Genomic DNA, 57,671 nt, shown 5'->3' with positions numbered 1-57,671 from the left:
ATCCTAACGGGAAAATAGGTAAATTTGAACTTGCAAATAAAGGAACTATATTTTTAGATGAAATAGGAGATATGCCTCTATTTCTTCAAGTAAAAATACTTAGGATCTTACAAGAGAGAACTCTTGTAAGAATAGGATCTAATCATCTTATAGAGTTGGATATTAGAGTAATAGCTGCTACTAATAAAGATTTAAAAAAGTTAATAGAAGAAAAAAGTTTTAGAGAAGACTTATATTATAGATTAAATATAATACCGTTAGAAATTCCTTCTCTTAGAGAACGAGATGATGATATTGAAATTATTATGATGAATATTATAAATAAGTTCAATAAACTATTTTCAAAACAGGTTGAGAGTGTAGACTATAAGACTAAAAAACTTTTAAAAAATTACAGCTGGCCTGGCAATGTAAGGGAACTTGAAAATGTAGTTGAATTTATGATGAATATGGCAGATGAAAATAAAATTATAATGCCACACATGCTACCTAAATATATAAAAGAACCTCAAGAAAAAATTATCATGAGCGAAATATCAAATGAAAAAATACTTCCTTTAAAGGAAATTGAGAAAAAATATATACTTAAAGCTTTAGAAGAATATGGAGATGATACTAGGGGAAAAACATTAGTTGCAAAGAAGCTTGGGATAGGCATGACTACGTTATATAGAAAGTTAAAGGAAGAATAAATAGAAATTTTCAAAATGAAAATTAAAAAATATACATAAAATAGTTGAAAAATAGTCGAAAATGTAGAAAAACAATCTTAAATAGATGGAAATTTTCAAAATGAAAATTATTTTTTCCAAAATGAAAAGAATGAAAACTTATTTTGTTAAAAAAATACTTACAAAAATAGGTTTTTATTCTTTTTTTTTCTTTTATATCGTTTAAAATACTGTAAATTCCAATGTTTAAGAGTTCTCAGATAAAAAAAATTATTGGAAAATGTTTTCTTGGCATGGGAGTTGCTTATATATATTGGTGTGAAAAATAAAAAATTAACATGGAGGTAAATGGTATGGATCAAAAAATAAAATATACTAAAAATGGGATGCTAGATCAAAAAAGATCTCTTGATTTTTTATGTGATGAAGAAATAAGAAAGGCTAAAAATTTTCACCAAAGTTTTCCTCAATATACAAAGACGCCTTTAGTTAAATTAGATAATTTAGCTAAAAACTTAAATGTAGGTGGAATATACATCAAGGATGAATCTTATAGATTTGGTCTTAATGCATTTAAGGTACTTGGGGGATCTTTTGCAATGGGTAAATATCTTGCTGGTAAGCTTAACAAAGATATATCAGAGCTTAGCTTTGAAAAGTTAACAGATGAAGAAACAAGAAAAGAATTAGGAGAAATAACTTATGTAACAGCTACTGATGGTAACCACGGTAGAGGAGTAGCTTGGACTGCAAATCAACTTAAGCAAAAATCAGTAGTATATATGCCAAAAGGATCTTCTTTAACTAGACTTGAAAATATAAGAAAAGAAGGTGCTGAAGCTAGTATAACTGATATGAACTATGATGATGCTGTACGTCTTGCATCTGAAAATGCTGATAAAAACGGATGGTTAGTAGTTCAAGATACAGCTTGGGAAGGATATGAAGAAATACCTACTTGGATTATGCAAGGATACGGAACAATGGCACTTGAAGCTTCAGAACAGCTTAAAGAATATGGAGTTGAAAGACCAACACATGTATTTGTTCAAGCAGGAGTTGGATCTTTAGCAGGAGCAGTTCAAGGATACTTTGCATCAGTATATAAAGAAGATTGCCCGATTACAGTTGTTGTAGAATCAGATTTAGCTGATTGCTTATACAAATCTGCTTTAGCAGGAGATGGAGAGCCAAGATTTGTGGGTGGAGATATGCAAACAATTATGGCTGGTCTTGCTTGTGGAGAGCCTAATACTATAGGATGGGAAGTTTTAAGATCTTATACTTCAATGTTCGTATCTTGTCCTGATTGGGTTGCTGCTAATGGAATGAGAGTATTAGGGAACCCACTTAGAGGGGATGAAAAGGTAGTATCTGGAGAGTCAGGTGCAGTTTCAGCAGGTTTAATACATGCAATAATGACAAGAGAAGATATGAAAGATTTAAAAGAGCAACTTAAGTTAGATGAAAACTCAAGAGTACTTTTATTCAGTACAGAAGGAGATACAGATCCTGATAAGTACAGAAGTATTGTGTGGGGTGGAGAGCATCAAAGCTTATAATATATAGAAGTTATATTGAAAGGGGATTTTAAAAATGGAAATAATGAATCAACAAAGAAAAGAAGAACTTACAAAAATTTGTCAAGATTTACTTCGTCAACAAAGTTACTCTGGAGAAGAGGGTAAAGTAGTTGAAGCTATAAAAGGTTGGTCTAAAGAATTAGGATTTGATGATTGTATAGTAGACGAGTATGGTAATATTATATGCCATATTAAAGGAAATAAACCAGGAAAGAAAATATTATTTGATGGACATATAGATACTGTTCCAGTACCAGATGATTCAAAATGGACTCAAGCGCCTTTTGGTGGAGAAATAGTAGATGGAAAAATTTATGGTCGTGGAGCTTCTGATATGAAGGGTGCTGTAAGTGCTATGTTAGCAGCTTGTTCATACTTTGCAAAGGATATGAATAAAGAGTTTGCTGGAGATCTTTATGTTGCAGGAGTAGTACATGAAGAAATATTTGAAGGTGTTTCAGCTAGAAAAATAAGTGATAATATAAAGCCTGATTATGTAGTAATAGGTGAGGCTTCAAGACTTAACCTTAAGATAGGTCAACGTGGACGTGGAGAAATAGTTATAGAAACTTTTGGAAAACCTGCTCACTCAGCTAACCCAGAAGAAGGTATAAATGCAGTTTATAAAATGTCAAAAGTTATAGATAAAGTACAAAATTTAAAACCAACAAATCATCCGGTATTAGGAGATGGAATATTAGTTTTAACTGATATTAAATCTTCTCCATATCCAGGAGCTTCAGTAGTTCCAGACTACTGTAAGGCTACTTTTGATAGAAGACTTTTAGTTGGAGAAACAAAAGAATCTGTACTTAAGCCAATCGAAGATTTATTAGAAGAAATGAGAAAAGAAGATTCAGAATTAAATGTTAAAGTTTCTTATGCTATAGGAGTAGAAAAATGTTATACAGGAGAGACAATCGAAGGAGAGAGATTCTTCCCAGGTTGGTTATATGATGAAAAAGATGAGTTTGTTCAAATCGCATACAAAGGGTTAAAAGAAGTAGGACTTGAACCTGAAGTTACTCAATACTCTTTCTGTACAAATGGTAGTCACTATGCAGGGGAAAAAGGAATAAAGACTATAGGATTTGGACCATCTCAAGAAAATCTTGCTCACACAATAGATGAATATATAGAAGAAGAACAATTATTCAATGGTGCATTAGGATACTACGGAATATTAAAATCTTTATATTTATAAGATGAACAAATCTACGAGCATTAAGAGTTTGTTTTTGAATTGATAATTCAAAATACAAGCTCTGAGCTTGTGGTAAAAATATGAATATATACGAAGGTGATTATAATGGGAATATTAATTAAGAATGGTTTAGTTGTAGATGGTACAGGAGAAAAGGGATTTAAGGCAGATATTCTTGTAGAAGGAGACAAAGTATCTAAAATATCAGAAGATATACAAGGTGATTTTGATCAGGTTTTAGATGTAGAGGGAATGGTTGTAAGTCCAGGGTTTATAGATACTCACAGTCATTCGGATCTTATAACTTTAGTAAATCCATACAATGAAATCAAAATACGTCAGGGAATCACTACTGAGGTTTTAGGTCAAGATGGAATATCTATGGCACCACTTCCTAAAGAATTTATAAGTCCTTGGAGAAAGAACATAGCTGGACTTGATGGAGACTCTGATGATATAGATTGGGAATATGAAACTACAGACAATTATCTAAAAATGATGGAAAAACAAGGAGTTGGATTAAACCAAACTTACTTAGTTCCTCATGGTAATGTCCGTATGGAAGCTATGGGACTTGAGAACAGACCTGCTACTAAAGAAGAAATTCAAAAAATGTGTGAAATAACAAGAAGAGAGATGGAAGCTGGAGCTTTAGGTCTTTCAACAGGTCTTATATACATACCGTGTGCCTATTCTTTAACAGAAGAATTAGTTGAAATGTGCAAGATTGTAGCTGAATTTGATGGAGCATTCGTAATACATCAAAGAAGTGAAGCTGATACTATTTTAGATTCTATGAAGGAAGTAATAGAAATAGGTAAAAAATCTGGAGTTAAAGTTCATTTCTCACACTTTAAAGTATGTGGCAAGAAAAACTGGAAGTACATAGATGATGTTTTAAAACTTTTAGATGAAGCTCAAGCTGAGGGTATAACAGTATCTTTTGATCAGTATCCGTATGTTGCAGGAAGTACTATGCTTGGAGTAATTCTTCCTCCTTGGGCACATGATGGAGGAACTGACAAGTTAATAGAAAGATTAGCAGATAAAGACCTTAGAGCTAAAATGGTTGAAGACATGAAAAATGGAATACCGGGATGGGATAATTTTGTAGACTTTGCTGGTATGGATAATATATTTGTAACTAGTGTTAAGACTAAAGAAAATGAAGATTTAATAGGTAAAAGCCTTACTCAAATAGGAGAAATAAGAGGAAAAGATGCATTCGAAGCTACTTTCGATCTATTATATCAAGAGGAAAATGCTGTTGGAATGGTAGACTTTTATGGTCTTGACGAACATGTAATCAAGTTCTTAACTAGACCTGAACAAAATGTTTGTACAGATGGACTTTTAACAGGTAAGCCTCACCCTAGAGCATATGGATCTTTCCCAAGAGTTTTAGGAAAGTATGTAAGAGAAGAAAAGGCTCTGTTATTAGAAGATGCTATATATAAGATGACAAACAAGCCTGCACAGGCTTTCAAAATTAAAGACAGAGGGCTTTTAAAAGAAGGAAAGTATGCAGATATAGTTATATTCAACCCTGAGACCGTTAAAGATACTGCAACGTATGTTGATCCTATTCAATATCCAGTAGGTATTGAGTATGTTTTAATAAACGGTAATGTAGTTGTGGATTCTGGAGAATATAAGAAAGTATTAGCTGGAAAAGTTATAAGAGGATAAGAGGGGGATAAGTGATGCTTTTAGTAGGTAACGGAAAAGTAATTACTCACAACAGCTCTATGCCATACATTGAAAATGGATGTGTGGCAATTGAGAAAAATATTATTGTGGATTTTGGAAATACGAGTGAATTAAAAGAAATATATAAGGATGCGGAGTTTATAGATGCAAAAGGTAAGGTGATAATGCCTGGTATGGTAAATACTCATATGCATATATATAGTTCTTTTGCAAGAGGAATGGCTCTTAAAGGAGAGCCTTCTCAAAATTTCATGGAAATACTTAACAATTTATGGTGGAAGATAGATAAAAAACTTACACTTGATGATGTAAGATACAGCGCTTTATCTACATATATAGATTGTATAAAAAATGGAACAACTACTGTATTTGATCATCACGCGAGTCAAGGAGCAGTAAGAGACAGTTTATTTACTATAGGAGAAGTGTCTAAAAAATTAGGAGTAAGAAGTTGTCTGTGTTACGAAATAACAGATAGAGATGGAATGGATGTAAGAGATGAAACTATAGAGGAAAATGTTAATTTTGTAACGCATACTAACAAAATTAACGATGATATGTTAAAGGGAATGTTTGGACTTCATGCTTCATTTACTCTTTCTGATGATACATTAAAGAAGGCTGCGGAAAAGGCTTCTAACTTAAATACAGGATTCCACGTACATACAGCTGAAGGAATAGATGATTTATATGATTCATTAAAGAAATACAATAAAAGAGTAGTTCAAAGATATATGGACTTTGGAATGCTCGGAGAAAAAACAATTGCAGTTCACTGTATTCATGTAAATAATGCAGAAATAGATATGTTAAAGGAAACAAATACAAGTGTTGTTCATAACCCAGAATCAAATATGGGAAATGCTGTTGGATGCTCACCTGTACTTGAAATTATGAAAAGGGGAGTAAGATTAGGACTTGGAACTGACGGATATACAAGTGATATGTTCGAATCTATGAAAGTTGGAAACATAATCCATAAGCACAATGTATGTAATCCAAGTGTAGCTTACGGAGAAATACCACAAATGTTATTTGACAACAATAGAGAAATATCATCAAAGTTCTTTGAAAAAAGTGTTGGAATAATAGAAAAAGGAGCATATGCAGACGTTATAGTAGTTGATTATAAAGCTCATACTCCTATGAATGAAGATAACTACAACAGCCATATATTATTTGGAATGTCAGGAAGAAGTGTTGATACTACAATAATAAATGGAAAAGTAGTTATGAAAGATAGAATCATATTAGGAATAGATGAAGATAAAATATATTCGAAATCTCAAGAACTAGCGACAAAGCTTTGGAATAAAATCTAATAAATTTTCTAGAGGGGGAAATAAAATGGATAACAAGACAAACAAAAACGTTATGCCTGTAGATGAGATACTTCCTATAGGACAGACAATAATACTTGCACTACAGCACGTACTTGCTATGTGTGCAGGTGCCATTGCAGTTCCAATTATAGTAGGAAATGCGGCAGGGTTATCTCAAGAGGAAATAATATTTCTTATAAATGCAGATTTATTTGTAGCTGGTATTGCTACTTTGATTCAATCATTAGGTGTTGGAAATTTTATAGGGGCTAAGATACCTATGGTAGAAGGAACCAGTTTTGCAACAGTGTCGGCTATGGTTGCAATTGCAGGAAATTATAATTCAGATCCACATGTTGCAATGTGTACAATATTTGGATCAGTACTTATTGCAGGTATATTTAGTTTTTCAATGGCACCATTTTTTAGTAAATTGTTAAGATTTTTCCCAAAAGTAGTTACTGGAACCGTTATAACTATAATAGGTATATCGCTTTTACCAGTAGCAGTTAGGTGGTCAGCAGGAAATAATATGTCTTCTCCTGATTTTGGAAGTCCTCAAAATGTTTTAATGGCATTTGGAGTTCTTGTTATGATTTTAATAATGAACAAATATTTAAAAGGTATATGGGGAAGTGTATCTATACTTTTAGGTATAGTATTTGGAACGATAATAGCTTCTATGATAGGAATGGCTGATTTCAGTAAAGTGGCAGCATCTAAGTTCATAAGCTTTAACACTCCTTTTTACTTTGGTATGCCAAGATTTGATATAACAGCAATAATTTCTTTATTGCTCGTAACATTAGTTATAATGACTGAGGCAACAGGAAATATAATAGCTATTCACGAGATGGTAGGAAAACCTTTGGATGACAAAAACTTAGCAAGAGGGCTTAGAACAGATGGATTTGCAACTATGATTGCATCAATGTTTAATACTTTTCCTCACACAGCATTTGCTCAAAACGTAGGACTTGTAAATTTAACAGGAATAAAGAGTAGATACGTTGTTGCAACATCTGGAGGTATATTATTTTTACTTGGTATATTCCCTAAAGTTGCTGCATTATTCGCATCAATACCGTATCCAGTTTTAGGTGGTGCAGGGTTTGCTATGTTTGGAATGGTAGCTTCAGGAGGAATAAAGAGTCTTGGTAGTGTTGAGTTTGATGGAAATAAAAATGGTATCATAGTCGCAGTAAGTATCGGTCTTGCGATGATTCCAGTTGCTGTACCAACTTTTTATCATGCATTCCCAAGCTGGGTAAATACTTTATTCCACAGTGGAATAACTACAGGAAGTTTATGTGCGATAGTCTTAAATATTTTCTTTAATGGAAGTAGTAAAGAAGAAAAAAAAGAGCAATTAGAAGTAGTATAACTTGAAATTTTTAAATAAGTGAATTAATTAAAATTTAAATAAAAAATAATTTATATAATCATATGGAGGTAATTATAATGGCTAAAATAAATATTGATCTTTGTGGAATGAAACTTGCGAATCCTATTATGCCTGCAGCAGGACCAAATGTTAAAGATGGAGAGATGTGTAAAAAATCTATAGAGGGTGGAGCAGGAGCTGTAGTTACAAAAACTATATCTTTATTACCAGCAGAGGTTCCTCGTCCTTGTATGGCAGAAATAAAAGGTGGATTCTTAAATACAGAGCTTTGGTCAGAGCTTTCAAAAGAACAATGGGTAGAAAAAGAGTATAAGATAGCTAAAGAAGCAGGAGCACCAATGATTATAAGTATGGGATATACGGAAGAGCAAATAAGAGAAGTTGCCCCGCTTGTAAAACCATTTGCAGATGCAGTTGAACTTTCAACACACTACGTTGGAACGGACGTAACACCGATAGTAAGAGCCTTAAAAGCTGCTAAAGAAGTTCTAGATGTACCTGTATTTATGAAGATGAGTCCACATACAGATATTCAAAAAATTGCAAAAGCAGTTGAAGAAGCTGGTGCAGATGGACTATTAATGATGAACTCATATGGACCTTGTATGGGAATAGATGTTAAAACAGGATATCCTATAATGGGAAGTCAAAAAGGATACGGATGGCTTTCAGGAGCGGCTATAAAACCTATAGCTGTAAGATGTATATATGATGTAGCACAAGTTGTTAATATTCCTATAATAGGAGTTGGAGGAGTAACAAATGGTCTTGATGCAGCAGAAATGATAATGGCAGGAGCATCAGCTGTTCAAGTGTGTACAGAAGCTATACTTAAAGGACCTGGAATATACGGAAAGATAGCTAAAGAGTTAAATGATTTCCTAGATGAGCACGGATATGATGATGTAGCTCAAATAAAAGGACTTACTCATAAAAAAATGGCTGATAGAAATTTCAGAACACACTCTATCCCAGCTTATGTAGACAATGACAAGTGTATATCTTGTGGGATATGTAAGAAACTATGTCCTTACGAAGCTATAACTATTGAAGATAAATTAGTAATAGATGAAGAAAAATGTTTTGGATGTGGACTTTGTGTATCTAAGTGTCCTAAGGGAGCTCTTGGAATATCATTCAAATAAAAAGGAGATTTTTTTAATGGGTGTAGTTATAAAAGGTGGAAAAATTATAACTGATACTGATTCATATTATGCCGATTTGAGAATAGAAAATGAAAAAATAGTCTCTATAGGAAGTAATCTAGAAATAGAAGGTGATGAGGTAGTTTCAGCTCAAGGCTGCTACCTTCTTCCTGGAGCAATAGACCCTCATACGCATTTTGATTTAGATGCAGGATCTACCGTTACAGCAGATGATTTTCGAAGTGGAAGTAAGGCGGCTTTAATTGGGGGAACTACAACTATAATAGACTTTGCAACTCAAAATAAAGGAGAAACGCTAAAAGAGGGTCTTAATAATTGGCATAAAAAAGCAGATCAAAAGTGTTATTGTGACTATGGATTTCATATGGCAATAACAGATTGGAATGAAAATGTATCTAGTGAAATGGAAGAAATGAAGGATTTAGGAGTTACATCTTATAAGATGTATATGGCATATAAGAATGTACTTCAAGTTAATGATTCAGAAATACTTGATGCACTAAATAAAAGTAAGGAAATAGGAGCTTTAATGAGTTTTCACTGTGAAAATGGAGATATAATAGATTTTTTAGTTAATAAAGCTAAAAATAATAATGAACTTTCTCCTAAATATCACGCTATTACAAGACCGGATGATGTAGAAGCTGAAGCAGTTTACAGGCTTATTAAATTAGCTAAAATGGCAGATGTACCTATATATATAGTTCATTTAAGCACAAAACGTGCTCTTGAGATTGTAACAACAGAAAGAAAAAATGGAGCAAAGATATATGTAGAAACATGTCCTCAATATCTTCTTTTGGATGAGAGTTGTTATGAAATGGATAAGGAAGATGATTTCAATGGAGCTAAATATGTAATGTCACCTCCTCTTAGAAAGAAAGAAGATCAAGAGTATTTGTGGAATGGTATAAAAAACAAGGATATAGATACAGTTGCAACTGATCATTGTTCTTTTAACTATAAAGGACAAAAAGATTTGGGTAGAAATGATTTTAGTAAAATACCTAATGGTTCTCCAGGAGTAGAGCATAGATTGTCACTTATGTATACTAATGGAGTATTAAAAGAAAGAATAACTTTAAACCAGATGGTAGATTTAATATCTACTAAACCTGCAAAATTATTTGGTATGTATCCCCAAAAGGGGACTATCTCAGTTGGAAGTGATGCTGATATAGTTATATTCAATCCTGATTATAAAGGTCAAATAAGTGCTAAATATCAAATTCAAAATGTGGACTACACTCCATATGAAGGTTTTGCTCAAATAGGAAGAGTGAGGGACGTATTTTTAAGAGGAAATAGAGTTGTTAAAGAATTCTTAATTTGCGATAAGTCTCTTTGTGGAAAATATATCCATAGGAAATAATGTACAAATGGGGGAGTCATAATGTATAGATTTATAGTTAACTCGAAGCAAATAGAAACCAGTGAAGATAAAAAACTTTTAGACTTTTTAAGAGACGACCTGAGACTTACATCTGTAAAAGATGGATGTTCAGAAGGAGCTTGTGGAACATGTATGGTTTTAGTAGATGGAAGAGCTATGAAGACTTGCGTTTTAAGAACTTCTAAAGCAGAAGGAAAGAACATTGTAACCGTAGAAGGACTTTCTGAAAGAGAAAGAGATGTATATGCTTGGGCATTTTCGGAAGCTGGAGCTGTTCAATGTGGATTTTGTATTCCGGGAATGGTTATAAGTGCAAAAGGGCTTTTAGATAAAAATTTAAATCCTACAAAAGAAGAAGTAAAAAAAGCACTCAATGGAAATATATGTAGATGTACAGGCTACGCTAAAATAGAAGAAGCTATATTAATGGTTGCAAAAATTCTTAGAGAAGATATAGAGGTACCTAAAGTTGAGTGTAAGGGATTAGTTGGTCAAAATATGCATAGAGTAGATGCTAAGGATAAGACTTTAGGAACTGGTGAATACGTAGGAGATTTATATATAGATGGAATGCTTTATGGATCCGCTCTTAGAACTAAATATCCTAGAGCATTAGTTAAAAGCATAGACATTTCAAAAGCTGTAAATTATCCAGGAGTTGAACGTATTGTTTTAGCAAAAGATATACCTGGAAAAAGAAACTTAGGACATATAATACAAGATTGGCCTGCGTTAATAGCTGAAGGAGAAGAAACAAGATATATAGGAGATTCTGTTGCATTGGTTGCTGCTACTTCTAAAAAAGCCTTAAAAGAAGCTCTTGAGTTAATCGAAGTTGAGTATGAAGAGTTAACTCCTATTACAAGCCCAGAGATGGCTATGAAAGAGGACGCTCCAAAAATTCATCCAAATGGAAATATATTAAAGAAAGAAGTTTTATCAAGAGGAAATGTTGATGAAATTATAGCTAATTCAAAATATATTGTAACTAAGAAGTACTCTACACCTTTTACAGAACATGCATTCTTAGAACCTGAAAGTGCTTTATCTATGCCTGATGGAGATGGAGTTATAATATATACAGGATCCCAAGGTATATATGATGAGCAACATGAAGTTTCAGATCTTTTAGGACTTGAAGCAGAAAAGGTAAGAGTTATAAGTAAATATGTTGGTGGTGGATTTGGTGGAAAAGAAGATATGAGTGTTCAACATCATGCTGCACTACTTGCATATTTAACTAAAAAACCTGTGAAAGTAACTTTAACAAGACAAGAAAGTATAAACATACACCCAAAGAGACATGCAACTGAGATGGAGTTTACTACTGCTTGTGATGAAAATGGAAAGTTAACAGCTATGAAAGCTACTATAATAGCTGATACAGGAGCTTATGCATCTTTAGGTGGACCTGTATTACAAAGACTATGTACTCATGCAGCAGGACCATATAACTACCAAAATACTCATGTAGAAGGAACTGCTGTTTATACGAATAATCCTCCAGCAGGAGCATTTAGAGGATTTGGAGTTACTCAATCTGCATTTGCGACAGAGTGTAACTTGAATTTACTTGCTGAAATGGTTGGAATATCTCCGTGGGAAATAAGATATAAAAATGCAATACTTCCAGGTCAAGTACTTGCGAATGGACAAATAGCTGATGAGACAACCGCTCTTAAGGAAACTTTAGAAGCAGTTAAAGAAGAATATGACAAGCATGAATATGTAGGAGTATCTTGTGCATTTAAAAACAGTGGTATAGGAGTTGGACTTCCTGATGTTGGAAGGTGTATACTAAGTGTAATAGATGGCAGGGTTCATATAAGAACTAGTGCTGCTTGTATAGGTCAAGGTATGGGTACTGTGACTACTCAAGTGGTATGTGAAACTACTAGTTTAACACCTGATGTAATAATAGTAGATTCTCCTGATACAGCTAAGACTCCAAATTCAGGTACAACTACAGCTTCAAGACAAACGGTATTTACTGGAGAGGCTACTAAATTAGCAGCCATCAAGCTTAAGGAAACACTAAGTAGTAAGTCTCTTGATGAACTTAATGGAGAAGATTTCTATGCTGAATATTCTGGAATAACAGATCCTATGGGATCAGATAAGCCAAATCCAAAGAGTCACATAGCTTACGGATATGCAACTCAAGTTGTTGTTTTAGATGAAAAAGGAAATGTAACTAAGGTTTTAGCAGCTCACGATGTAGGAAAGGCTATAAATCCTAAAAACGTAGAAGGACAAATAGAAGGTGGAGTAGTAATGGGACTTGGATATGCCCTTACAGAAAATTTCATACTTGAAAATGGAATTCCTAAATCTAAATTTGGGACACTTGGATTATTCAGAGCACCAAAGGTTCCTGAAATACAGCCAATAGTTATAGAAAATAGCAAGGAAAACCTTGCTTATGGAGCAAAAGGAGTAGGAGAGATAGTTGTAATACCAACAGCACCGGCTGTACAAGGGGCTTATTATAAATTAGATGGTAAGTTTAGAACTAAGTTGCCATTAGAAAACACTGCTTATAAAAAATAGGATAATATGAAGTTAATAGATTTTTTAGAAATAGAAAATTCAAAATGTAATATGATAAGCATAGTAGGTGGAGGTGGAAAAACCTCCACCTTACTTAAGCTTTCAAAAGAATTAAAAAAGTTACAAAAAAGTGTCTTGATAACTACAACTACTAAAATGTATATTCCTACTGAAGATGACTATGATGTACATATTTGTAGTGATAAATACTACGAATATATGGAAAACATAGATGAAAAAAATAGAGTGTTATTGAGCAGCTCGATTGCAAATGAAAATAAGATATTAGGTGTTTCAAAACAGACTTTAGATGATATATATATAAAACAGATATATGATTTCATAATAATTGAAGCTGATGGTGCAAAAAGAAAACCTATTAAGGCATCTAATGATACAGAACCACAAATTCCTATATATACTGACTTTGTAATTGGTGTTATAGGGATTGATTGTTTTAATAAAAAAATAACGGAAGATATTGTTCATAGAATTGATATATTCAATGAAATTACTAATACTTCAAAATATGATATTGTAGATGAAAATGTTATTGTAAAGCTTGTAAAAGATAAAAAAGGAATTTTTAAGAATTCAGAAAATGCAAAAAAAATTTTAATACTTAATAAATGTGATACGAAACAAGATTTTATAAATACTAAGAAAATAATAGATAAGATAAAAGAGAATATGGATGATATAAAGATAGTTGTTTCAAAACTAAATGAAGAAAAAGATTATATAATTGGGAGTTGGTAGCGTGATATGCGGAATAATCCTGGCCTCTGGATTTTCAAGGAGGTTTGGCAAGGATAAACTAATTCAAGAAATAGATGGAGAAAAGATCATAGAAAAGGTTTTGAAACAAGCTAAGAATTCAAACTTGAAAGAATTGATACTGGTATGTAGAAATTATTATATCAAGGATATATGTGATAAATACGAAATCAAGAGCGTGTATAATATAAATGCCCTTGATGGTCAAAGTAGTTCTATAAAAAAAGGTATATCCTCAAGTGAACAATATTGTGATGGATTTATGTTTTTAATGGGAGATCAACCGTTTTTAAAATCGGAACATATAAATAGACTGATTGATGAATTTAGAAATAATAACTCAACGAAAATAATCGTTCCAAGGTACTCGGGAGTAAAAGGAAGTCCTGTGATATTTCCGAGGTATTTGAAGGAATGTTTAGTAAATATAAATGGAGATATAGGTGGTAAAGAAGTTATAAATAAAAATCTAGAAAAAGTGTGTTTTGTGGACTTTGAAGAAGTTATAGTGGGAAAAGATATAGATACTTTAGAAGAATTAACACAAATAAAGGGTGATTATTATGAATGATATAGTTATAATAAGAAGTGGTGGGGACATAGCAAGTGGAATAGCTCATAGACTGTATAAGTGTGGATTTAAAGTTATAATACTTGAAATACAAAACCCGTTGCTTATAAGAAGGAGTATATCCTTTGCAGATAGTATAAATAAAGGTAAAAAAGAAGTCGAAGGAGTAGTAGCAAAGCACATAAAAAGATATGATGAAATAGATGGAATATGGAAAAATAGAGAGATACCGGTAATTATTGATGAAGACTGTACTATACTAAATTATATAAAACCCCTAGCGGTAGTGGATGCTATATTAGCTAAGAAAAATACGGGAACTCATATAGATATGGCACCAATAACAATAGGCGTTGGTCCTGGATTTGAAGCAGGCGTTGATGTTAACTTAGTTGTAGAAACTAATAGAGGACAGACTTTAGGTCAAGTTATACATAGTGGAAAAGCTGAAGAAAATACTGGAATACCTGGAAATATAATAGGATATACAACTGAAAGAGTTATTAAAGCTCCTTGCGATGGAGTTTTAACTATAAAAGAAGATATAGGAAGTATGGTAAATCAAGGAGATATTGTATGTTATGTAGGTAATAAACCTGTTAAAACTGTAATTTCAGGCATTGTAAGAGGAATGATAGCAGATAAGACCAATGTTTTCAAAGGTCTTAAAATAGCAGATGTTGATCCAAGAGGAAAAGTTGAGTATTGCGATATTATATCGGATAAAGCAAGAGCAGTAGGTGGAGGAGTAGTAGAAGCTATAATGCATATGAAAAATAGAGTATGGGGGGATGAATTATAATGGATGATATTATATTCGATTTTATTTCTAAGGAGATTAAAAGCAATAAAACAGTAGCAATGGCTTTAATAACAAAAGCTAGTGGATCGATACCTGCAAAAGAAGGAAGTATATTACTAGTATTTGAAGATGGAAGTATATCTGGAACAGTAGGTGGAGGAGTTTTGGAAAATGAAGTTATAAAAGAATGTAAAAAATCACTTCGAACACATGAAAATAATTTATATACATATAGCTTAGCAGCAGGTGAAGACTTAGGGGCTCAATGCGGAGGAAAAGCAGAGATATTTATAAAGATCTTTAGACCTAAGGAAAAAATTATCATAGCTGGTGGAGGCCATATAGGATTAAAGCTTTATGAAATATCAAAAACTTTAGGTTTACATACGGTTATTATAGATGATAGAGAAGAATTTGTGAGTAAGGACAGATTTCCTCAAGCACAAGAGCTAATATGTGGTAATATATATGAAGGGCTTAAAAACTATGATATAAATCAAAATACATATGTAGTTATAGTTACTAGAGGACATGAGTATGATGAAGATGCATTAAGAGCTGTTATAGATAAAAATCCAGGATATATTGGTATGATTGGAAGTAAGAAAAAGGTTAAGTATACATTTGATAATTTAAGACAAGATGGTGTGGATGAAGAATTTATTCAAAGAGTATATGCACCTATTGGTCTTGATATTAATGGTAATTCTCCAGCTGAAATAGCTCTTAATATAATGACTCAAATACAGTTGATAAAAAAAGGTGGAACTTTGAATCATAAAAAGGATGTAAAATAATAAGAAGCATAGATAAAGATATAAGCATTATTAAAAAAGGCTAAGAAGTAGAAACTATAAATTAAAGGGGATGTTAAAAAATGAATTTTAAGAAGTTTTTTTCTTTTATGTTGGTTTTGTTGCTTGGATTTTCATTAATAGGTTGCAGTCAAACTACTACCGAAAAAAAATTAGATATTATGGTCAATGCAGGACTTAAAAAACCTATGGGGGAACTTGTTGAGAAGTATCAAAATGAAAAAGGTGTTATAATAAATGTAAGTTATGGAGCATCCGGAAGTCTTTATTCTCAAATACACACAGGACAACCTTGTGACATATTCTTTTCAGCAAATTATAAATACATAGATAAGCTTGATAAAGAAGATAAAAGGTTAAAAATGGGAAAAAATATATTTAAAGAAAAATTAGTATTGGTTGTATCAAAGGATGCAAAAGATAAAATTAAGTCAATACAAGATATAACTAAGGAAGATGTTACTTTAGCTATAACAGATAAAAATGCTCCAGTTGGAGTATATTCTGAAACAGCACTTAAAAATCTTGGAATGATGGATAAATTAAATGAACAAGAAAGTATCAAAGCTAGACCGTCTAATGTTGCAAATTCAGCTATGCTTATAAAAGAAAATCAAGTAGATGCAACTCTTTTATATAAGAGTACTGCTGTTATGAATGATTTAAGTATAGTTGATGAAATTGATAATTCATATTCTGGAGATATAGTATTTGGAGTGGGACTTTTAAGTGAAGAAAATGAAGAATTATCTAAAGATTTTCTGTCGTATTTAGAAGCTAATTATGATATGTTTGAAAAATACGGATTGGAATTTATAAAGTAGATGAAAAAAGATTATATAAAAATATTTTTTATTCCATTCATGCTTTTTTTTATACTTTTCCCAATATTTATGCTAATTATTAATATAGATATGAATGGTATAAGTAAAATTTTAAAAGACCAATACTTTTTATATAGTATAACAAATACATTAATTGCTGGAATGGTAGCATCTACTATATCTATAATTTTTGCTTTGGGATTTGGATATTATCATCTGTTTTTTAAAGATACATTTTATTATAAATTAATAAATGTAATAAACGAATTACCTGTTGTATTGCCTCACACTGTAGCTGGGCTTGCTTTATTATTGGCATTTGGAAGAAATACAATGGGATTTATAAGTAATACAGGACTTGCTTTTTCGTTTGGGGCTTTAGTTATAGGTATGGTGTTCGTATCTTATCCATTTGCAGCTAGAGCATTATCTTCATCGATAGGTCTTATAGATGAAAATATTATAAATGTAGCTAGAACCTTAGGTGATTCACCTCAGGAAGTATATTTTAAGATTGTTATTCCTCATATAAAAAAATCTTTAATTTCTGCGTTTTTATTATCATTTTCAAGAACAATAAGCGAATTTGCTGTTTTGATGATATTTGCAGGAAATATACCTAGAAAAACTCAAGTTATATCTTCTTATGTTTTTACAAAAATTGAGGAAGGTGAGATTGAGTTGGCTATAACTGCTAGTGTATTTTCATTGATATTTTCTTTAATATTGATATGTTTGATGAATGTTATCGAAGGGAGAAGTAAGAAAAATGCTTGAGATAAAGAATTTAAAAAAAACATATAATAATAAAATTGTTCTAGATGATATAAGTATAAATTTAGAGAGTGGAATTAATGTTATAGTAGGGCTTAATGGAACAGGAAAATCTACTTTATTGAAGAGTATATCTGGAATAATAAAGGTTGATAGTGGAAAAATAATATTAAAAGGAAGGGATATAACCGACCTTCCTCCAGAAAAAAGAAATATAGGTTATGTTCCTCAGCAACCGTATTTATTTTCTCATATGAGTATAAGAGATAATATTATGTATGGTTTAAAGAAAAAATCTAAAATACCTAATGAGATAAAAGAAGCTATAGAATTTTTGGAAATGGAAAAGTATCTTGATTTAAAGCCTAGTGAGTTAAGTGGGGGTTATAGAAGTAGAACTTCACTTCTTAGAGCTTTAGCTATAAAGCCTGAGCTTATGATTTTAGATGAACCTACAAGTTCTTTAGATATATATTCAAAGCAGACTTTAATACCTTATTTTAAAAGTATCTTAAAGAAATTTAACATACCTGCGATATATGTAACTCATGATCCTTGGGAAGGTAAGGAAATTGGTGATAACTTCATATTCTTAAGTAAAGGAAAACTTATAAAGACTAATTCTTCGGATGAGGCTTTTTGTAGAATGAAAAAATATTTGGCATAGAAAAAAGGGCTTTTAGTAAGCCCTTTTTTAAATGAATTCAATATTACTAGAATTGTCATTTACCATATTTCTTATCCATTTGAATGATTTAAATCTTCTTCGTATAAATATAAACTTAGTTATCTCTTCAAATGCAGTAAATGCAACAACTAAATACACAGGTAGATAAAACACAAATGCTGCGATAAAAGCTAGAGGTATTCCTATAAACCAAAGAGTGATTCCTTGAAGGATAGATCCATAAGTTGTATCTCCCCCACCTCTAAGTATTCCAACTATCATAATGAAGTTATAAACTTTAATAACCATTAGTATTGAATATACATAAAGTATATAGGTTGAATATATTTTAACCTCGTTTGATACATTGAAGAAAGAAACTATAGGCTTTGCAGCTATAAAAAGAACTATACCTATAAATAAAGAAATAAGTACAGACAGCTTAGCTATTTTCTTTGATGATTCTATAGCCACATCTTCTCTATTAGCTCCTATTTCATTTCCTATTACAACAACAGTTGCATAACCAAGACCGAAACTAACTATCATGAATAAATTCATTATAGTTGAACATATTTGCATAGAAGCTGCTGCTTTTGTGCTTATTCTCGCGTATATTGCAATATATGTTACGTTACCGAGTCCCCAGCAAGCTTCGTTTAGCACTATTGGGATAGTCACAGATGATAAAACTTTTTTTAGATTATCAGATAATCCACTAAAATCTTTAAGTCCAATTTTTAAGACACTATTTTTAGAGTATAAATTGAATACAATAACTGTGCATTCACAAGTTCTTGCTATAAGTGTAGCTATTGCAGCACCTTCTGTTTTAAGTTCTGGCATTCCAAGTTTACCAAATATCAATATATAGTTTAAAACAGCATTTACTATAAGGCCTACTAAACTTGCAAACATAGGTAGTTTGGTATTGTTAACACTTCTAAGAGCAGATGCAAATGTAAAAGATATTCCTGTAAATATATAGCTTAATACTGTTATTTTAAGGTATCTACTACCTATATTTATAACTGATGCATCTTTGTTAAATATCGCCATTATATTTTGTGGAATTGCAATACCTATAATTAAAAAAGCTAGTGATATTATTACACTTACAGATAAGCATTTAGTTAATACTTTTTTTATATTATCAGTATCATTTTTTCCCCATAGCTGAGCTATTAAAACACCACAACCACCACTGATACCCAAGGCAAATAAAGAAAATAGAAAGTAGTATTGATTTGCTATACCAACAGATGCAAGCTCAACTTCTCCTATTTTACCTATCATCATAGTATCTAGCATATTAAGTGATGATGTTATTAAGTTTTGAAGTATTATCGGTATAGTTATAATGAATAAATTCTTATAAAATTGTTTATCCTTTTTTAAATCACTTAAAGTATTAAATATCATTTATAATCTCTCCTTTCAAATAAAAAAACCCCCACTTCGAGTTTTTTTGAAGTGGGGGTTTCAACACTTTTACATAGTTATATTTTACTATATTAATAATAAATACATAAATAGGTTTTGTCAATAAGAATTTTGATGAATTATTTAGAATATATTTAAGTAAAGAGGTGATTAAATGCATAATAATATGGATGGTAAGTTTATTAGAGATTGCATTCATGGAGATATATTTCTTAGTAATAAATTTTTAAAAATAATAGATACTTCTGAATTTCAAAGGCTTAGAAGGATTCGTCAACTGGCTATAGTTAATTTATTATTTCCATGTGCTGAACACACTAGATTTTCTCATTCTTTAGGTACATTTCATATTATGGGTCGGATTATAAAACATTTTGAAAAAGAATTTAAAAATATAAATATGAGTATTGATAGTAGGGACAAAGAAGTAGCATTAGCTGCGGCTTTACTTCATGATATAGGTCATGGACCATTCTCTCATACATTTGAGGAAATATGTTCAAATAAAACCATGAATCACGAGATCTGGACAATTAAAATAATAACAGATGAAAGTACAGACTTAAATAAAGTATTAGTGGAAAATTTTGATCAAGATTTTCCAAAAGATGTAGCAAGTCTTATAAATAAATCTTCGTATAAACAAAATTATTGTGATAAAGAGATAGATTTAAGCTTCATACTATCTTCTTTAGTGAGTAGTCAAATAGATGCAGATAGAATGGATTACATACTAAGAGATTCTGTTCATACTGGTGTTAGCTACGGTAATATAGATATATCTAGGATAATAAAATCTATGACTATAAAAAATATTAAAGATAAATATTTTTTATGTGTATATGAAAAATACATACCAGATATAGAGTCATATCTTTTATCAAGATATCAGATGCATAAGGGCGTATACAACCATAGTTTTAAGTGTGAAATGGAAGGGGTAATAAAAAAGATATTTTTTAGAATGAAAGAGTTGTTTAAATGTAATGATTTAAATAAATATATGATTCCAAAGGGCATAATACCTATACTTACAGATAGGGAATATACATTAGATGAATATACATCAATTGATGATTCTACTTTATTATATCTATTTAGTGAACTTAGAAACAGTAATGATTTAATACTGTCTAAATTATGCAAATGTGTTGTAGATAGAAATAAATTTGAGCAATTAAATGATATTGAAAACATGGATTTATATAAATCAAAACTAATAAGTGATTTGAAAAAAATAGGATATGAAGTTGAAGATTTGAAAAAAGAGTATTTTTGGTTAGAGGTTTCAAAAAATTACAAAGCATATGAAATTAAGAAAGACAATATATTTGTGTATGATAATAGACGGAATATAAAAGATTTGAGTGAGGCTTCTAATATAATATCTCAAAGTGTATGTGAAGAAAAAACTGATATTTTCATAAATAAAGATATATTAAATGATTTAATAGAAAGTAACGAATTGAAGTTGAAAAATGTATAAATTTTATATTTAAAGGATATAGTGTAGATATTAATATGCAAGGAGGAAATTATGGATATTGATAACTACAAATATATAGATAAAAGTATAAATTATGAAATACCTATAAATTACTTAAATAATATAGTTCAATTAGTATCAATAAATGAGCAACTTGCTTATGATTTTAATTTAAAACAAAAATTATTTATTGATAATATGTTTTATGATTTTTCTATGATATTTCAAAAGAATAAGTTTTATATAGATAATGAATATGATAAAAGTATAATAGCTAAAAATAATAAATATACTATAAAATTATTTGGAGAATCTAGAGAATATACATTAGCATTTGAAAATGATAAAAAAAATTTAAAAGAATTTATATTACATGTAAATCCAAATAAGTCTAAATTTTCAGTTTTAGGAAATGATTTCGGATGGTATATAAATTCAAATGGAAATGCATCTACCTGCAATGAAATTCAATATAATGACTGTGGATTTTTAAAAGAAGAAATAGAAAAGTTAAGATTATTAAAATATGAAAAGATAAATGCAAATAAATATATAGAAGATTTAGATTTTAATATATCCTTATTTAAAAATAAGACATTAGTTGGAGACTGTAAAAATTTAAAAGGTGTATTTGATAAAATAACTAGTGTATAGTTACATTCATTCATCACAATCTATAGTTAATATGTTAGAATATATTGAGTACATATTAGGTTTAGAAAAATGGGGTGAATAGTATGTTAAGAACTATAAGATGGTTTATTTATTTTTGGTATAGTTTAATAGCTTTAATACCAGATATGAAAAAGGTAAAGAAATTAGATGAACAAGGTGATATACCTAAAAAAGACCAAATAGTATATGCAAAGGCCAGCAATTGGGCTAAAGCTTTAGTTGAATTAAGTGGAACTAAGGTAAATGTTATAGGTGAAGATAATATACCTAATAATGAAGCTGTATTATTTGTTAGTAATCATCAAGGAAATTTTGATATTCCAATACTTTTAGGTTTTATAAAAAAACCTAAGGCATTTGTTGCAAAGGAAGAGTTAAAGAAACTACCTTTACTGAGAACTTGGATGGAATATATGAATTGTATATTCTTAAACAGATCTAATAACAGAGAGTCTGTAAAATCAATTAAACAAGGCATTAATAACTTAAAGCAAGGATATTCTATGGTAATATTTCCAGAGGGTACTAGAAGTAAGGATGGTAAATTAGGGGAATTTAAGCCTGGAGCCTTAAAACTTGCTACTAAATCAAAAGTTAGTATAGTTCCTGTTACTATAAATGGATCTAAGGATATTATGAAAAAAGGAAGCTTTATAATAAGACCAGCGGAGGTTGAGGTGATAATTTCTGAGCCGGTAGAAATTACAGAAGGCATGGACAAGGATACCAAATCTCTTACAGAAAACATAAAAAATATTATAAAAAGTAATTTAAAGTAAAAAAACATATAAGAAAAAACAGGCTTAGAATATTAATTCTTAGCCTGTTTTTTCTATTTCGCTTATACAAATTATATGGTAAAATTTTGCAAAAGGAGGTTGTGAAATTATGGATAACAGACAAGGAAGAGTACCATATGAATATATAAGGGATATATTTCAAAAAACAGATCCAAAGAAGATGGCTAGACTTACAGGGAATGAATACCATGAAGATAATAATACATTTATATTAAAGATTATAAATAAAAACTATAAAGTCAAATATCCAAGTGGTGATATATATAATGAAAATGATGAAAGAATAAATTCATACATTATAAAAATAATGATACTAAGATATCTTGTAAATGGTCAAGGAATATCTCAAACAGGAAAAGATATAACATTCAAGGATATTAATGGAGGTCATGTATACTATAAAAACTTTTATAGTAGAACAATATTAAGACTTGCTAATATATATGGGAATAACTTAAAGAAATTTGAACAGGATTTTAAAAATATAGAATGTGAAAAGACTAATAAGGGTGATTTAGCATATAAATTTGAATTCTTAAAAAATGTATTTTTTACATTTATAATATGGGAAGGTGATGAAGAATTTGATCCGTCTGCTAATGTATTGTTTGATAGTAATATAGAATATTATTTTAATGCAGAAGACTTAGCTGTAGTGGTAGATATTGCAATAACTTTTATAAAAAATAGAGGGAAATTACCTCTTGATCTAGGGATGTATAAATAAAAAAATATTTATAAAAACCTCTTTAATACAAAGTTTATTGTAAATGATATAATAGACTTGTATAAAGAGGTTTTTTAATATTAAAAAAAGGAGATATTATGGATAAAATAAATTTAAGCAAAGAGAAAAAAGCAAAAATGATTTCATCAATAAAGAAATATTTTCAAGATGAAAGAGATGAAGATTTAGGAGATTTAGCATCTTCTATGATTTTAGATTTTTTTATCAAGGATCTTGCGGCAGAGTTTTATAATCAAGGAGTATGCGACTCTTATAAATATATGAGTGATAGAGTAGAAGAGTTGTTTGAAATTCAAAAATATTAATTAAATTCTACTAATCAAAAGTATAGATTTGAACTTATAGAAGATTAGATATATTTGGGAGGAAATAATGAATAAAATTTGGGATATAAAAGGAGAAAAAATACAAGGGCTATCTGTGGTTGAAAGTATACTTCACTACAAAGGTATAACTGATAAAGAAGAAATAGAAGAATTTCTAAGTGATAAGCCGAAAAAAACATACAATCCCTTCCTTATGAAGAACATGAAGGAAGCGGTAGATAAAATAAAATATCATATACATAATGACAATAAAATAGTTATATTTGGAGATTATGATGTTGATGGGGTTACATCATCTGCATTACTGGTAGAATTTTTTTCAAATATAATTGAAAACATAGACTATTATATACCTAATAGATTCTCAGAAGGATATGGACTTAATAAAGATGCTATAAAGCATATCAAAGAGGATATGAATGCAGATTTAATTATAACTGTAGACAACGGTATTAGTTCATTTGAAGAGGTAAATTATGCTAAAGAAATAGGTCTTGATATTATAGTTACAGACCATCATAATCCGCCTGAAAAACTTCCAGAGTGTATAATAATAAATGTAAAGCAAGATGGTGATGAGTATCCATTTAAAGAACTTTGTGGATGTGGAGTAGCTTTTAAATTAGCTCAAGCTCTTCAAAGAGAATTAGATCTTCCGAGAAATACATTATCGGTTCCACTTGATCTTGTAGCACTTGGAACAATAGCAGACCTTGTTCCTTTAATAGATGAAAATAGAACCTTAGTTAAATACGGGTTAAAAAGAATAAATTCAAATAAAAGATTAGGTATATTATCTTTGCGAAAAGAAGTTGGACTTGATGAAAAAGAGATAAGTGCTGGAAGAATAGGATATGTACTAGGACCGTGCTTTAATGCTGCCGGAAGAATTGAAGATGCAAAGCTTGGAGTTAAACTTCTTTTGGAAAAAAATGAGGAAGAAGCTAAAAAAGTAGCAGCCATGCTTCACAATTTAAATAGTGAAAGACAAGCTATTCAAGAAAAAGGAGAAGAATTCGCTCGGTTATTAGTAGAGACTAACTATATGAATTATGATTTTTTAGTTATAAGAGCGGATGGAGTGTCAGAAGGAGTTATAGGAATTGTTGCAGGTAGGATAAAAGACGTATTCTATAAGCCAACTTTAGTAGTTACAAAAACTGAAGAAGGATATATTAAGGGAAGTGGAAGAAGTATAAAGGGTATTAATATATACGATGAACTTGTCAATGTATCAGACTTATTCTTGGGATTTGGAGGCCATGAAATGGCATGTGGATTCTCACTAGAAGAAGACAAGTTAGATGAGTTAAGAGAAAAGCTTGATAAAAGAGCTAAGGAGATAAAATTGTATAACCCAGAAATATTTGTTCCAAAGATTAATATAATGACAGAACTTGATGCAGATCAATTGAGTGTAAACCTTATAAATGAGATATCAAAACTTGAACCTTATGGTATGGCTAATCCAAAGCCGTTATTTATGATAAAAGATATACAAGTAAATCCTAGTTGGACTAAGGGGTGTGGAAACAATAATGTCCATCTAAAGTTTAGTGGAAAAAAGGAAAATACATTCTTAAGTGGAATAGGATTTTCACTTGCTGAAAAATACGATGGATTGAGTAATCAAAACACTGTTGATGTAGTATTTAGTCCGGAAATTAATGAATATAATGGGAAAATTACTCCTCAGATGGTTATGGAGGATATAAAGGAATCTAAATAGCTTATTTTAATTATTAAAGATAGTGGTTAAGCGAAAAATGTCATTCATTGAAATACCGCTACTTAGTCAACATTTTTATAAAACTACAGATTACGTCTTATTAAATAACCTAAAACTTCATGAACTCACTATGTTCAAACAATGAAGTTTCTTAACGGATATTTAAACGACATAATCTAAGTTTTATGGAAAAATGTTAACAAAAAAGTAGCTAACATTTAAATGAACGGCATTTTTAAGTATATCTGTACTCTAGAGAAAATTTATAAAAAAATAAGATATTAGAAAAACATGACTAAAAATCTGATGACAGGAGAGGGAAAAATGAAGAAAATAGTTTTAATAACATTCATGATAGTATGTATTTCAGTAATACAAATATGTGCATTCTCACCATATGTAAGTTATAATCAACATTTTAAAAGTGTAAATAAAACTGCCAAGATTGTACTTATAGATATGAATAATAAGACTATAAAACCTAAGGTGGCAAGAGCTCATGAAAAGATAGCTTCGGCTGATTCTTTAAAACATATGACAGATATAAAAAAGACTGCTACTAATAGAGTTATAGGTGGAATAAATGGAACATATTTTAGTGCATATGATGGATCTAATCTTCCCTATGGAACTTTTATAGAAGATGGTAAAGTGGTTCATATAGGAAATTATGGATCGGTTATGGGATTTACAGCTGATAACAAGATGATTATAGACAATCTTAATATAACTATAGATGGATATATAAATGATGATATGCAATTTTATGCATGGGGGCTTAATCATCCAAGAACTGAAAAAGATGCAATAGTTATATATACTGATAAATATAATGATCCTATTTCTTCAAAAAATGCAAAGGCGGTTATTGTTGAAGATGGAGTTGTTAAGCATATAGTTGAAAATCAAGATAATCTATGGGCATCTAAAAATGGATGTATAATAGTATTTAATCAAGAAGTGAAATACCTAGTAGAAAGATTTAAAGTTGGAGATACAATATCCTACAAATGTAATTTTGAATCTAAGAATATAAATCAAAATATAGAAGGTAATGTTAAGTGGGAAGAAGTGACCTGTGCTATAGGAGCTGGACCAAGCCTTATAATAGATGGCAAAATAACTGCAAATGGATCACAAGAGGGATTTTGGGAAAGTAAGATAAATACATCTCGTGCTCAAAGAAGTTTTATAGGGTATACTTATGAAAATAAATTGGTAATGGGAACAGTTTCAAATGCAAACTTAAAGGAACTAGCTCAAATATGTAAAGAAATGAACCTTAAGGGAGCTATGTGTATGGATGGAGGAGCATCATCTAGCCTTTATTATCAAGGTAATTATATAACTTCACCTGGAAGAAATATAAATAATGCACTTGTGTTTACTGAGGACATTGTAAATAAATAAACTAATGAAAAAGTAGCTGTCTTAGGAAATGATAATTTCTAAAGACAGCTACTTTTTTATATACATAGAATTATAATTTTCTAAAATTGTAATTAAAATAACTTCTAAAACATATAATGTAATGTCTAACTAATGCTTAAAAAATATAGTATTTATTGTACTTAGGGAGATGGAATCAGGTGTTAGTGAAGCTATAGGTATGGTATTATGCCATGATAGCACAGAGTTTATCCAAGGTAAGTTTAAAGGTGTTGCATTTAAAAAGGGACATGTTATATAAGATGAGGATGTGGATAAACTTTTAGAGATTGGGAAATAAAATATTTATGCATGGGATATTAAAGAAGGCTTTTTACATGAAATAGACAAAAAGTCTATTAGAAGATTGGGCCATAGTGTATTATGTTGTAATTATGATGCATGCCATTTTCTAAACTGTAGCTTTGGGAAATGGTAAATAAATCTATAGGGGGATACTAGTGTTAAAGAAGAAGTTAAAAATTAATGGGGTTTTAAAAACAATAATTGTAAGTCCTGATGCTACTTTAGCTGATGTACTTAGAAAGCAATTATTACTTACTGGTACAAAGGTAGGCTGTGGAAAAGGAGAATGTGGAGCTTGTAATGTTATTTTAAATGGTAAAGTTAGTAAAGCATGTATTGTTAGGATGAAAAGAGTTGAGAATGAATCTGAAATTATAACTATTGAAGGTATAGGATCATCAGATAATTTGCATCCAGTTCAGCTTGCATGGATGATACATGGAGCAGCTCAATGTGGATTTTGTACACCTGGATTTATAGTTTCGGCAAAGGCTTTATTAGATGAAAATAATAATCCTACAAGAGAAGAAGTTAGAGATTGGTTCCAAAAAACTAGAAATGTATGTAGATGTACAGGATATAAGCCATTAGTTGATGCTGTAATGACTGCTGCAAAACTTATAAGAGGTGAGATAACAAAAGAAGATATATGGTATAAGCTTCCTGAAGGAGCTAGTATTTTAGGAACAGATTATGTAAGACCTTCAGCTTGTGCAAAGGTCACTGGAACTTGGGATTTTGGAGCAGACCTTGGAGTTACGCTTCCTGATGATACTCTTCATATTAAACTTGTTCAAGCTCAAGTGTCACATGCAAATATAATTTCAATAGACACTAGTGAAGCTGAAAAAATGCCAGGGGTATACAGAGTACTTACATATAAAGATGTTAAAGGTAGCAATAGAATAAATGGATTAGCTTTTCCATCTAATCTTGGAGATGGACTTGATAGACCTATACTTTGCGATGAGAAGGTATTTCAATTCGGAGATGCTATAGCTATGGTGTTAGCAGATACTCCGACTCATGCTGAGGAGGCTTGCAAGAAAGTTAAGGTTGAGCTTGAAGAACTTCCGGCGTATATGAGTGCTCCAGAAGCTATGGCAGAGGATGCTATTGAAATTCATCCAGGAACACCTAATATATACTATACAACAAAGGTAGTAAAGGGTGAGGATACTGATAAGGTATTTGAAGAATGTGAATATGTAGTTGAAGATGATTTTTATGTAGGAAGACAACCACATCTTCCAATAGAGCCTGATGTAGGATTTGCTTTCTTTGGAGAAGATGGAAAGATAAATATACATTCGAAGAGTGTAGCCCTTCATTTTCATGCTCTTATGATAGCGGATGGGATTGGTCTTTCTCCTGATAAAATAGCTATTGTTCAAAATCCTACTGGAGGAACATTTGGATATAAATTTAGTCCAACTATTGAAGCCTTATTAGCAGTTGCAGCCATGGCAACTAATAAGCCAGTATATCTTGAATTTAACATGTATCAACAAATAACTTATACAGGAAAGAGATCTCCTTTCTTCATTAATGTTAGGATGGGTGCTGATAAGGATGGAAATATTAAAGCACTTGAGACTGACTGGAGTGTAGATCATGGACCATATTCAGAATTTGGAGACCTTCTTACTATGAGGGGATCACAGTTTATAGGAGCTGGATATAATATAGATAACATACGAGGAGAAGGAAGAACAGTTTGTACAAATCATGCATGGGGTTCAGCTTTTAGAGGATATGGATCACCACAATCATTATTCTCATCTGAGGTTTTAATAGATGAGCTTGCAGAAAAAATTGGAATGGACCCATTAGAATTTAGATACAAGAATGTATATAGAGAAGGAAGTACAACTCCATCAGGTTGTAAACCGGACATTATATGCTTCCCTGAAATGATAGAAAAAATGAGACCTATGTACAATGAAGCGAAGGAAAGAGCAAAAGAGAAAAATTTAAAATCAGAAGATAAAAAGTACGGAACAGGAGTATCTCTTCTTATTTATGGTTCTGGACTTGATGGAGCTGATAGCTCAGAAGCTTGGGCAGAGCTTACTCCTAATGGAGTTACAATCGGAAACTCATGGGAGGATCATGGTCAAGGAGCAGATATGGGAACACTTGCTATTGCACATGAATCATTAAAGCCACTAGGAATAAAGCCTGATGATATAAAGCTTGTTATGAATGATATGAACCTTACTCCTAACAGTGGGCCAGCAGGAGGAAGCCGTTCTAATGTTCTTACTGGAAATGCTACTAAGGTTGCATGTGAGAACTTATTAAAGGCAATGAAAAAGGAAGATGGAACTTATAGAACTTACTCACAAATGATTGAAGAAAATATACCTGTAAAGCATGATGGCAAATGGACTGCAGCTTGTACTGCATGTGATGTTGAGACAGGACAAGGAAATCCATTCCCATGTTATATGTATGGCCTTTTATTAGCAGAGGTTGAAGTAGATATACAAACAGGAAAAGTTAATGTTGAAAAGCTTACAATTATTTCAGATGTAGGTACTATAGTTAATAAGCTTGTCGTAGATGGACAGATTTATGGAGGTCTTGCACAAGGAATAGGTCTTGCACTTAGTGAAGACTTTGAGGATTTGAAGAAACATACAACTCTTACAAAGTGCGGAATTCCTAATATAAAAGATGTAACAGATAATATAGAGCTTATTTATATGGAAACAGAGAGACCATACGGTCCATATGGAGCATCTGGAGCAGGAGAAATGCCACTTTCAGCACCTCATGCTGCAATTATAAATGCAATATACAATGCATGTGGAGTTAGAATAACTAAGCTACCTGCACTTCCTGAGAAGATAAAGGCTGGACTAAATAAATAAAGATTTTTTAAGAACCTAAAGTAATGTTACTTTAGGTTCTTTTCAAAAATACTTAAAAGGGGATAAGCTTATGGATCTTGAAAAGCTACTTGCAACAGAGAACCTCTGTATAAACGATAATTTAGCACCATGCATAGCCTCGTGTCCTATTCATGTTGATGTAAAGGGTTTTATTGAGCAAATACAAAAAGGTAATTTCAAGAGTGCATATAAGATTCTTCAAAAAAGAATGCCTATGGCTAAAATAATAGCTAGAGTCTGTGATCATCCTTGCTATGACTCTTGTGTTAGGAGTAATAAAGGGGGATCAGTTTTAATAAATGATCTTGAAAAAGCTATTGTAGAGTATGGCGCAAATGCAAAAATAAAGAAGCTTCCAGTAAGGGATAATCATAAAAAGGTTGCAATTGTAGGAGGCGGAATTAGTGGATTAACATGTGCAATAGATCTTAGAAGCAAGGGGTATTCAGTAACCATATTTGAAAAAGATAATACATTAGGTGGGAGATTAAGAGAAAAAGATGAAGATATAATACCAAGTAATGTTATTAAAGAAGAAATTGATAATATTCAAAAATCAGGAATACAAATCAAAAAAGGAAGTACTATATCAAGCGTTGATATAGATAAATTAAAATCTGATTATGAAGCTATATACATAGGAACGGGCATTTGGAAAGAAAAACTTGATGTAGATAATATAACCTTTCAAACTCAAACTGAAGGAGTATTTTGTGGAGGGAGAATTGTAACAGGGAATGAATCTATAATTTTATCTGTTTCAACAGGAAGAAGAGCAGCTATTTCTATTGATAGATATATTAATAAAAAATCTCTTGTAGCCTTTAGAGATAAGGAAGGCTCATATAAGACAAAATTAAAGGTTGATACAAAAGATATTAATGATTATAAACAAGTAGTAATAAATACAAAGGATGATGCTATTTTAGAAGCAAAAAGATGTATATCGTGTGAGTGTCATAAATGCTACAAGGCATGTTCGCACCTTCAATATGAAAAAATAGATCCAAAGGCATATATAAGAAAGATTAATCAAAATGAAAGAGTTATACTTGGAGATCGTTACGCTAATAAGACTATAAATTCTTGTATGCTATGTGGATTATGTAAAACTGAGTGTCCAAGCAATATTGATATGAGTGAAATAATAAGAGAAACAAGAAAAAGCATGGTTCAAAAAGAAAAAATGCCATTATCAGCCCATGATTTTGCTTTAAAGGACATGGAATTTAACAATAGTGATTATTTTACTCTTTTAAAGCAGCAACCAAACATGAATGAAAGTAAGTTTTTATTTTTTCCAGGATGCCAGCTTTGTGGATCATATCCACAATATGTACAAAAATCATATGACTATTTAATACAAAATCTTGATGGTGGTGTAGGATTATACCTTGGTTGCTGTGGAGCACCTGGAGAATGGGCAGGAAGAGAAGATTTATTTGAAGAATCAATAAAAAATATTTCAAAATCATGGGAATCAACGGGTAAGCCTACAATTATAGTTGCATGTTCAACGTGTTATTACATATTTAAAAAATATCTTCCACATATAGAATTAGTTACACTATGGGAAGTTTTTAATGAAAAGGGAGTAAATGATGAGATAAAAAATCATCAAACAAAAAATCTAGTGATGCATGATTCATGTACAGCAAGAGACTATCCCAATATTCATGAAAGTGTAAGAGAAATCCTATCAAAGCTTGGACATGGAGTTATTGAGCCAAAGTATACGAAAAAAAATACACAATGCTGCGGTTATGGTGGACTTTCATATTTTGCAAATAAAGAATTTAGCAACTATGCAACAGATAAACGTATTGAGGAGAATGAAGGGGTTTATCTTGCATATTGTGCGATGTGTAGAGATCTTTTTGTATCAAGAGGAAAGAATACTCTTCATATCTTAGATCTTATATTTGGAGAAAATATAGATGAATTATCAAGTAAAAAGGGGCCAACACTTTCTCAAAGACGTGATAATAGATTGAAACTTAAAATGTCTATATTAAATATGTGGGGTGAAAAAATAGATTTACAGGAAGAGTACGGGGATATAAACCTTATAATAAATCAAAATGTTAAAGATGTTATGGAGGATAGATTAATACTAGAAGGCGATATTAAAAAAGTAATAGGTATGGCACAAGAAAATAAAAATATATTTTTAAATCCAAAAACTAACCATTATCTAGCATTTAGAAGAATTGTGAATGTAACATATTGGGTTGAGTATGAAAAAATTTGTGATGATTATAAAATCATAAAAGCATATACTCATAGAATGGACGTACAGGGGGAGTAGAGATGGATGTAAACAAAGAAAACTATGATGAAGAGTGGATTTGTCAAAAATGTAATTGTCATGTTGAGGAAGGTAGTGTTAAAGCAATTTATCTGTCTGGTAATTTTGAAGTTGAATTATCAAAATGCCCCGTCTGTAAAAATGTATTAGTTCCTGAAGATTTAGCAATTGGCAAAATGCTTGAGGTTGAAAAAGGACTAGAGGATAAATGAAAAAGAATAAGGTGTATGAAAGTGATGATATAAGATGTGTTACAGGTAATACATTAAGACCTGGAGGTTTTTTATTAACTAATAGAGCAGTATTATTGTGCGATATTTTAAAAAATCAAAAGGTATTAGATGTCGGATGCGGAATGGGAGCTACGGTAGATTTTCTTAGAAGTGAGTTTGAAATAGATGCCTTTGGAATAGACCCATCTCACAAGCTTATTAATCGTGGAAGAGAACTTAAGAATTTACCTATTATAGAGGGCGTTGGAGAGAGTATACCATATGATAATAAATACTTTGATGCTGTATTTGCTGAATGCACTCTTTCTCTTATGAAAAAATATGAAGATACATTACAAGAAATACACAGAGTTTTAAAGCCTGGCGGATTTGTAATTATTTCTGATGTATTTGCAAAAGAACCTGATTATATTGATGAATTAAAAAATAGTGATATTCAAACCTGTTTAAGAGGTCTAATAGATATTGAAAACCTTTTAATAGAAACTGAAAATAAAGGATTTGAAGTAATAATTTTAGAAGATTGGACATCACTTTTAAAGCAGCTAATGGTAGATATAATATTTAAATATGACTCTATGGATAAATTTTGGAATATTACTACATGTGAAAATTGTTCGGATTTTAAAACTAAATTATCTTTGTGTAAACCAGGATATTTTTTTATGATTGCAAAAAAGGGGGATTAAAAAATGGAAGATGCATTTGATATGTTCAGACTAGCTTCCCAAGGATTTTGCTGTAGCCAGATACTTATTATGATGGAGCTTAAAAAAAGAGGGTGTGAAAATAAGGAACTTGTAAAATCTATGACAGGACTTTGCGGTGGAATAGGTGGAAGCGGAAAAATTTGTGGAGTAATATCGGGAGGAGCTTGTATTTTTGGTTTTTATGCGGGTAAGTCAGATTCAACTGATGTAAAAGATGAAAATTTAAACAAGATGATTATTGAATATATAGAGTGGTTTGAAAATGAATATGGAAGCTGTGATTGTGAAGAAATAATACAAATGGATAATCTTGAAGAGATAACATATAACAATAAATATCCTGTAAAATGCGGGAATTTAATGACACAGTCCTATAAAAAAGTGAAGAGTATACTTAAAGAATACGGATATATAGGAGATTAAAAATGGGAGAGATTATAGGGGTTACTAAAAGTATATGTCCTATATGTTTTAAAACATTAAAGGCATATAAAATTAAGAAAAATAAAGATATATATATTGAAAAAAAATGTAGGGAACATGGAAAATTTGAAACCATCATTTGGAGAGAATCACCTACCTATAATTCTTGGAAAAGAAGTAAGACTGCTGCATATCCTGAAAGTCCTTTTACTGAAACATCTGAGGGATGCCCACATGACTGTGGGCTTTGTAGTAATCATAGACAACATACTTGTACTGCACTTATTGAGGTTACACAAAAATGTAATTTAAATTGTAAATTTTGTTTTGCTAACTCAGGAAAAAACAGTGAGCCAGATATAGAAACTATAAAATATTACTACCAAAGGGTTATGAAGGCATCGGGAAATTGTAATATACAATTATCAGGTGGAGAACCAACTTTAAGGGATGATCTTGACGAAATTATAAAGTTAGGACATGATATGGGGTTTAGCTTTATACAGCTTAATACTAATGGGTTAAAGCTTAAGGATTTAGAATATGTAAAAAAACTTAAAAAAGCAGGTTTGAATTCTGTATTCTTACAATTTGATGGTATGGACGATAATATTTATTCAACATTAAGAGGGAAAAAACTTTTAAAATATAAAATGGCTGCAGTTGAAAATCTTAAAAAGATGGATATAGGAGTTATACTCGTATGCACTGTAGTTCCAGGTGTTAACGATTACAATCTCTATGAAATTGTTAAATACGGAATAGAAAATATTCCCTATGTAAGAGGAGTTCACTTTCAGCCTGTAAGTTATTTTGGAAGAATCCCAAATACGCCAAAGGATAAAGACAGAATTACGCTACCAGAGGTTATGAACAAATTATGCAAACAAAGTGATGGATTAATAAATATTAAGGATTTCAATCCTCCGGGATGTGAAAATGCATTTTGTTCTTTTCATTCAAATTATATTGAAGTAGATAATAAATTAATACCTGTAAGTGGTAGCGGATGTGGATGTAAAGAAGAAAAGGGAGAGGAAGGCTCAAGAAAGGCTAAGGATTTTGTTAAAAGAAATTGGACCATAAATAAAACTGAATCAAACAACGATGGAAAGTATAAATCATTTGATGAACTAGCTAGAAAAGTTAGAGAAAATTTCTTTTCAATATCAGCAATGGCTTTTCAAGATGCATGGAATCTTGATATCCAAAGACTTAGAGATTGTTGTATACATGTTGTGTCAAAAGAGGGAAATCTCATACCGTTTTGTGCATACAATTTAACAAATAAAGATGGCAAGAGTCTTTATAGGGGGATTAATAAATGAAGGAATTATATAATGAGGGATATGAATTGTTGAACAAGGGGGAAAGCTTTGTACTTGCAACTCTTTATAATAGTAAAGGATCTGCTCCAAGAACTGCTGGTGCTAGAATGATAGTAAAAGATGATTTAAATTTTAATAAGGTATACAATCCAATAGGACTTGAAATAAATGCAGGAACTCCGGAAGAAATTGCTATAAGCATTGCAGCAGAGCTTATAAAAGTTAGAGGAGACTTAATTAAATGAAAAAATATGCAGCCATAATATTATCTGCGGGATATTCTTCACGTATGGGAGAATTTAAGCCTGTTATGGACTTGCATGGACAAATTGCTATAAAGAAAGTTATAAATACTTTTAAGAAATCTAATATTAACAATATATATGTTGTATCAGGTCATAACCATGATTTGATAGAAAATATTGTTGATGTTGAGGTAGTACATAATAAATATTTTGATAAGGGAATGTTAGAATCAGTAAAAACAGGGCTATCACAATTACCAGAGGATATAGATGCTTTTTTTGTACTTCCAGTAGATATTCCTTGTATAAAGGTATCTACATTAAAAACTATTATTGATGAATATGGACAAGGAAACTATACTGTGATTCATCCTGCCTTTTCTAATATAAAAGGACACCCTCCTCTTATTTCAACTTCTATTTCTAAAAAGATACTAGACTATAATGGATCAGGAGGATTAAAGCATATATTATCTTTTTATAAAGATAATAGTAAAACTGTTCAGGTTGCAGATAGAGGTATTTTGCTTGATATGGATAATAAAAAAGATTATAAAGCCATATTAGATTATATTTCATACTTTCCATATCCTGATGAGATTGAATGCAAAGAAATTATGAGAATTTGTAATGTTGATGAAAAAACTAAGCTTCATATGGAATCTGTAGCTCAACTTGCCAGAGTAATAGGGTTAAAACTTAATGAAAATGGGTGCAATATAAATATAAATCTTACATATACAGGTGCTCTATTACATGATATTAAAAAGGGTGAAAAACAACATGCTAAACAAGGCGCTATTACTATAAGTAAATTAGGCTATCCTTGTCTTTATGAAGTAATAAAATCTCATATGGATATATCTGATATAACAAAAATAGGAGAGAGAGAAATTATATATGTTTGTGATAAGTTAATAAAGGAAACTCAAGTGGTTGATATAAATGAAAGACATATATCTTTAATTAATAGATACAAAGATTGTGAAGATGCTATTGATAATATAAACAAAAGATTTGACACTGCAAAAAAAATAAAAAATATGATTGAGGAGATTATAGGATGCCAAATAGAAGATCTTCAAACCAAAGGCTAATATACCTTATAAGACATGGTCAAACAGAGCTTAGTGGAGAAAAAAGATATGTAGGTCACACTGATTGTTCTCTTTCAAATGAAGGAATTGAAACAATGAAGAGACTTAAAGACATTTTTTTAAATATTCCTATTAATCATGTGTTTTGTAGTAATTTATTAAGAGCAAAGCAGAGTGCAAACATATTGTTTGAAGATACCCAAATAGATTATATGAGAGAGCTTAGAGAAATTAATATGGGTATCTGGGATGGATTAACGTTTAAGCATGTAAAAATTACATATCCTGAAATGTTTGAAAAGAGAATAGATAATATAGCTGATTTTATTGTTCCTGATGGTGAATCTTTTAGAGAGTGTCAAACAAGAGCAGTATCAACTATAAAAGATATAATAGCTAAAACAACAGGGAATGTTGCTATACTAGGACATGCTGGATTTTTTAGAACCTTACTTACATATGTTTTAGATATAGATATAAAGCATATCTTTAATATAAAGCAGGATTATGGATGCATTAATGTATTGAGAGTTGATGAGGATTTAAAAGTTAAAGGAATAAACCTAAAGAAAATTGTGGAGCGTAGATAATGAAAAATACTGTATATGAAAAATGGATAGAAAAATGTATTTTTGGTGAAAACGTTAATAAAAATATGACATTAGAGGATTTGAAAAAATATCAGCTAGATAGGGTAAGAAGGGCCATGGATTATGCAAAGAAAAATAGCCTATTTTATAAGAGACTACTAAAGGATATAAATCCATATGAAATAAATAATTTTGAAGATTTTTCAAAAATTCCATTTACTTTACCTGAAGATCTAAGAAGTAGATCACAAGATTTTTTATGTGTACCTCAATATATGATTTCTAGAATAGTTACTTTAAAAACGTCAGGCACTACGGGTAAGCAAAAACGAGTTTTTTTTACGGAAAATGATTTAGAAAAGACTATAGATTTTTTCTATAATGGAATGAAGTATCTTGTTTCAAAAGGGGATTGTGTACTGATTTTAATGCCTGGACAAAGTTATGGTAGTATAGGTGATTTACTTAAAAAAGCACTTGAAAGATTAGGCTGTGAGGGAATAGTTTTAGGACCTGTTAATGATTCATTTAAGGTATTAGAATTAATGAAAAATAAAAAAATTGACTGTATTGTAGGAATTCCAATACAAGTTTTAAACGTTGCTAAAGTTAAGATGGATAATAAACAGTATGATAATATAAGCTTAAAAAGCATATTGCTAAGTGCAGATTATGTTCCAAATACTATTAAAGAAGTTACAAGCAAGGCTTTTAACTGTAAAGTATTTACTCATTATGGAATGACTGAGATGGGATTTGGCGGAGGTGTTGAATGTGAACACTGTTGTGGTTATCACATGAGAGAAGCTGATTTTTATTTTGAAATTATAAATCCCGTATCTGGTAAAGTTATGCCATTAGGAGAAAAGGGAGAAGTTGTATTTACAACTCTTACAAGAGAAGGTATGCCCATTATAAGGTATAGAACTGGAGATTATACAAGGTTTATAAATGAACCTTGTAAATGTAGTGATATTCTTCGAAGAATGGATTATGTAACAGGAAGAATAGAGGATAAAATAAAGATTAGGGACTTAGCTATAAGTATAGAACAACTAGATGAAGCTATGTTTAATATAGAAGATCTTATTGATTACAAAGCTTTTATAACAGAAAAGGATACATTAAAAATATATGCAAAATCATTAAATCAAAATAAGCTAGTAAATAAAAGAGATATTGAAAAAGCTTTATACTCGTCAAAGATAGGTCAGATTTTCAAAGAAGGAAAACTGTCTTTAAGATACTGTGGAGAGCTTGAAGAGGTAGAAATTAGTAGTGGGATGGTAAAGCGAAAATTGATACAAATCAAAAGGTAAACGTTATCATTGAAGAAAAATAAATAAAATAATAATTAAAATCAAAATGTATATTGACATTTTCTTTGGAAATGATATATAATTCCTCAAGAGAAAATAAATCTTTAATTCTAGTCCAGAGAGATTAGGAAGGTTTTTAATACATAGATTTTACAAATATAGTAACTATATTTGTAAGCATAACTGTGTGTATGATAATACCTTCCTATTTGGGAAGGTTTTTTTATATATAAATTTATAGATAATTGTAAGGGCCTTTACTATGGAATTATAAATTTTTAATAACAAAAACGAATTATTATGATTAAATTTCGATTTATATTTACAAACTACTGAGGAGGTTAGACATGGAGAAGTTTATAAGTTTAATAGGGATATTTGTTCTTTTAGGTATATGTTATTTAATATCTGAAAATAAGAAAAAGGTAGATTTAAAATTGGTATTTATAGGATTATTTATTCAGCTTGTATTTGCATTCATAATTTTAAAAACTAGTATAGGAAAAACTGCATTTGAATATTTATCAAACTTTGCAACAACTATTTTAGGTTTTTCTAAAGATGGAGCTGTGTTTTTATTTGGCGGATTAGTTGGAGATATAGATAATTTTGGATTTATATTTGCATTTCAAGTACTTCCAACATTAATATTTTTCTCAGCTTTAATGGCTGTATTATATCATGTAGGAGTTATGCAGTTCATAATCAAATATATAGCAGGATTTATGGCTAAGGTTTTAGGTACTTCAGGTGCAGAATCTGTATCAGCAGCTGCAAATATATTTGTAAGTCAAACAGAAGCTCCTTTAGTTATAAAGCCATATATAGAAAAAATGACAAGATCAGAGTTAAGTGCTGTAATGGTAGGTGGAATGGCTACGGTAGCTGGTAGTGTCATGGCTGGATATATAGGCATGGGAGTAGATGCTGGACACTTAATAGCAGCATCAATAATGTCAGCACCTGCTGCATTAGTAGCTTCTAAAATTATAGTTCCGGAAACTGAGGAACCGGTTACAAAGGGGAAGGTTGATGTTGAAGTAGAAAAAATAGATGCAAATATAATAGATGCAGCAGCAAGAGGAGCATCAGAAGGACTTCAATTAGCACTTAATATTGCTGGTATGCTACTTGCTTTCATCGCTTTGATTAGCATGTTAAACGCAGGTATTGAAGGAATAGGAAATTTAATAGGAATACAAGGATTAAGGCTAGAAGTTATATTAGGTTACTTATTTGCACCACTTGCATATATAATGGGAATTCCTGCTCAAGATATTGTTACTGCAGGTTCATTATTAGGACAAAAGACAGTAATAAATGAGTTTGTTGCTTATGCACAACTAGGAGAATATATAAAAAGTGGAGCACTTCAACCTAGAACTATAACTATATTAACTTATGCACTTTGTGGATTTGCTAATTTCTCATCTATAGCAGTTCTATTAGGAGGCATAGGAGGTTTAGCCCCTAAAAGAAGAGGTGAAGTTGCTCAATTAGGAATAAAAGCTTTAGTAGGTGGAACTGTAGCAGCCTTTCTAACAGCTTCTATAGCAGGTATACTAATATAATACAAAACAGGAAACTGACATTTTAGTCGGTTTCCTGTTTTTTTGTTATGATATAATAAAATATTGAATACTTATATGTATCAAAAAGTAAACTTAGAAAGTTTAATGAAATAGAGGTGAAAAATGAATAATAAAAATAAATTTAGAAATCTAAAAGAAGAATATATAACACAGGATGTATTAGATTTTTTTACTTATAAAGAGAGTTATAACAAGGTTTTACTAAATCTTGAGATAGATTATGAATTTATCCATGGAAAACATGGATTCTTAAATGATACTTATTTGAGTTTGAAAGTAGGAGATAAAAGATTATATGTGGTCAAAAATATAAAACAATTTATAGAATCTATTATAAATGAAGAAACACTGAATTTTGGTAAAAACTTTACTTTTGATCCGAATATACACTATTTTAAGGATGAAGATAAGCTTATTATAGATTTATTAAGGGAAATTTATGATACAGAAAAAGCATTAGATGAAATATCATTTTCTTTTAATAATACAAGTCTTTTTAAAGGAAAAAAAGTATATCTTCCGCAAAGTATAATTAAGAAATTTTTTGAAATAGTTAATCAAGTACCATTTAATGCTAATATTAATGATGTGAAATATAATAATATGAAAATAGTTAACCAAGACTTAAATATAAACTTTTTATTAACGAAAGAAAAGAGTGATTTAAAATTAGAAATAAACACAGAAAATAATATAATACCTCTTGTAAAGGATAGAGAATATATTTTTTTTAATGATAAAATTCATAGAATATCAGAATATCAAAGGAAAAATATAAAGCCATTTTATGATATGTTAGGTACTAAAAATAAAAATGTTATTAAGATTCCTAAAAAATATAATGAAAGATTTATTTCACATGTTTATCCTACAATTAAAAATATAGGAAATGTTAAAGTTAATGAGATGGTAGAGGACAGTATATACAATCCTGGGTTAAAATCAAATATATATTTAAATAAAATAGAAGAAGGCATTAGTGCTAATGTAAAGTTTGTATATGGAGATATTACAATAGATCCTTTTAAAATTGAAAGTGAAGATAATCGAAAAGATGATAGGATAATTTTAAGGGATATAGAAAAAGAAACTGAAATACTTTCTCATTTTGAAGATTTAGAATTTAAAGTAAGTAATAAATATATATATTTAGATGATGATGATAAGATATTTGATTTTATATATAATAAGATTTATTTAATAAAAGATAGAGCTCAAATATATTATTCGGAAAGTTTTAAAACTATAAAAATAAATGAAGCTTCTTCATTTTCAGGAGGAGTGAAGTTAAAAACTGAAAATAATTTATTGGAATTTAAATTTGAAATAGAAGGAATAACTAAGTCGGAGTTAAATAATATATTTAATTTAATTAAGGAAAAGAAAAAATATTATAAATTGAAAAATGGTTCCTTTTTACCTCTTGATACTGATGAATTGAATAATTTAGGAAGATTAGTTGAATACTTAGATTTAAAGGATTTAGGAAAAGAAGATATAAACATTCCTAAATTCAAAGCTTTATATATTGATGAATATTTAAAAGAATCTAATATGAAATCTATAAAAAGAAATCTTCAATTTAAAGAATTAGTTCAAAATATAAGAGAGCCTGAGGACATTGAATATAATATTCCAGAAAATATGAATAATATTTTAAGAGAATATCAGAAATTTGGTTTTAAATGGTTAAAAACTTTATATAGATATGGATTTGGAGGAATTTTAGCTGATGATATGGGGCTTGGAAAAACAATTCAAGTTTTAACATTTTTACTTTCTGAAAAAATTGAAAATGGAAGTAGTCCTTCATTAATAATTGCTCCAACATCACTTGTGTATAATTGGTTATCTGAAATTGAAAAATTTACTCCGAATTTAAAAACTGTTATTATATCAGGAAGTAAAGAAGAAAGAAAAAAATTAATAAATAATATAGAGGGATATGATGTTGTGATTACGTCTTATCCCCTTATTAGGAGAGATATAGATTTATATAAGGATTTATTTTTTAGATTTTGTATATTAGATGAAGCGCAGTATATAAAAAATCCTTCATCCCAAAATGCAAAAAGTGTTAAAGAAATACAAGCTCAAAGTTATTTTGCTCTTACAGGAACACCGATTGAAAATTCGTTAATTGAGCTTTGGTCAATTTTTGATTTTATAATGCCAGGATTACTATTATCTCATACTAAATTTACTAAAATATTTGAAAGACCAATAGTTAAGGAGCAGGATAAAAAAGCTTTAAAAGAATTAAGAAGATATATAAAACCATTTATATTAAGAAGGTTGAAGAAGGAGGTTTTAAATGAACTTCCAGATAAGATTGAAAGTAAAATCATTTCTCAGCTTACAGATGATCAAAAGAAAATCTATTTAGCATATTTAAATAAAATAAAAGGAGAAATTGAAGAAGAAATAAATACAAAAGGTATTGGAAAAAGTCATATTAAGATACTTTCAGGAATAACAAGACTAAGACAAATTTGTGCACATCCGTCAATGTTTATTGAAAATTATGAAGGGGATAGTGGGAAACTTTTATTATTGGAAGAGCTTGTAAAAGAAAATATATATAGTGGACATAGAATTTTAATATTTTCTCAATTTACATCTATGTTAAATATAATAAAGAATATGTTAGATGAAAATAGTATTGATTATAAATATCTTGATGGTTCAACTAATATGAAAGAAAGAGGAAGCTTAGTTAAGAAATTTAATGAAGGGGAAGGAAAAGTATTTCTTATTTCATTAAAAGCTGGAGGAACAGGTCTTAATCTAACAGGAGCGGATACAGTTATTCATTTTGATCCTTGGTGGAATCCTGCCGTTGAAGATCAAGCATCTGATAGAGCTTATAGAATTGGGCAAAAGAACTCTGTTCATGTTATGAAGCTAATAACTAAAGATACAATTGAAGAAAAAATTTATGAACTTAAGGAAAAGAAAAAGAAATTAATTGATTCTATAATTAAGCCTGGAGAAACTATAATTTCAAAATTAACTGAAGAAGAAATAAAATATATTTTTGATTTAAACTAAAGTAGCTTTTTTAATGGCTTCTATAGCAGGAATATTAATGTAATAGAAAACAGGAAACTGATATTTTAGTCGGGTTCCTGTTTTTTTATTATATCTTAAGAAATTTGTAAGAATTATAATAGTAAAATCTTAGAAACTATATGTTATTATGTTTTTATAAGATATCTTAAAAATATAGGGGGAAACAAATGTATAATATACTTGTTGTCGATGATGAGAGAGAAATAACAGATGCTATAGAGATTTACTTAACTAATCAAAATTATAAAGTATTTAAGGGGTATAATGGGAAGGAAGCTTTAGAAATATTTGATAAAGAAGAAATACACCTAATAATTATGGACATTATGATGCCTATACTTGATGGTGCTGATGCAACTATGAGAATAAGGCAAAAAAGCACAGTTCCCATCATAATGTTATCTGCAAAATCTGAGGATATGGATAAGATACTGGGACTTAACATAGGAGCAGATGATTATGTAACAAAACCGTTTAATCCTCTTGAATTAATAGCTAGAGTTAATTCGAATATAAGAAGGTATATGAGTTATTCTAGCAAAGTTACTGAAAAGAAAAATGTTATAACAATAGGAAGTATCGAGTTAAATGATGATAGCAAAGAAGTATCTGTAGATGGTGAAGCTATAAAGACAACACCACTTGAATACAAGATACTTCACTTGCTTATGAGTAATGCAAATAAGGTATTCTCAATACAGGAAATATATGAAAAAGTATGGGACGAACCTGCATACAATGCTGATACAGTGACTGTCCATATAAGAAGAATTAGAGAAAAAATAGAAATAGATCCTAAGAATCCAAAATATTTGAAGGTGGTGTGGGGAATTGGATACAAATTTGAAAAACAATAAATTTAAACAATCAACACTTAGTACTATTATAGTTATATTAATATTGTCTATTATTTCAGTTGGAATATATACACCTATAAAAAATAAAATGATTGGTTCTAAAAATTACGTACAAGAATATATAAAAAGTGAAGAGTTTATGTATACCTTAGCAGAATTAACTGATTATTTAATATCAAGTAAAATGGGAGAACAAAGAGGATGGTATGGAGAACGATATCAATCTGTAGAAAATATTAAATATTATATAACTGACAATAATAAAACATTTACTATGTCTAACATAGATGATGAATCTGTACAAGATCATATCAAAAATAGTCAGTTTTATATAAATATAGTAACTGACGAAAATGGAGATATAGTTACAAAATATTCTTCTAACAAAGCATTTAAATTATCTACTTTTGTTTCTAAATACAATTTGGAAAATGAAAATAAAATCAATTACGCTAATTTAGATTTTAAGTATTTTATTCCTAAAAAGTTGATTGATAATAATGATTTATTAATAAGCAAGGTCAATGAATATAATGTGATTCCTTACATTATATTGCTTATAACGATACTTTTAATAGGAAGTTTATTGGTAATTATAAGAGCTGGAATTGTTCCATACTCTAAACAAAGCCAAATCGGTATTTGTAGATTGTTTAATAAATCTTATTTAGAAATAAAATTACTTATGTGGTTTATATTCTTTGGAATAAGCATGGGTATAATGGCAATTGGTTTCGATCATCAGAACTCAGTATTAGATATTATGAGTGCTATTATATATGCAAAACCTGAGTTTTATATCATCGGTATACCATTGACATTTATGTTATATCTACTTGTACATTTGAGTATAGTATATGTAAAGCATATATATAATGAAGGAATTAAAGAAGGATTAATAAACAAGAGTATCTTTGGAAAAATAATTTTGAAATCGAATTATAAAATAAAAGATATAGCTAAATGCATTGGGAAGATAGATACAAGTAAACCGTATCATAAGAAAGCTATAATATTGTTTGGTGCTAATTTAATAGTTCTTTGGATTATAGCTTTATTTGGAGGACTAGGGGTTATTATAGCTATTATCTATACAGTATTTATGTTTAAGTATACAATGAAATTTTTAGAATCTATCAGGAAACTCAATGAGCAAAGTAGTGAGTTAGCTAATGGAAACTTCAATGTAAATATAGATGCTGATATAGGGATATTGTCTAGTATTGCCGAGAATTTAAATAATATAAAAACTGGATTTAAAGTGGCTGTTGACAAAGAAACTAAAAGTCAAAATATGAAGACAGAACTTATAACTAATGTGTCTCATGATTTGAAAACTCCTTTAACTTCTATTATAAATTATGTAGATCTGTTAAAGGATGAGAATATAGCAGATGAGGAAAAAGATAAGTATATAGATATACTTGATACTAAATCAAAGCGATTAAAAGTCTTAATAGAAGATTTATTTGAAGCTAGTAAGGTGAGTAGTGGGAATATAGAAATGAATATAGAAACAGTTGATATAATATCTTTATTTAGACAGACTCTTGGTGAAATGGATGAAAAAATTAATACAAGTACATTAGATTTTAAAATAAATATGCCCGAGTACAAGGTCTTTTGTGAACTAGACGGAAGAAGAACTTATAGAGTATTTGAAAATATTATAGGAAATATACTTAAATATTCAATGCAAAACTCAAGGGTATATATAGATATAATTGATAGTGATAATAATGTTGAATTAGTATTTAAAAATATATCATCTTATGAAATGAACTTTGATGTGTCTGAGATAACACAAAGATTCACAAGAGGAGATAAATCAAGAAATATACAAGGCTCAGGTCTTGGTCTTAACATAGCTAAGAGCTTAGTAGATATCCAAAATGGATGTATGAATATCGTTGTAGATGGGGATTTATTTAAGTTGATAATAAAATTTCAGAAGAAAATATAATATTTGAATTAATTAAAAAAGGATTTCTTATAATAATAAATCCTTTTTTAGTTATAAGAAAATTATCTAATTAACAATCTTTCAATATTATTTCTTACTATATTTGGTAAGTTTCCTTTTAATGCTTTTTCTAATAAATTAGGTTGTTTTATTCCATTTGATAATAAATAGTTTTCTATCATATTAACCTTATTTTCTCTATTTGGAATTACCTGATATAGAACATACCAATCTTCTAAAGAAGTTAGAGGTATATTTATACCATTGATCTTTGTATTTTGTAAAATTGAGTTATCATCAAAACTGTATCTATATATTCCTTCATTATGGTTAATACTCAATCCCGCCATAACATCAATATCAACGCCATTTACAACATATTCGTAAAAGTATTTAGTAGAGTAAGTATCTGACTTTTCACAAACTTTCTTTTCTCCAATACTTTTAAGTATTGTATCTGCTTTTTCAATGTCATTTAGATCTATCAAAATATCAATATCATTAGGTTTATCTATAAGGCCATAATGATTTAATAATATAGAGGCACCAACTCCCCATAAAACTTTTCCTGCATTAAGTTTTTCCGCTATATAACTTAAGGTATTAAACATTCCTAAATTCACCTCTAATTAGAATAATCTTATTGTAGTTTTCTTATTCAATTATATAGAATGTTAACATTATTTTCAAATTGTTACTTGGATTTTGTAAAAATAGAATCTAGGTTCTTTTTGTTCTGTGGGTTATCAAAAACTTCCTATGAAAATACCGTGAATACAACGATATTTTGAATATAACTAAGATTTTATCTTATTAATAATCCTAAAATTTACGAACTCCCTACGGTCAGACACATAAATTTCTCAACGGATTATTAAACGATAAAACCTAAGTTATATTAGTCAAAATATCTAAAAGCATTCACTAACATTTCCATAGAAAGTTTTAATAGGAATCTAAGTCTATTAGCAAGCTTCAATTCTAAAAAATAAAAGTTAAATAAAACACTGAATATTATAGAAAGTTAAATTATAGAATATTCAATTTCGAATAATATGTAAAAATGTGTTAGAATATGATAGGAAGAATTATGCAAAATAATTTAAAAATCGAAGGGGAACGTTGTATGGAAAGTAAAATCTGTTTAGTTGAAGAACTGAAAAAATTAAAAGAGTCTTCTAAAGAAGCTGTTGAAAATTTAAATTCTTTTAGTCCTTTTAAAGAATATATACATGTGAAAAGAAAGGTTCAGGATGAACTTTTTCATCTATTACAAAAAACTAATGAATCAAATAAATCACAACTTATACTTGTATGTGGAGGAGTTGGAGATGGTAAATCTCATTTAATATCATACTTTATGAAATACAATTCAGATCTTATGAATAATTTCGAAAAACATAATGATGCTACGGAAAGTTTTGAACCACAAAAAACATCTATAGATACACTTAATGATGTATTAGATGCTTTTAGTGATGAAAATATAGAAAACAGTAATGAAAAGTTTATACTTGCTATAAATTTAGGAGCACTTAATAATTTTATAGATTCTGAATACAAAGATAGATTCAAAAAGTTAAGAAAGTATGTAATAGAAAAAGGTATATTAGAGTCATCAATCACTGACAATTCATTTGATGAGAGTTCTAATTTTCAGTTTATAAATTTTAGTGATTACCATATGTATAGCTTAAAAGAAGATGGACCTAGATCTGAATACATAGAAGATATAATAAACAAAATAACCAATGATCATAAGGAAAACATATTTTATAAATCATATAAAAACTATTGTTTATCATGTGAGAATAAATATAAATGTCCTGTAAAGTTAAACTATGAAATGTTAATGAAAGATAATATAAAGTCAACGGTAAGTACATTACTTATAGAAGCTATAGTTAAACACAAAATGATAGTGTCAACTAGATCATTACTGAACTTCGTATATGACTTTATAGTAAACAACAACCTTGATAATATGAATACAAAAGAGTTACAAAAAGAAATAAGCAGTCTAGAGCTTATAGATACTATAAAGTACATGTTTACAAGTAACTTATTTGAACACAGTGAGTTATCTAATATACTAAGTTCAGTATCTACATTAGATTCTGTTCATATAAGAAATGAAGAATTAGATAGTTTAATAATTAAGTTAAATATAACTGATGATATGAGTGTTATTTTTAGAGAGTATCTACAACTAGATGAAGGGCATTATTTAGAAAATACGATAGGTAATAAAGAAGCTTTAGAAGAAGCTTTTGTAAAAAGTAAATTAAAAAGAGATAGTGATATATTAAAAGAAAATCTTATAAAAATGTTTATAAGACTATATCTATTTATACCTAATAATGATGAAATAAATTTAAAAGACAATATATACAATCAATATATGAAAGATTTATATAATTGGAATAAAGGATTAGCTAAAAAATTAAAGAGAGTTTATGATGATGTTAAGTCTTCTATATACAAATGGAATGGAGAAAGTATAGAAGGAAATATAAACATATTTATTGGTAAAAATCAAATGAGATATAAAGTAAGTCAAACCTTAAATATAGATGCAGATATATCTAATTTAAATAAATGTGATGAAGAAGAATTACATAAGTTTAATTCTAATCTGATACTTAGATTTAAAAATGAAGAAAAAAATAAATCCCATGAAATAGATATAGACTTTAACTTATATAGTTTACTTATGGCAATAAAAAATGGATATAGACCTAATAAAACGGATAAATACAACTATATAAATTTTGTAGAGTTTATAAATAAAATGACAAAGTTAGGAACTCAATCTAAGGAAGTAATTATAGAGGATAGAAGTGGAAATACATCTTCTAAGTACAAATTAGTTTACGATAAAAACTTCGAATCTTATAAATTTGAAAGTATAAATGGGGTGTAGATCAGTGGAGTTTGTTATAAATAGAGATAAATTTAGAAGTGACTTTAGTTTATCTAAAGAAAATGAAAACAAGAACAGCGTAAAACATAGTACAGGTAAAAATATAGGTATATTACCTTATACAACTAAATATGAAAATAAACATAAAGAGTTTATTCAAGGATTTAAAGTTTGTATAGGAGAGTTTTGTAGAAGGATATATCAAAAGAAAATAAAGAATGATGATATTAATATAAATGATGTTGATAACATTATAAAAGATGTAGATGTAGAACCTGAAGACAAAATAGCACTGAAAAGTATAATAAAAGAACTGTTCTTCGATGAAAAGGGAAATATATATACTTTCCATCCATTGTTATTAAACTATATAGATATAAAAAAAGGAGACTATAACAAGTCACTAGCTAATTTTTTATATGATGTTTTATTAAACGATAAGGATAATGATGTAGTAGATAAAATAGTAGAGTGTTTTAAATATAGGCCAGAAAACGTAATGGAGTTATTATTATTAGAAAATTTACCAGAGCTTCAAGAAAATAAAAGTAAATCAAAACAGAAGTACAAAAACTGTGTTTATAATGTATCGTCTATATTTAAAGAGGATCTTAGCTTTATGCTAGATAACCCAGAATTTTTCATAAAAGATTTTGAAAAACTTCTTAAATACTACTATTTCTTCTATGTATCACAGTTATCTTTAAAGCTATCTAAGTTTTTTGATTATAATCCATATGAACAAGAGGAACTATATTTTAATTTAGATTGGGAAACAGCATCTAAGTCTCGTACTAGTTACTTGAAGGGATGGAAAATGTTAGAGAGTACTCTTAGACCTTTATTCTCTCATGCTAATACATTAGAGATATTAAATAGTAACGAACAAGATATATCATATGACTACTATGATATAAAAGAAATTATAAGTAGCTATGATGAAGATAAGAAATATGAAGTTAAAAGCAACATATCTCAAATAGTTTTTTTATATAAAGAAAATATAACAGATGTAGTATGGGATGAGTTTAATGTAGATAGAAAATATGATGATGATATACAAAATACTATATATGAATTATTTAAAACAATAGATCATCAATTTAATAAAAGTAGCAGTAGAAAGAAACCGTATGAATCATACAAGAAGTGGTTTGAAGAGTTTTGCAAAATTAACTTTTTAAGAAGAAGAGGGTCTTTGGGATATACCCTAAATATTACCCAAGAATACCTACTATTTATAACTAAGGTAAGTATAAAAGATAAAGAAAGAATAAAGCTTAAGGATTTATTTGAAGAGTATAAAAAAAGAGGTTTATATTTAGATAGAGATTCTCAAAGTAAAATAGTTGAGTTATTTGAGAAATTAAATTTAATAGAGAAGAAGAGTGATAGTGGTGATGCCCAATATGTTAGATCAATTTTATAGTTATTTATCAAAGAAGATTGTAGAATACTTTAATAATAGAGAATTAAAAAGTGGAGATAAATTCAATATCCAATTTGAAAAAGAAGAAGAAGTTAAAAGTCTATATGATTCACTAAAAAATGAAAATAGTAGTGAGGAATTTACATATAAGATAAGTGATAATGTTACTTATAAAACATATAGCGTAGATATAAAAGGAATAAAGGTTATAGTTTCAGCTACTATAGACAATATTACGGCAGATTTTTTGATTCGTCTAAGAAATATGGTTGGAGATGAAACACAAGAAGGATTTAAAAACACTGCAATACTATTTATACATAATACAACGCTAGACAGTATTATAAAAGGTACAGAAAGTTTCCAAAAAGAAGGTATGCCATTTCACAATAAATCTATAGTGAAAGATATAAAAAATCAGTTAACATATAGTAAGTTAAATACTGAAGATAAATATATATTAGAGTTTGTTTTAGAGAAAATGAACAACAATATGTTTGAAGATAATACTTCGATTTTCCAATATACAGATATATTAAAGGTATTAAACAAAGGTTATGTAGACAAAAAAGAATATAATGATTTTGGATTGTTTTACGACTCTAACTTATCACAAATAAATGATACTAAAGTTATAAAACAAAGGCTTAATGAAAATGCCAATATATTTGCAAATGTAGACTCAATACATAAATATGGAAATCCAGAAATAGAATTAGAAAAATACTTTGATAATAAAGGTATAAGTAAATTAAAAGAGGATAAAAGCTGGCAATGTGTAGATTATAAAGAAGTAAAACAATCAAAAGATGCACATGACACAGTAAAACCAATACAATTTGAAGAAATAGTATACAAAAATGATGTATCCTTGTGGGATAGACCACAAGGAAATTCAAAAGCTGGTCAAAGGACTAGGAATATAATAATATTTAATAAAAATAAATTAGATAATATAAAATTAGAATTTAAATTCGATGGATATATAAAAAAAGAATATATAAAAACAGATAAAACTGTAGTAGCCAACGCACCAGGTAAGAAAGTGGAAGTGATTTTACATCCTAATAAAGGTGAAACATATTTTACTAAAGTAAGATATAACGATGATAAAGCAAAGTATACATTTAAAATAGCAGTAGTAGAGTGTAATGAAAATGTTCTGCAAAGTATAAAGACAAATTACACTATACCATCTAAAGCTAAGGAAAAGTTTATAGTTATAAATAGTGATGAAGACAAAATAACTATAAATCCTGGTAAGTCTACTAATAGTCAAGAGTACATAAGAGAATTAAATGATACTGCTAATGTAAATGAAGATGAAAGTGTAGATTTAATATTTGATGTAAAAATAGAGGATGATACAGATTATGTAAAAGTAGATGTAAACTACAGTGGTTCAGTTATATCATTAGCTAAGGAAGAAGAAAAAGATAGACCTACTGTTGCAACTGGTGTTAGGGTATGGAAGCTAAAGAGGGAAAAAAAAGAGAGCTTTAAGTATTTAAATAATAATAAAATAGCTCAAGGGACTACAGAGTATTTTGCTAAGGAAGACTTTAAGCAGAATATAGAATTTGAAAAACTTATAATAGAAGAAGGTGGACTTTATTATAAGTTAAATGGAGATATTTTAGAAAAACAAGAGTTAGATATAGATGATGAATTAAAAAGTAGTTACAATAGACTAATAGAATTCTATAGAGTTAATGAATTACTACCTAGTTTAGCTTACTATGACGATGATTTAGTAAGTATATCTAAAGCTTATGTAAATAAGTTTATAGAGGTATTAAATAAAATCAATAACGAAGAAGTTTTATCTAAAGAGCAAAGAAATCTTGCTAAAATAAGTAAAATAGAAAAGCTAGATGGAGATAAAGAAATAATACTAACTCCGCTACATCCATTGAATGTTGCTTATCAACTATTACTAAATGAAAAATTAGAAGATGAAGAAATAGTTGAAGATATACTAAAAAACCTAAATTCTAAATACTTAATGCCTTATTTATATAATAAAGAAAGCAATTTATATAAAATAGTAGATCAAAATCATTCTCCTGAGTGGACATATTATGTTGATTATAAAATGTCAAGGTATAAAGGGTCTAGAGACTATGTATCTAAACTTACAAGAGAAAAAATTGATGAATTTATAGATCATTTTGCATACTTATTTAAGTACAATAAAGACTCAAAATTAAAAATGAAATTAATAAATTTGGGAGATTGCAAAGAAGTATTAATAGGGATATATGATTATTACGTAAAAGCTATAAATAAGAAGGATGTAGATATAAATGATTTAATATCTATAGATATATACATATATGGAGATAAAAATATAATTAATGCATTTGAAGAAATATCTTTCTACGAGTCTATAGAAGATATAAAGAATCACTTTGGTATAAACATAAAAACAGAACAATATAGCGAAGAAGATATTATAAACATGTTTAGAGAAAAAGTTCATTTCTATAAAAAAGATAAAAATGAACAAAAGTATGAATATAGTCATTTAACTTTCTATGAAATAGACCAAGATGTATATATAACTAGTAGTTCTATGGAAGATATAAGTACAGGTGTATCACTAGATGGATTAATATCTGGAGTACCATCTGTCTATCTGAAGGATACATATAGAACAGGATTTGGATCTAAGTTCATACCAGAAGATAAAAATGAAGTATTAAAAGTTGCAATGAAGATGAACTCAGTAATAAAGTCAGTGGGAACAGGAGATCCATTTAATGAGAGTTTAAGTGTTACAAGTTCTGTAGGCGAAAAAAATAAGGACATTTTAAATAAAATATATAATGCTTCGCATTGGGTAACATTTATAGATCCAAAGGTTGATTTAAACTTCTTTAAAAATGATGTTGAATCTAAAGATTTACTTATAATACACTATAGTGATCAATATACTTCATCAAGTGGATATGATGCTATAACTGTTACAAGAAGATCTAAACAATATCAAGTTATAGTAGAAGAATTTTTAAAAAGTAAGAAAATAGAAAGCAATGAAAATACCGTGCCAATGGTAATAAACTATTTTAATGCAGTAAATGGTGACTGGCTATTAAGACTTATATCAAGTAAGTCTCAATTTCCTAGAGAAAAACTAAGTATATTGTCTGCTATTAAAGTAAGCTTAGCTTATTTATATCATCCAGATATAATATGGATACCAGTGTCTTTAGAAGAGATATTAAGAGTATCAGGTGGTGCTGGATTAAATCAAAAGGATGGTTTGTTTACAGTTAAGAACCTTACTGGAAAAAGTGAATCATACTCAGATGATTTATTATTAATAGGTATACAAAATAATGATGGAAATGTAAAAATACATTATTATCCAGTTGAAGTTAAAATAGGAGAAAACAGTGAAAGTGTAATTTCAAAGGCTATAATACAAGCTAATCATACTAGAAACTTATTAGATGAATTCCTTATAGAAAATGAAGAGGATGCTAATAGGTTTATTAAGAAGATATATAGAAACTTTATGATGCAACTAGCTATAGTAAGTGCTGAAAAGATGGATCTATACAATATATGGCCAGAACAAAATTGGAGTAGTATTATAAATGGTGACATTAGAACTAAATTAATAAATGACGATTATGAAATAAGCAATGAATTAGATGAGTATATAGGAAGAGGATCTGTAATATCTTTTAGAAAAGATGCTCACTTTAATTCAGGCTTGGCTATGAGAGATGATATATCAATATTAGAACTTGCAGAACAAGAAGGGTATAGCAATATAGTTGGAAGTCTAGAAGAAATGAAGAATAGATATATAAATAATGAAAGTGACTTTGATGTAGAAAAAATGTTAATAAGAAAATATAAATCAACGAATGATCAAGTATATAAAGAGGTAGCAGTAGAAGCTTCTAAAAAGCTACAAACAAAAGTCGATTATACAGATGGAGAAAACTCTAAAGATATAAATGAAGAAATAATAAGAGAAGCTGCTGAGGAAATAAATACTAGACCAATTCAGATAATGTTTGGTACAGAAATAAATAGCAAACAGCCATTAATATGGTATCCAACAGATACAGAAAAAACTATGCATACTAATACAGGTATAATAGGAACCATGGGTACTGGAAAAACTCAATTTACAAAGTCACTTATAACTCAATTATATAGAGAACAAAAGCATAATGTAGGTGGTAAGCCAATAGGAATGCTTATATTTGACTATAAAGGTGATTATATAGATGAAGAGTTCGTAAATGCTACTGATGCTAAGGTTTATGATATTTTCCATCTTCCATATAACCCATTAGCATTATTACTTCCAGATAAGCCAAAGCCATTATTACCTCTTCATACAGCAAATACATTAAAAGAAACTATATCTAAGGCATTTAATTTAGGTATAAAACAAGAAACTTTACTTAGAGATTTAATAATGGAAGCTTATGCCAATAAAGGTATAAACAAGGCTAATATGAGAACTTGGGAAAATCCGGCTCCAACTATAAGAGATGTTTGCTCTATATACTTGAATAATGAAGATGTTAAAGAAGATAGTTTATATGCAGCTATGAAGAACTTAGATGAGTTTGAAATATTTGAGCCAGATACAAGTCAAACGAAAAATCTATTTGATATAGTTGAAGGTGTGACTGTAATAAATTTAAGTGGATATGATGAAGCTATACAAAACTTAGTTGTTGCAATAACTTTAGATATATTCTATACTCAGATGTTAGTTGTAGGAGAGAGTAAGCAAGAACGTGGATATAGACAGTTAAATAAAGCTATACTTGTTGATGAAGCTGATAACTTCTTAAGTAAGAACTTTATATCTATTAAGAAGATATTAAAAGAAGGTAGAATGTTTGGGGTAGGTACGATTTTATCTACTCAGCTTTTAAGTCATTTTGCTACATCCGAAAATGAGTATCAAAACTATATATTAACATGGGTAATACACAATGTTTCTGATTTAAGTAACAAGGATGCTAGATATATATTTAATACTCAATCAAAGGCAGAAGAAGATAGTATATACAATAAGATTAAGAGCTTGGCTAAGCATGAAAGTTTAGTTAAGATACCTAAGGAAAATAGACCTATATATATTAGAGATAAGGCATTCTGGGAGTTAAACAAACAATAAATATTGGTGACTATCTATAACTTGAAATATAGGTAGTCATTTTATTGTACAAATAAAAAGTTTAAGTTTGTTTTATTAAAAATAGATTTAAGATTTATTGATTAAAACTATACTAATATAAACAGTAAAATTATAATGAAACTTTTAAATAAGAATACAATCTATTTAAATAATTGCTATTAAATTTAGAAACTTTAACAATTTATAAGATCTGAAATATATACACAGTATATAGGAAAAATACGATAAAAAACAAATATTTACATAATATAATAAAAATGTTATAATTTAGACATAATATCTTAAATGAGGTGACAATGTGGGTGGATTAATAAGAACAATGGTTAAGTTAAAACTTGACAAATTTTGTGAAGATAATAGCATAGAGAATAAAGATTTAGGATTTATGTATTTTATTTATAGTATATATAATGATATTGAATATAGTGATACAGATATATCTGATATTATTAAAGGTTCGTCAGATGTAGTTGATGGAAGTGAAGACAAACAGATTGATATTATATCAATTCATAAATATGATGAAGAAGCAATAATTAAAATATTTCAAGTTAAAAATCAAAATGGATTTAAATCAAACACTTTAATACATATGAAGAATGGTTTAGAATGGATTTTTGAAAAAACTAATGATGCATTGAAATTAAATAAAAATAAAAAATTTATTTCAAAAATAAAAGAAGTAAGATCAGTTTTAAAAGAATATTCATATAGTAATGTTCATATTGAAGTTTATTATGCTTGTTTAGGTAATACCAATGATATTGATTATAGAGGTGAATTTGATCAGGAATTAAAAGAAATAGTTAAAAAATATGAGCAAGTTGGTTTTGGTAATTTCAAATTTCAGTTATTAGGAGTAGAAGAAATTAATGAAGAATTAAAATTAATTGAGATGAAAAATAAAAAAATAAATACTAACTTAAATATATTATATGATGCAAATAGACCATCACTCATAGAAACATATAAGAATAATTTAAAAAGTGTTGTATGTACTGTTAAGGCTTCGGAAATAGCCAAACTTATAAGTGAAGATAAAAATGATATATTATTTGATAAAAATATAAGAAAGTATTTGGAACAGAGAGGAAAAGTAAATAAAAGCATATATGAAACCTGTGTAGATGAAGATGAAAGTAGGTTATTTTGGTTTTTAAATAATGGAATCACTATAATGTGTGATACATTTTCTGTAGATAAAATACCTAACGAGGCAAAAATAAAAATAGATAATGTACAAATTATAAACGGATGTCAAACATCTACTACTTTATATAAAGCAATGAAAGATGGAAAACTTGTAAGTGATACAGAAGTACTAATTAAAATTTATGCATCTGATGATAAAAAAATTGTTGATAAAATTACTGTAGCAACTAATAATCAAAATCCTATAAATTTAAGAGATTTAAGAGCTAATGATGAAATACAATTGAATATCCAAATATATATAAATAATAAATATAATTATTATTTTGAAAGAAAAAGAAATGAATTTAAAGATGTAGATAAGAAAAAGATTATTACAAATGAAAAAGTAGGACAATCTTATTTAGGAATAATTTTGAGAAAACCTCATAGAGCATTAAGTAGCAAAAAAGATGTATTTGATAAAGAATATAATAATATATTTAATAGTAATTCATTTGCTAAACTTATGTTTTCACATTTAATATATATGTATGTAGAGAATAAGAAAAAAAATACAAATTTTGAAGATATAGATGATCAATTAACTACAGATTTAATACTTTATGGAAGCTATCATATTTCATCTATTTTAGGAAATTTAATAATAAACATCAATAATAGTAAAAATGATAATAAAAAAATTGAAAAGATTAATTTAGATATAATTAATGAAGAATTAAATTTAAATGAGTTTTATGATGAAGCAATTAAGCAAATGGTAAGTAAGTTAGAAACATTGGATGAAGAAACTACTAACAATATGATTAAGTATTTAAAAAGAAAAGAAAGTGTTGATGTTATAAATGCAACTATTAACAATATAATATCTTCTAAAGAAGTTGCATTAACAGTTGATTAAAATTTAAATATATAAAACAAAGAATAGCAATATTAAATGAAAAATTAAATAAAATAATAATTATTTGTTAATATATATGATTAGAAAATTGTTTATGATAAAAAAATACTTCTATGTGTTTAAATGATTTTGATGAGAAATCGAGCACATAGAAGTATTTTTTTATAAATTTAATGGTATCCGTCAAAGATTTACCGTCTTGAAATAGAAAATCCAGTATAACTAACTAGAAAAATTAGTATACTGGATTTTTAAAATTTATTTCTTATTTTTGATTTGCA

43 protein-coding genes (1 of these 43 running past the window's edge) are annotated in these 57,671 nt (G+C 29.0%); 41 read left to right on the top strand and 2 right to left on the bottom strand.

The features are described 5' to 3' along the window. The 16 genes from WJW32_RS02250 to WJW32_RS02175 form a co-directional block, all read left to right on the top strand. Nucleotides 1-692, top strand: the final stretch of a protein-coding gene (locus WJW32_RS02250; protein ID WP_340254352.1) for a sigma 54-interacting transcriptional regulator. It extends 1,057 nt beyond the left edge of the window; the window shows 692 of its 1,749 coding nt (coding positions 1,058-1,749); its start codon lies off the left edge, out of view; it ends in the stop codon at nucleotides 690-692. Nucleotides 693-1,024: 332 nt separating this feature from the next. Next, nucleotides 1,025-2,233, top strand: coding sequence for a diaminopropionate ammonia-lyase (gene dpaL / locus WJW32_RS02245; protein WP_340254349.1), 1,209 nt, complete (start codon nucleotides 1,025-1,027; stop codon nucleotides 2,231-2,233). A 34-nt stretch (nucleotides 2,234-2,267) separates the two neighbouring features. Beyond that, nucleotides 2,268-3,458: a YgeY family selenium metabolism-linked hydrolase gene (locus tag WJW32_RS02240; RefSeq protein WP_340254347.1), complete on the top strand. Its 1,191-nt coding sequence runs from the start codon at nucleotides 2,268-2,270 to the stop codon at nucleotides 3,456-3,458. A 105-nt stretch (nucleotides 3,459-3,563) separates the two neighbouring features. Then, the gene (locus WJW32_RS02235; protein WP_340254344.1) at nucleotides 3,564-5,147 is read left to right on the top strand and encodes an N-acyl-D-amino-acid deacylase family protein; all 1,584 of its coding nucleotides are present in this window, start codon (nucleotides 3,564-3,566) and stop codon (nucleotides 5,145-5,147) included. 14 nt (nucleotides 5,148-5,161) lie between these two features. Beyond that, nucleotides 5,162-6,490 (top strand): putative aminohydrolase SsnA, encoded by a 1,329-nt coding sequence (ssnA, locus tag WJW32_RS02230; protein ID WP_340254341.1) that lies wholly within the window; start codon nucleotides 5,162-5,164, stop codon nucleotides 6,488-6,490. Nucleotides 6,491-6,515: 25 nt separating this feature from the next. Beyond that, entirely contained in the window at nucleotides 6,516-7,874 is a 1,359-nt protein-coding gene (locus tag WJW32_RS02225) for a nucleobase:cation symporter-2 family protein (RefSeq protein ID WP_340254338.1), read from the top strand. 77 nt (nucleotides 7,875-7,951) lie between these two features. Next, a complete protein-coding gene (locus tag WJW32_RS02220) occupies nucleotides 7,952-9,040 on the top strand; it encodes a 4Fe-4S binding protein (protein ID WP_340254335.1) in 1,089 nt (362 codons plus the stop codon). Nucleotides 9,041-9,056: 16 nt separating this feature from the next. Beyond that, a complete protein-coding gene (gene hydA / locus WJW32_RS02215; protein ID WP_340254332.1) occupies nucleotides 9,057-10,433 on the top strand; it encodes a dihydropyrimidinase in 1,377 nt (458 codons plus the stop codon). Nucleotides 10,434-10,454: 21 nt separating this feature from the next. Next, nucleotides 10,455-13,004: a selenium-dependent xanthine dehydrogenase gene (gene xdh, locus WJW32_RS02210; protein ID WP_340254329.1), complete on the top strand. Its 2,550-nt coding sequence runs from the start codon at nucleotides 10,455-10,457 to the stop codon at nucleotides 13,002-13,004. Nucleotides 13,005-13,010: 6 nt separating this feature from the next. Next, nucleotides 13,011-13,763 carry a selenium cofactor biosynthesis protein YqeC gene (gene yqeC / locus WJW32_RS02205; protein WP_340254326.1) on the top strand — a complete coding sequence of 251 codons (753 nt, stop codon included), beginning with the start codon at nucleotides 13,011-13,013 and terminating at the stop codon, nucleotides 13,761-13,763. Between the two features lies 1 nt (nucleotide 13,764). Then, nucleotides 13,765-14,352: a nucleotidyltransferase family protein gene (locus WJW32_RS02200; protein ID WP_340254323.1), complete on the top strand. Its 588-nt coding sequence runs from the start codon at nucleotides 13,765-13,767 to the stop codon at nucleotides 14,350-14,352. Further along, on the top strand, nucleotides 14,345-15,154 hold the full coding sequence (yqeB, locus tag WJW32_RS02195; RefSeq protein WP_340254321.1) for a selenium-dependent molybdenum cofactor biosynthesis protein YqeB: 810 nt from the start codon (nucleotides 14,345-14,347) through the stop codon (nucleotides 15,152-15,154). Before WJW32_RS02200 ends, yqeB begins: the two co-directional genes overlap by 8 nt. Continuing rightward, entirely contained in the window at nucleotides 15,154-15,951 is a 798-nt protein-coding gene (locus WJW32_RS02190) for an XdhC family protein (RefSeq protein WP_340254319.1), read from the top strand. The genes yqeB and WJW32_RS02190 overlap by 1 nt, the downstream gene beginning before the upstream one ends. An 80-nt stretch (nucleotides 15,952-16,031) precedes the next feature. Continuing rightward, nucleotides 16,032-16,793 carry a molybdate ABC transporter substrate-binding protein gene (modA, locus tag WJW32_RS02185; protein WP_340254317.1) on the top strand — a complete coding sequence of 254 codons (762 nt, stop codon included), beginning with the start codon at nucleotides 16,032-16,034 and terminating at the stop codon, nucleotides 16,791-16,793. Next, complete coding sequence (locus tag WJW32_RS02180; RefSeq protein WP_340254314.1) at nucleotides 16,794-17,570, top strand: ABC transporter permease; 777 nt, start codon at nucleotides 16,794-16,796, stop codon at nucleotides 17,568-17,570. It begins immediately after the preceding gene. Beyond that, nucleotides 17,563-18,234 carry an ATP-binding cassette domain-containing protein gene (locus WJW32_RS02175; RefSeq protein WP_340254311.1) on the top strand — a complete coding sequence of 224 codons (672 nt, stop codon included), beginning with the start codon at nucleotides 17,563-17,565 and terminating at the stop codon, nucleotides 18,232-18,234. The genes WJW32_RS02180 and WJW32_RS02175 overlap by 8 nt, the downstream gene beginning before the upstream one ends. A 27-nt stretch (nucleotides 18,235-18,261) precedes the next feature. On the opposite strand, the gene WJW32_RS02170 is transcribed toward WJW32_RS02175, so the two are convergent. After that, nucleotides 18,262-19,656 carry an MATE family efflux transporter gene (locus WJW32_RS02170; RefSeq protein WP_340254309.1) on the bottom strand — a complete coding sequence of 465 codons (1,395 nt, stop codon included), beginning with the start codon at nucleotides 19,654-19,656 and terminating at the stop codon, nucleotides 18,262-18,264. 175 nt (nucleotides 19,657-19,831) lie between these two features. Between WJW32_RS02170 and WJW32_RS02165 the strand changes: the two genes are divergently transcribed. From WJW32_RS02165 to WJW32_RS02065, 21 genes are all read left to right on the top strand, one after another. Then, complete coding sequence (locus WJW32_RS02165; RefSeq protein WP_340254306.1) at nucleotides 19,832-21,163, top strand: HD domain-containing protein; 1,332 nt, start codon at nucleotides 19,832-19,834, stop codon at nucleotides 21,161-21,163. A gap of 51 nt (nucleotides 21,164-21,214) precedes the next feature. Beyond that, entirely contained in the window at nucleotides 21,215-21,817 is a 603-nt protein-coding gene (locus tag WJW32_RS02160; protein WP_340254303.1) for a hypothetical protein, read from the top strand. An 83-nt stretch (nucleotides 21,818-21,900) separates the two neighbouring features. Then, nucleotides 21,901-22,617, top strand: a complete 717-nt coding sequence (locus WJW32_RS02155) for a lysophospholipid acyltransferase family protein (protein WP_340254300.1) — start codon at nucleotides 21,901-21,903, stop codon at nucleotides 22,615-22,617. Between the two features lie 109 nt (nucleotides 22,618-22,726). Further along, a complete protein-coding gene (locus WJW32_RS02150) occupies nucleotides 22,727-23,365 on the top strand; it encodes a DUF3786 domain-containing protein (protein ID WP_340254297.1) in 639 nt (212 codons plus the stop codon). Nucleotides 23,366-23,463: 98 nt separating this feature from the next. Further along, on the top strand, nucleotides 23,464-23,691 hold the full coding sequence (locus WJW32_RS02145; protein ID WP_340254294.1) for a DUF2164 domain-containing protein: 228 nt from the start codon (nucleotides 23,464-23,466) through the stop codon (nucleotides 23,689-23,691). A 67-nt stretch (nucleotides 23,692-23,758) separates the two neighbouring features. Beyond that, nucleotides 23,759-25,441, top strand: coding sequence for a single-stranded-DNA-specific exonuclease RecJ (recJ, locus tag WJW32_RS02140; RefSeq protein ID WP_340254291.1), 1,683 nt, complete (start codon nucleotides 23,759-23,761; stop codon nucleotides 25,439-25,441). Nucleotides 25,442-25,765: 324 nt separating this feature from the next. Continuing rightward, nucleotides 25,766-26,851: a phosphodiester glycosidase family protein gene (locus WJW32_RS02135; RefSeq protein WP_340254289.1), complete on the top strand. Its 1,086-nt coding sequence runs from the start codon at nucleotides 25,766-25,768 to the stop codon at nucleotides 26,849-26,851. Between the two features lie 479 nt (nucleotides 26,852-27,330). Then, the gene (locus WJW32_RS02130; protein ID WP_340254287.1) at nucleotides 27,331-30,051 is read left to right on the top strand and encodes a molybdopterin-dependent aldehyde oxidoreductase; all 2,721 of its coding nucleotides are present in this window, start codon (nucleotides 27,331-27,333) and stop codon (nucleotides 30,049-30,051) included. Between the two features lie 70 nt (nucleotides 30,052-30,121). Beyond that, the gene (locus WJW32_RS02125) at nucleotides 30,122-32,380 is read left to right on the top strand and encodes a pyridine nucleotide-disulfide oxidoreductase/dicluster-binding protein (RefSeq protein ID WP_340254285.1); all 2,259 of its coding nucleotides are present in this window, start codon (nucleotides 30,122-30,124) and stop codon (nucleotides 32,378-32,380) included. A 2-nt stretch (nucleotides 32,381-32,382) separates the two neighbouring features. Then, the gene (locus WJW32_RS02120) at nucleotides 32,383-32,592 is read left to right on the top strand and encodes a DVU_1557 family redox protein (RefSeq protein WP_340254283.1); all 210 of its coding nucleotides are present in this window, start codon (nucleotides 32,383-32,385) and stop codon (nucleotides 32,590-32,592) included. Then, on the top strand, nucleotides 32,589-33,302 hold the full coding sequence (gene trsM / locus WJW32_RS02115) for a DVU_1556 family methyltransferase (RefSeq protein ID WP_340254280.1): 714 nt from the start codon (nucleotides 32,589-32,591) through the stop codon (nucleotides 33,300-33,302). Before WJW32_RS02120 ends, trsM begins: the two co-directional genes overlap by 4 nt. 3 nt (nucleotides 33,303-33,305) lie before the next feature. After that, nucleotides 33,306-33,746 carry a DVU_1555 family C-GCAxxG-C-C protein gene (locus WJW32_RS02110; protein ID WP_340254278.1) on the top strand — a complete coding sequence of 147 codons (441 nt, stop codon included), beginning with the start codon at nucleotides 33,306-33,308 and terminating at the stop codon, nucleotides 33,744-33,746. Nucleotides 33,747-33,748: 2 nt separating this feature from the next. Further along, on the top strand, nucleotides 33,749-35,074 hold the full coding sequence (trsS, locus tag WJW32_RS02105; protein WP_340254276.1) for a radical SAM (seleno)protein TrsS: 1,326 nt from the start codon (nucleotides 33,749-33,751) through the stop codon (nucleotides 35,072-35,074). Beyond that, complete coding sequence (locus tag WJW32_RS02100) at nucleotides 35,071-35,319, top strand: XdhC family protein (RefSeq protein WP_340254273.1); 249 nt, start codon at nucleotides 35,071-35,073, stop codon at nucleotides 35,317-35,319. Before trsS ends, WJW32_RS02100 begins: the two co-directional genes overlap by 4 nt. Continuing rightward, nucleotides 35,316-36,416, top strand: a complete 1,101-nt coding sequence (locus tag WJW32_RS02095) for a DVU_1551 family NTP transferase (protein ID WP_340254271.1) — start codon at nucleotides 35,316-35,318, stop codon at nucleotides 36,414-36,416. The genes WJW32_RS02100 and WJW32_RS02095 overlap by 4 nt, the downstream gene beginning before the upstream one ends. After that, nucleotides 36,383-37,006 (top strand): histidine phosphatase family protein, encoded by a 624-nt coding sequence (locus tag WJW32_RS02090; protein WP_340254268.1) that lies wholly within the window; start codon nucleotides 36,383-36,385, stop codon nucleotides 37,004-37,006. The genes WJW32_RS02095 and WJW32_RS02090 overlap by 34 nt, the downstream gene beginning before the upstream one ends. Continuing rightward, nucleotides 37,006-38,325: a DVU_1553 family AMP-dependent CoA ligase gene (locus tag WJW32_RS02085; protein WP_340254265.1), complete on the top strand. Its 1,320-nt coding sequence runs from the start codon at nucleotides 37,006-37,008 to the stop codon at nucleotides 38,323-38,325. Before WJW32_RS02090 ends, WJW32_RS02085 begins: the two co-directional genes overlap by 1 nt. A gap of 347 nt (nucleotides 38,326-38,672) precedes the next feature. Further along, nucleotides 38,673-39,896: a NupC/NupG family nucleoside CNT transporter gene (locus tag WJW32_RS02080; RefSeq protein ID WP_340254262.1), complete on the top strand. Its 1,224-nt coding sequence runs from the start codon at nucleotides 38,673-38,675 to the stop codon at nucleotides 39,894-39,896. 123 nt (nucleotides 39,897-40,019) lie between these two features. Continuing rightward, nucleotides 40,020-42,968, top strand: a complete 2,949-nt coding sequence (locus WJW32_RS02075; protein ID WP_340254259.1) for a DEAD/DEAH box helicase — start codon at nucleotides 40,020-40,022, stop codon at nucleotides 42,966-42,968. A 188-nt stretch (nucleotides 42,969-43,156) separates the two neighbouring features. Then, nucleotides 43,157-43,846, top strand: coding sequence for a response regulator transcription factor (locus WJW32_RS02070; protein WP_340254256.1), 690 nt, complete (start codon nucleotides 43,157-43,159; stop codon nucleotides 43,844-43,846). Then, the gene (locus WJW32_RS02065; protein WP_340254253.1) at nucleotides 43,821-45,809 is read left to right on the top strand and encodes a histidine kinase dimerization/phospho-acceptor domain-containing protein; all 1,989 of its coding nucleotides are present in this window, start codon (nucleotides 43,821-43,823) and stop codon (nucleotides 45,807-45,809) included. The genes WJW32_RS02070 and WJW32_RS02065 overlap by 26 nt, the downstream gene beginning before the upstream one ends. A 62-nt stretch (nucleotides 45,810-45,871) precedes the next feature. On the opposite strand, the gene WJW32_RS02060 is transcribed toward WJW32_RS02065, so the two are convergent. Then, on the bottom strand, nucleotides 45,872-46,420 hold the full coding sequence (locus tag WJW32_RS02060; RefSeq protein ID WP_340254250.1) for a nucleotidyltransferase family protein: 549 nt from the start codon (nucleotides 46,418-46,420) through the stop codon (nucleotides 45,872-45,874). Nucleotides 46,421-46,935: 515 nt separating this feature from the next. Here WJW32_RS02060 and dptF point away from each other — a divergent pair. From dptF to WJW32_RS02040, 4 genes are all read left to right on the top strand, one after another. Then, a complete protein-coding gene (dptF, locus tag WJW32_RS02055; RefSeq protein ID WP_340254247.1) occupies nucleotides 46,936-48,732 on the top strand; it encodes a DNA phosphorothioation-dependent restriction protein DptF in 1,797 nt (598 codons plus the stop codon). 4 nt (nucleotides 48,733-48,736) lie between these two features. Beyond that, on the top strand, nucleotides 48,737-50,161 hold the full coding sequence (gene dptG, locus WJW32_RS02050) for a DNA phosphorothioation-dependent restriction protein DptG (protein WP_340254244.1): 1,425 nt from the start codon (nucleotides 48,737-48,739) through the stop codon (nucleotides 50,159-50,161). After that, nucleotides 50,142-55,316 carry a DNA phosphorothioation-dependent restriction protein DptH gene (dptH, locus tag WJW32_RS02045; protein ID WP_340254241.1) on the top strand — a complete coding sequence of 1,725 codons (5,175 nt, stop codon included), beginning with the start codon at nucleotides 50,142-50,144 and terminating at the stop codon, nucleotides 55,314-55,316. The genes dptG and dptH overlap by 20 nt, the downstream gene beginning before the upstream one ends. A gap of 319 nt (nucleotides 55,317-55,635) precedes the next feature. Further along, a complete protein-coding gene (locus WJW32_RS02040; RefSeq protein ID WP_340254239.1) occupies nucleotides 55,636-57,390 on the top strand; it encodes an AIPR family protein in 1,755 nt (584 codons plus the stop codon). Nucleotides 57,391-57,671 lie beyond the last annotated feature (281 nt).

The organism is Tepidibacter sp. Z1-5 (assembly GCF_037844525.1).
Taxonomy (GTDB): domain Bacteria; phylum Bacillota; class Clostridia; order Peptostreptococcales; family Peptostreptococcaceae; genus Tepidibacter_A.
The sequence above is the reverse complement of the archived record's forward strand: the minus strand, read 5'-3'. Positions and strand labels throughout refer to the sequence as shown.

Coding starts and splice junctions, on each gene's coding strand:
- WJW32_RS02125 (WP_340254285.1), top strand. CDS start 30,122: ATGGATCTTGAAAAGCTACTTGCAACAGAGAACCTCTGTATAAACGAT.
- yqeC (WP_340254326.1), top strand. CDS start 13,011: ATGAAGTTAATAGATTTTTTAGAAATAGAAAATTCAAAATGTAATATG.
- dpaL (WP_340254349.1), top strand. CDS start 1,025: ATGGATCAAAAAATAAAATATACTAAAAATGGGATGCTAGATCAAAAA.
- recJ (WP_340254291.1), top strand. CDS start 23,759: ATGAATAAAATTTGGGATATAAAAGGAGAAAAAATACAAGGGCTATCT.
- WJW32_RS02190 (WP_340254319.1), top strand. CDS start 15,154: ATGGATGATATTATATTCGATTTTATTTCTAAGGAGATTAAAAGCAAT.
- WJW32_RS02155 (WP_340254300.1), top strand. CDS start 21,901: ATGTTAAGAACTATAAGATGGTTTATTTATTTTTGGTATAGTTTAATA.
- WJW32_RS02180 (WP_340254314.1), top strand. CDS start 16,794: ATGAAAAAAGATTATATAAAAATATTTTTTATTCCATTCATGCTTTTT.
- WJW32_RS02240 (WP_340254347.1), top strand. CDS start 2,268: ATGGAAATAATGAATCAACAAAGAAAAGAAGAACTTACAAAAATTTGT.
- ssnA (WP_340254341.1), top strand. CDS start 5,162: ATGCTTTTAGTAGGTAACGGAAAAGTAATTACTCACAACAGCTCTATG.
- WJW32_RS02160 (WP_340254303.1), top strand. CDS start 21,215: ATGGATATTGATAACTACAAATATATAGATAAAAGTATAAATTATGAA.
- WJW32_RS02120 (WP_340254283.1), top strand. CDS start 32,383: ATGGATGTAAACAAAGAAAACTATGATGAAGAGTGGATTTGTCAAAAA.
- WJW32_RS02075 (WP_340254259.1), top strand. CDS start 40,020: ATGAATAATAAAAATAAATTTAGAAATCTAAAAGAAGAATATATAACA.
- xdh (WP_340254329.1), top strand. CDS start 10,455: ATGTATAGATTTATAGTTAACTCGAAGCAAATAGAAACCAGTGAAGAT.
- WJW32_RS02135 (WP_340254289.1), top strand. CDS start 25,766: ATGAAGAAAATAGTTTTAATAACATTCATGATAGTATGTATTTCAGTA.
- WJW32_RS02150 (WP_340254297.1), top strand. CDS start 22,727: ATGGATAACAGACAAGGAAGAGTACCATATGAATATATAAGGGATATA.
- hydA (WP_340254332.1), top strand. CDS start 9,057: ATGGGTGTAGTTATAAAAGGTGGAAAAATTATAACTGATACTGATTCA.
- WJW32_RS02175 (WP_340254311.1), top strand. CDS start 17,563: ATGCTTGAGATAAAGAATTTAAAAAAAACATATAATAATAAAATTGTT.
- WJW32_RS02235 (WP_340254344.1), top strand. CDS start 3,564: ATGGGAATATTAATTAAGAATGGTTTAGTTGTAGATGGTACAGGAGAA.
- WJW32_RS02165 (WP_340254306.1), top strand. CDS start 19,832: ATGCATAATAATATGGATGGTAAGTTTATTAGAGATTGCATTCATGGA.
- WJW32_RS02080 (WP_340254262.1), top strand. CDS start 38,673: ATGGAGAAGTTTATAAGTTTAATAGGGATATTTGTTCTTTTAGGTATA.
- trsS (WP_340254276.1), top strand. CDS start 33,749: ATGGGAGAGATTATAGGGGTTACTAAAAGTATATGTCCTATATGTTTT.
- WJW32_RS02095 (WP_340254271.1), top strand. CDS start 35,316: ATGAAAAAATATGCAGCCATAATATTATCTGCGGGATATTCTTCACGT.
- modA (WP_340254317.1), top strand. CDS start 16,032: ATGAATTTTAAGAAGTTTTTTTCTTTTATGTTGGTTTTGTTGCTTGGA.
- WJW32_RS02225 (WP_340254338.1), top strand. CDS start 6,516: ATGGATAACAAGACAAACAAAAACGTTATGCCTGTAGATGAGATACTT.
- WJW32_RS02100 (WP_340254273.1), top strand. CDS start 35,071: ATGAAGGAATTATATAATGAGGGATATGAATTGTTGAACAAGGGGGAA.
- WJW32_RS02090 (WP_340254268.1), top strand. CDS start 36,383: ATGCCAAATAGAAGATCTTCAAACCAAAGGCTAATATACCTTATAAGA.
- WJW32_RS02070 (WP_340254256.1), top strand. CDS start 43,157: ATGTATAATATACTTGTTGTCGATGATGAGAGAGAAATAACAGATGCT.
- WJW32_RS02060 (WP_340254250.1), bottom strand. CDS start 46,420: ATGTTTAATACCTTAAGTTATATAGCGGAAAAACTTAATGCAGGAAAA.
- WJW32_RS02085 (WP_340254265.1), top strand. CDS start 37,006: ATGAAAAATACTGTATATGAAAAATGGATAGAAAAATGTATTTTTGGT.
- WJW32_RS02110 (WP_340254278.1), top strand. CDS start 33,306: ATGGAAGATGCATTTGATATGTTCAGACTAGCTTCCCAAGGATTTTGC.
- WJW32_RS02170 (WP_340254309.1), bottom strand. CDS start 19,656: ATGATATTTAATACTTTAAGTGATTTAAAAAAGGATAAACAATTTTAT.
- dptF (WP_340254247.1), top strand. CDS start 46,936: ATGGAAAGTAAAATCTGTTTAGTTGAAGAACTGAAAAAATTAAAAGAG.
- dptH (WP_340254241.1), top strand. CDS start 50,142: ATGTTAGATCAATTTTATAGTTATTTATCAAAGAAGATTGTAGAATAC.
- WJW32_RS02220 (WP_340254335.1), top strand. CDS start 7,952: ATGGCTAAAATAAATATTGATCTTTGTGGAATGAAACTTGCGAATCCT.
- yqeB (WP_340254321.1), top strand. CDS start 14,345: ATGAATGATATAGTTATAATAAGAAGTGGTGGGGACATAGCAAGTGGA.
- trsM (WP_340254280.1), top strand. CDS start 32,589: ATGAAAAAGAATAAGGTGTATGAAAGTGATGATATAAGATGTGTTACA.
- WJW32_RS02145 (WP_340254294.1), top strand. CDS start 23,464: ATGGATAAAATAAATTTAAGCAAAGAGAAAAAAGCAAAAATGATTTCA.